The organism is uncultured Paracoccus sp., from assembly GCF_945915435.1.
In the GTDB taxonomy this organism is placed as follows: Bacteria; Pseudomonadota; Alphaproteobacteria; order Rhodobacterales; family Rhodobacteraceae; genus Paracoccus.
Genome location: NZ_CAMEFG010000015.1, coordinates 1 through 57,671, shown reverse-complemented (window position 1 = coordinate 57,671; position 57,671 = coordinate 1). Strand labels below are relative to the sequence as shown.

Below are 57,671 nucleotides of genomic sequence, written 5' to 3'. Positions count from 1 at the left end.
AAACCCAGATCCGCACCGGGCATCTGCTGGTCGCGCTGCTCAACGACGGCAATCTGCGGCGCGAACTGGTGGTCTATTGCCCTGTCTTTGGCGAGATCTCGGTCGATCAACTGGGGAAAGAGGCGCGCCAGCTTTGGTCCTCGTCCGAGGAAGAGGAAATGCGCCCGATGGACGGCTCGGGCCTGACCGCCGGGGGCGAGGGGCGGCAGGACGGCGCGACGACCGCGCTTGGCCGTTTCTCGGTCGATATGACGGCGGATGCGGCGGCGGGCAAGCTGGACCCGGTGCATGGCCGCGACGACGAAATCCGCCAGATCATCGACGTTCTGATGCGCCGCCGCCAGAACAACCCCATCCTGACCGGCGAGGCGGGCGTGGGCAAGACCGCCGTGGTCGAAGGCTTCGCGCAGCGGCTGGCCTCGGGCGAGGTGCCGCCCGCCCTGCAAGGGATGCGCCTGCATATGCTGGACATCGGCGCGATGCAGGCCGGCGCCAGCATGAAGGGCGAGTTCGAGCAGCGCCTGCGCTCTGTCATCGACGAGGTGCAGTCCTCGCCCGTCCCGATCATCCTTTTCATAGACGAGGCGCATACGCTGGTCGGCGCGGGTGGCGCGGCGGGCACGGGCGACGCCGCGAACCTGCTGAAACCGGCGCTGGCGCGCGGCACCCTGCGCACCATCGGTGCGACGACATGGGCCGAATACCGCAATTATTTCGAGAAAGACCCCGCCCTGACCCGCCGCTTCCAGCCGGTTCAGGTGGATGAACCGGGGATCGAGCAATGCTGCTACATGATCCGGGGCGTGCTTGGCCCGATGCAGGACCACCACAAGGTCCGCATTTCCGATGAGGCGGTGATCGCGGCAGTGAAGCTGTCGGCGCGCTATATCCCGGCGCGGCAACTGCCGGACAAGGCGGTGTCGCTTCTGGATACGGCCTGCGCGCGGGTGGCGGTCAGCCAAAGCGCGACGCCTGCGCGCATCGCCGATCTTCGCGATGCGATCAACGCGCTGGACACGGAAATCGCGGCGAAACTGGCCGCCGAGGATCTGGGCGAACGCGCCGACGACCGGCTGGCCGAGGCCCGCGCGGAACGCGAGGCGAAGGCAGCGGAACTGGTTGAAATGGAATCGAAATTCGAGGGTGAAAAGCAGGTCGTCGATCAGATCGTCGCTCTGCGCCAGCGCCTTGCCGAAGAAGCGGGCGAGGATTTCGACCCCGATGCGTTGCGCGCCGAGATGACGGCGAAAATGGGCGAACTGGCCGCCACCCATCCCGACGACCGCATGGTTTACGCGCATGTCGATGAGCAGGCCGTGGCATCCGTCATCAGCGACTGGACCGGGATTCCGGCGGGCCGCATGGTTGCCGATGAATTGCAGGCGATCCTTGGGCTGGCAGACCATTTGCGCGAGCGCGTGATCGGTCAGGATCATGGTTTGCAGATGATCGCGAAACGGGTGGAAACCAGCCGCGCGGGCCTGTCGAACCCGAACAAACCCATCGGCGTCTTCATGCTGGCCGGTCCCTCGGGCGTCGGCAAGACGGAAACCGCGCTGGCCCTTGCCGAACAGCTTTACGGCGGCGAGCAGAATGTGATCACAATCAACATGTCCGAGTTTCAGGAGGCCCATTCCGTCAGCCTGCTGAAAGGTGCGCCGCCGGGCTATGTCGGCTATGGCGAGGGCGGGCGGCTGACCGAGGCCGTGCGCCGCAAGCCTTATTCCGTCGTCCTTCTTGACGAGATCGAAAAGGCCCACCCGGACGTGCATGAGCTGTTCTTCCAGGTCTTTGACAAAGGCATGATGGAGGACGGCAACGGCCGCCCGATCAACTTCCGCAACACTTTGATCTTGCTGACATCCAATGTCGGAACCGATGTGATCATGGCGGCGGGCGACAACCCCGATCTTGCCGCGCTGGACCTGCGGCTCAAGCCTGAACTGCTGCGGGTCTTTCCACCCGCCCTGCTGGGCCGGATCGTGACCATCCCCTATTACCCGCTGAGCCGCGAGGTGCTGGAGGGCATCACCCGCCTGAAACTGGGCGCCATCGTCAGGCGGATGCAGGATGCGCATGGCGCAAGGCTGGGCTGGTCGGACGAGGTCATCGCCCATATCGTCGATCAATGCCGCGACCCGGACAGCGGCGGGCGGATGGTGGACAATATCATCACCAACTCGATCCTGCCCGATCTGTCGCGCGAGGTTCTGGCCCGCATGGTCGCGGGTGGCGCGATGGAGGATGTCACCATCGAGTTGAAGGACGGCAAGTTCGCCTATCGTTTCGGGACCGAAAAGCCCAAATCCAGATCGCGTAAGAAGGCAGTCGCCGAATAAATACAATAAAAATCCGGGCATTATCAGAATATTAACTTTTGACAGGCTAGGGTGCGATCACGTTGCGCACTCTACCTGCAAGAGGTTGATATGACATATTCCCGGCTGTTTCTGCTCTTACCCCTGGCATTCGTTGCGGCTTGCGGCGTTTCACCGCCGAAATCCCCGATGGAACAGCGCGCGCGGCTGGCCGCTGCCGCCGAACTGGCCGCGCAGCAATGCGCGGGCTATGCGGGCGGCTATTCCGGCGCGCAGCGGATGAAGCAGGATGCCAATGAAAACATCACCGCCGCCCGCGAACTGGGTGCGGATGACGCGGTGTTGGCGAAGGCAAGGTCAGACGTGAAATCGACCTTCGACACGGCCAGCGTCTTTTCCAGCAAGCAAGAGGCCTGCAACCAGCTTGTCAGCCAGGTGGCATGGCACAGCAACTGATCGCGGCCGCGGCATCGCCTGAATTCATCGGATTGCCGCAATGCCGCGGTCCTTCGGTCTTGCCCATTTCCCGGCGCAAGGCGGGCCGATGTCATTGCCGGAATGCCTTAGCGGACATAGACGCTGCCAAGGCCGATCAGCGCGCTGTCGTCCAGTTCGGCGATCAGGGCGGGAAAGAAGTCGCTGGCCAGGCGTCCGGCGTTGGCCGTCACGCTCTCGATCCGCCCAGGGGTGGCGATGGCGATCAGCAACTGGCTGGTGTCGCGGGTTGCGCCGACCCGCGCCATCGGAATGTCGAAGGCGACCTCGCCGCCCTGCACGATCAGGAATCGCCGCAGGTCCTGAACCACGCCGTTGTCGTCGACCAGCAGCAAGGTGTTGTAATGACCCGCGCCCTTGGCAATGCGCCCGACCAGGGATCCGCCGCTGTCGATCTCGTCCGCCTGCAATTGCACGCCAAGGCCGAAGATCGGGTAGTGCTGCGCCCGCCGGGCAAAGGTCAGTCCAGGGCATTGCCGCCGGTCCAGCAGGACGCGCTGTTCGGGTAGGGGGCTTTCCAGTGCGTGGGACAGTTCCTCGGCGAAGGTGGCGATGCGGCGGTCGTCATCGGCCAGCACGGTCAGTTGCAATTCGTTCTGACCGATCAACTGGGGCAGGGCAAGAAGGCAGGATTGATCCAGGCTCTGGCGGATATGGACGACAAGCTCGGCCAGTCGCGGGTCCAGCGGTGCGCCATCGGGGCCTGTCGCATCCGGGCCTTGATCGGGCAGGTCCGGTCTTTCGGGGTCGGGCAGGGCGACCGCCTGGGGGTTTGCGGGCAGGTTGGGCATGGGGCGGGTGACGACCGCCCATTCGCTGGTCCCGGTCACGATCCGGGTTTGCGGATGGGACGGAATCTCTGGTGCCGGCGGGTGTTGGGGCGGCTCCACCGCGGCGGTGGCGGGCGGGGTTTCGGCGGCCATGCCCTCGTCCGCGCTGTCTGTTTTCCCATCGGGCCCGCCCTCGGGGATCAGGGTCTCGACCGAGATCTGCGGGGGCTGGGTATTTCCCGGCGAAGGCAGGCGTTGAAGCGGATCGTAGACAAGTCCGGCGATGGCGGCCCCATGCAGCCCGATGGACAGGGCGGCGGCCTGTGCCCAATGCCGGCGTTGCAGGCGCGAGGACTGGCCGATCATGGGGCGCCCTCCTGGTGCAGGGTAACCAGCCGGATATCCAGCCCGTCCAGTTCGGGGCGGTTCAGCGTGGCGATCAACTGGCTGGCCGGTGCGGTGCGGTCGATCATCAGATACAGCCCGGCACCGTTTCCGGCCTGGGCCAGCGCGACGGGCAGCAACTCGGGGGTGATCGGCTGGCCGTCCAGATGCCATTCGCCCTGGCCGCCGACCACCAGGATGGGCGAGGGCAGCCGGTCCGGGGGCAGGCGCCGGGTCTCGGACAGGTCCAGCCCGCCTTCCGGGTTCATGTCCTGCCCGGAAAGGACGAAGAAGAAGATCAGCAGCAGCACGATATTCACGATCGCCATCGACGAATCGATGCTGTTCAGGCGGCGGCGGGGGGGAAGCAGCGACCTCATTGCATCGCCCCGTCGGCGACGCGGACCGCGTCGATGCCGTTTTCGGTCAGGATTTCCAGGATCGAGACCAGCATCTGCACGCTGGCCCCCCGTTGCGAGATCAGCAACACCTCGGCCGTTTCCTGGGTGCGCAGGGCGCGGGCCAGTTCGGGGATACGTTCCAGCCCGAAACGCTGGCCGTTGGCGACGATGCTGTCGGCGCCCACCGACCAGACCGCCGTCGCCATCGGGTCCGAGACGGGCGTATCGTCCGCACCCTCGGCCCCCCCCGTGCCCGGCGCGGCGAGCGCGCCGTTGCGGATCGACAGCAGCGAATAGGGCGTCAGATTGGCCGAGAGCATGAAGAAGATCAGCAACTGGAACATCGTGTCCGCGAAGGGCGTCAGCATGAAGCGATAGCGCCGCCGCGAACGGGGAAGCTCGAGCTTGCGGATCGACTGGCTCATGGCCGGGCCGTTCAGCGCGGGTTGCCGTTGGCGCCGACCCGGCCGTGGATCGCGCTGGAGATGGCCATTTCGATGGTCAGCCGCTCATCCTCGATCCGGCCCTCCAGCCAGTTGGCCAGGAAATAGGCAACCAGCGCGATGGCAAGGCCAAGCGCGGTCGTCGTCAGCGCGGTCCAGATGCCGCCCGCCAGCAGGCGCGGGTCGGCCATCTGCTGGCTGGCCGCAAGGTTGCCGAAGGCGTCGATCATGCCGATCACGGTTCCCAGCAGCCCCAGCATCGGCGCGCCCTGCACGACGGCCTCCAGGATGCGCATCCGCGCGCCCATCGCCGTCAGGTCGTAAAGCGCCGATTGCCGGCCCAGTTCCTCGCCATAGGCATGATCGCCGGGGCGGGCGCGCAGCCCGGCCATGACAGCCGACAGGGCGCGGGCCAGCACGGTGTTTTCCGCGCCCGCCTTGCGCACGGCTTCGTTGGGGCGGCCATTCAGCCAGTCGTCCAGGATTTCCTCGCCGATGCGGTGGCGGCCAACGCCAAGGCGGCGGAATTGCGCGATCTTGTAGGCACCGACGGTGACCGTCACCACCGACAGCAGCCCAAGCGCCACGAAAACCGTGATCGCGGTCGCGGGAAGGTCCTGGAGGGTAGAGGGAAGGAACATGATGATCGTCCTGGGAAATCAGAGACCGAAGGCGATATCGACCAGCGAGCGCGTGGAAAGCCCCGTCAGGCACAGATCCAGCCGGGATTCCCCGTCGATCAGGCATTCGGCGACGTCATTGACCACGATGCGCGAAACCTGCGTGCAGGACCGCCCCGGCATGCCGATGGTGACCAGCTTGGTCTTGCCTTCGGGCAGCGCGCCGAAGTCGATGACGGGCAGGGCGCGCACCCGTCCGTCGGCGTCGAAGATCGCGAATTGCCAGGCCGCGCGCTCCAGCGCCGTGCCGGTGGCGTTCTCGGTCAGGATGGTCAGTTCGCAGATGTCGCCCTCGATATCCTGGGCGTTGTTCAGCTCCAGCACCAGGGCGTGGTCCTGCGCCACGGCGGGCAGGGGCATGGCAAGCATCAGCACGCTTGCGGCGATCCGGGCAGATGTCGCGCGAAACATTGAAAGCGCTGCTCCTGTCTGTCAGGTCCTGCGGGCTTATGCACACGCGCACCGTCCTTTGGGGGCGACATAGCATGGCTGGCGTGCTAGCTCAATTCACAGGATGTCACAGGGGATGAAATGAAGCTTCCGGGTGCATTTGGCCTTGCGATGGGTGCCTTGGCCGCGTCGGGCGGCGCCGCCGATGCGTCCCTGCGGCTGTGCAATCAAAGCTTCGACGTGCTGAACATCGCCGTCGCCGAACCGGCGCGCGTCCCTGCGGGCGACGACGCCTTCGTCACGCGCGGCTGGTGGCGGGTCGCGCCGAACCAATGCGCCACGCTGATCCGCGAAAGCCTGCAATCGCGCTATTTTTACGTGTTTGCCGCCGATGTATTTGGCAAAGAGGCCCTGTCCGGTTCGATTCCGCTTTGCGTCTCGCCCCGCCGCTTCGTGATCGAGACGCAGGGCGATTGCCTGCTTCGCGGCTATCTTGATGCGCGCTTCATCGAGGTGGACACGCAAGAGCAAGACAACTGGACGGTATTCGTATCGCCCCGGCCGGGCTGAACATTTGGGATCTGGGTCATGAGGATGGGTTTCACGGGCAATGTCGCGGTCCTGGCCGTCGCCTTTCTGGCGATGGCGCAGGCCGGGGTTGCGCGTGAAAGCGTCGTCGCCTCGACGCGGGACAGGGTCGTCATTTCGACGCGCGAGATGCCGGGACCCGACCTGGCGCTGGTCGCCGAAGAATGGGGCGCGCAGCCGGTCGCGCCCGCATCGTTGCGCGGCGAGATCGCGGGCGATCTGCGCGTGACCTATCATTCCGGTCCCGTCGCGCGGCAGGACGGCGGCATCGCCTTGCCGGACCCCGATCTGCCGGACGGGCTGGTGCTGGCGGATTACCTGCAAGCCCATCCGGGCCGGGCGGTGGTGGCGCTGAACATCTGCGGCACGAACATGGCGGTATCGGGCCGTGATTTCGGCGGGCCGGGCGACTGGCTGGTGGTCTATCCCGCCGGGGGTCCGGGATGCGAGCCGCGGGACTTCGCGCGCCGGGTTCTGACGGCGACGGAAGGCCCCCCGCAGGGGTGGGAGGCCGCCTTCCGCCAGGCGGGGCTGGGTGTCGCCCGCAGCGCGCCAGCCACGCCCTCGGCCAGCGCGTTGCAGCCGGTGGCCAATGACGTCATCATCATCAGCACCGCCCAATCCATGCGCAACGCCCCCCGCATCACCGCGCAAGAGGTCGCGGCCCGTCCCGCCGACCTGCCTGCCCCGCAGACCGCCGCGCTGGTCGACGGGATGCAGGACCGCTCGGTCCAGCCTTTGCGTCCGGGGCTGCCCCAACCCTCGATCATCGTCGGCGAACAGGCCATCCCGCGCCCGCAAGTCCAGTCCGGTCCCCTTGGCGTCGATGCGGCAGAGCGTGCGGGCATCCGCCGGGACAACCCCGGCATCTATGCTCAGATGCTGGCCGAGGGCGCCTTCGATCCCGACCCCGAACAGGTCGCGGCTGCCATCCAGACCGAGCTTGCCCGGATGGAATGCTACGCCAGCGCCATCGACGGGGTATGGGGCAGGGGTTCGGTCGCGGCGGTCCAGCGCTACTTCGCCAAGGCGGGCGGGCAGGCCGCGACCACCAATGCCGAGCTTGCGCTTTACCGCCAGATCATCGGGCGGGACGATATCCGCTGCGATCCGGTGCCGGTGGCCGCGCCTGCCGCGACCCCTTCGGCCCCGCGCGGCGGCGGCGGTGGGCGGCCTTCCGGCGCGGCGGCGGCATCGCGTCCCGCGGCGACGCAGCCCGCCGGGGGTGGCGCCGGGGGGGGAAGCGGGCAGCCGGCGGCGGCCCCTGCTCCGCCCACGATCTCGCCCAGTTTCGGGGGGTCGGGACTGTTCCGATAGCGCCATGATCGAGATCGACCCGCAATTCCGACGCATGGGCAAGGGCGCGCGCCGCCGCCGCCAGCGCATGGGCGCGCTGCGGGGCGGCGCACTGATGCTTGCGCTGGCAGTCGCGGGCACCATCCTCTGGCACCGGGCCGGGCCGCAACTGATGGAACGGCTGGCGCGCAGCGACGACGACCTGAGCATCGTGCCGGTCGAGGGCGAGTTCGAACTGGCCCCCATCGTGCGTGCCGATACCTTCACCGATATCCCCGGCGATCCGATGATCATTCCGGGGGCCGAGGGCGCCGCGCGCACCGGCCACCGCCTGTCCGGTCCCGACGACCTGGCCGTGACCCGCGTCGGCAACCCCTCGCCCGAGCGGTTGACGGTGGTGCGCGAGGACCTGCATGTGCGCGAACGCCGCCTTGTCGCCGCCCTGCCCACCACGCGCGAGGAATTCGCGCTGTTTCAGGCCGAACGCTCGCGCGAGCGGCTGTTCGACGCCTCGGCCCCGCTGCCCGCGCCGGGCTTTGCCCCGCCCGCCGACCCGGATGCGCGCCAGTCTTCCAGCATCGCCTTTACCCGCGAGCCCGCCATCCGCCCCGCGCTGTGGCAGGAACTGATCCTGCAAGTGCGCCTGCCCACCGATATCGCCCGATTGCTGCGCAACAACGGCTTTGACGAAACCACCGCGGAAAGGGTGCGCGACCGCCTGGTCTCGGTCATGGAGGTGCAGCCCGAATTGCCCGGCAGTTCCCTGCTGGCGCTGCGCTACAGGGTGCAGGCCGATGATGCGCGGCAGGTGCTGCAATTGTCGCTGTATCGGGGCGGGGAATATGTCGGCTCGCTTGGCATGGGCGCCAGCGGGCAGCTTGTTCCCGCCGCCGATCCCTGGGCCGACCAGCCGCTGATGAGCGAATCGGCCAGCGAAAGCGTGCAGGGCGATACGCCGCAGTTCCGCCTGCTGGACGTGATCTATAGCGCGGCCATCCGCCAGGGCGTATCCAGCGAGCTGATCGGCGAGGCCATTGCGCTGATGTCGCGCGTCCACGACCTGGACGCCTTCGCCGCCGAGGGCGACCGGCTGCAACTGGTCTTTGCCAACCAGCCCGGTCCGGGGGCGCAAGGGGCGGGGCAGATCCTTTTCGTCGGCGTCACTGGCCCGTCCGGCGACAAGCCCTGTTATGTCGTGCCGCAGCGCGAGGGCGGCTATGACTGCCACGCCCCCGGCGCGCGCGTCGCGGGCGCGGCGGGGCGTCCGGCGATGAGCGTTCCGGTCTCGGGCGTTCTCAGCCGCCGATTCGCGCCGCCCTCGGCCCAGGGCGAGGGCGGGGGCGTCGTCTGGCAGGCCGCGCAGGGCAGCCCCGTCGCCGCCGTCGCCGCGGGCCGCATCGCCGATCTTCGGGAGGGGGGCGACGGGCTGGAGTTGCGCATCGACCATGCCGACGGTTTCGTCAGCCTCTATCGCGGGCTGGAAGACCCGCCGCCCGCGATCAGGCGGGGCGCAGAGGTCAAGCCCGGCACCGTCATCGGGCGCGTCGCGGCGCAGGACGACGTCACCGGGCTGTCCTTCCAGCTTCTGAAGGACGGCGCGGCCCTGGACCCGATCCCGCTGATGACCGGCGGCAGCGAGGTGCTGGCCTCGAACGCGGTCGAGGCGTTGATCGGCCGCATCATCCATGTCGAAAGCGCGGGCAATCCGACGGCGCGCAACCCGCTTTCGACCGCGACCGGGCTGGGGCAGTTCATCGAAAGCACATGGCTGCGGATGATGCGCACCTACCGCCCCGATCTGGTCGCGACGATGGATCGCCGCCAGTTGCTGGACCTGCGGCTGGACCCGGACCTGTCGCGCCAGATGGTGCGCAGCCTTGCCCAGGAAAACGAGGCGTTCCTGCGCGCGCGCGGCCATCCGACGACGCCGGGCAACCTCTACCTTGCCCATTTCCTCGGCCCGATGGGGGCCAGCCAGGCGCTGGCGGCGGATCCCTCGCGCCCGGTGGGCGAGGTGATGGGCGCGGCGGTCGTCTCGGCCAACCCGTTCCTGCGCAATTACACCATCGGCGACCTGCGCGCCTGGTCGGATCGCAAGATGAACGCGCAGGCGGTTTCGGCGGCCTCGGTGCCGGTCGCCGCGCCCGTGCGCGCCTCGCCCGAGGTCGAGCGTTTCGTGGCCCTGATGGACGGAATTCTGGCCGAAGGCGGCGGATAGGGACGCGCGGGACGGCGAAAGCGTGGCAAACCGGCATGCAATCGCGCATTTTCTTCAAGTTGACGATTCGTAACGTCTCGAATTGCAGACGAATTGATGTTAGGCAGCAGCCTGTTCCTTTCGTTTCCTGCAAGGCTGGCTTCATGTTCAACGCCCGTTTCGTTCCGCATCGGTCCCTGTCCGGCCATCGTGCCCGCTATATGATGAGCACCGCGCTGGTGTCGCTGGGGCTTGCGATCTTCGGCGCAACCGGCGCGGTGGCGCAGGAAACCCCGCTGGATCTTTACCTGAACAACGAACCCCCGCAGGATGAAAACGGCTATGGCCAGGGCAACGGTGTCTGGGACGATGACGCCAGGATCTGGAGCAGGCGCAACGATTTCGACCCCGACAACCGGCAGGCCGTGGGGGACGAAACGAATGTTCGCGTCATCCTGCCCGCCAACCCTTCGCAGCCCTCTGTCGAACTGACCATCGGAAGCGATCTGGCTCTGGCCGAGGTGCGCGCGGCCCATGACGGCTATCGCCTGACGGCCGCCGTCGATCCCGACAACCCGCAGGCGGCTCCGGTCATGCGTGGCTGGCGGGATGGCGAGACGCTGAGTTTCTCGATGGCTCCCGGCGTTACGCTGAACGTCGACGGCGTCCGGCTGGGCGGCGCGGTGGCCGTGACGGGCGGCGGCGTGTTGCATTATGACGGCAATTCCTCTGGCGTGATGGATTCGCTGCGTGTCGGTCGGGGGACGGCGCTGGTTTCGACCGGCACCACCGCCGGACAGATGACGAACCGGGGTCATGCGACCATCGCGACCCATAACGGCGATATCGTCACCGCCGGCACTGGCCAGCTTGTCCTGAACGCGGGCAGTCAGGTCAGCGGTGACGTGCGCAACGACGGGACGGACAGCCACGTCGAAGCGGCGGGCACCATCGGCGGCGCGCTGGTCAACCAGGGCACGACGGAGGTCGCGGACGACCTTTCCGCAGGCTCGGTCGCCAATCTCCAGGGCACGCTGACCGTTGGCGCTGGTGTCGCGCTGAACGTCACCGATGTGGGTGGCGAGGTTCTGAACGCGGCACGGATGAACCTTTCGGGCACCCTTGGCGGAAACCTGCGCAATACCGCCGGGGACGAGGGAGAGGGCCTTTATCTGGATGGCGGGCGGATTATCGGCCATCTGATGAACTCGACCGGCTATGCCCGGATCAATGGCGACAGCCGGGTGGACGGGAGGCTGCAATCGGGTGGCGCCGTCGATCTGCGTTGGGGCAGCAACCTGCGCGTGGGCGCGCTGGAAAACCTTGCCGGGCGCTTTCAGACCCGATCCGGCAGCCGGCTGACGGTTGACGGTGCCGCATCGAATGCCGGCTATATGGTGTTGCGCGGGCAGTTCGTCGCGGATGAACTGGTCAATGAAGCAGACGGCCACCTGATCACCGACGACTCCGCCCTGGTGGAAAGCGATCTGGTGAACGAAGCAGGCGGGCGGATCGAGTTGCAGGGCCAGGTCACCGGGCAACTGGACAATCGCAGCGACGACGACCGGAACTATCTGGCGGGTGCGGTCGCCAACGGCGGCCTTGAAAGCAGGACGCTGAATGTTGCCGGGGGGATCGTGAACAGCGGCGCGCTGAACGTGATCGGCAACCTGGAAACCTCGACTTTTGACAACAGCGGCGGGCTGACCGTCCGGGCGAATGGCGTCGTCACGACCGATGCGGACGAAGCCTTGCAGAATACCGGGCGGGTCACGGTTTCGGGGGGCCTTGTGAAGGCCGATATCGTCAACGACGGTTCGGGCCGCGTGTTCCTGCGCGATGGCCGGATCGTGGGCGACGTCTCGACAGGCCGGGATGCGCTTTTGCAGGGCAGCGGGCATGTGGAGGGAACGGTCGAGAACAGCGGCACCGTCGCCGCGCGCGCCGCACCGGCCCCCGGCGGCGGCAACCTGCTGGAAATCGACCGGCTTGAAAACTCGGATCAGGGCCGTATCGAAGTCGATGACGGGCGGCGCCTGCGCATCGGCAACCGGCTTTCCAACGACGGCCATATCTCGGTCGATGGCGAATTCGAGGCGGCGGGGCTGATCAACCTGGGAACCGTCGATCTGCGCGGCAGGATCGACGTGGACACGCTGCACAACGGCGATTCCCTTGCCGGCGAAACCGGCAGCATCGACATGCTGGGCGGCACGGTCGGGGGCCATCTGGTCAACCGCGGCGGATCCTCGGTGACCGGCGTGGGCCGGATCGAGCAGGACCTGCGCAACGAAGGGCTGGTCACGGTGACCTCGGGCCAGGGGCCGGGCAATACGCTGCGCACGGGCACGCTGGAAAACCGCACCTCGGGCCGGATCGTCGTGCGGGAAGGCTCCAACCTGACGACCGACACCGGCGGAATCAACAGCGGCCGGATCGACGTCGAGGGGACCCTGGAGACGGGCGGCGAACTGCGAAACACCGATATCCTGAACGTCGCGGACAGCGGCGAGGTGCGGGGCGACCTGCGCAACGAAGGCGGGGCGCTGGTCTCATCGGGCCGGATTCGCGGGCGGCTGGACAACCTGGGCGATACGTCGACGGCGGAACTGTCGGGCCGGGTCGATGGGCTGATCACGAATACCGGCACCATCGATCTGGCGGGCCAGTTGCAGGCGCAGGGCGGGCTGGACAACCGCGGCACGCTGAACGTGGATGAGCGGCTTGCCCTGGGTGGCGGCTCGGTGCTGCGCAATAGCGGCACGACGAACCTGACGGGCGAGATCGCCGGAAATGTGGTCAATGGCGATTCCGACGGTGCGGGCACCTTCAACCTGGACGAGGGGCGGATCGAGGGCGGGCTGGACAACGGTCACGCCGGGTCAATCGTCGCCGGAACCGGGCAGATCGACGGCACGTTGCGCAACATCGGCACGGTCGAGGTGCAGGGCAACGGCGATTCGCTGACCGTGGGGCGGCTGGAAAACGCCCATCGCGACGCGACCGTCAACATCCATCGCGACCATGACCTGAACCTGCAAGACGGCGGCAGCAACGCCGGCACCATCGCTGTCGACGGGCGGCTGGACGTGCAGGGCGGCGTGCTGGAAAACACCAACACCGGCCAGTTGCAGGTCGCGGCGGATGGCGAGGTTTCCGGCCGGGTGGCCAACTCGGGCAGCCTTACCGTCGATGGCGAGGTCACGGGCCGGATCGAGAACCGCTCGGGCGGGACGGCGAACCTGAACAACCGCGTCACCGGCTCGGTCGATAACGCGGGCGGCACGGTCAATGCCACCGGCACCATCACCGGAGAGGTGACCAACAGCGGCAGCTTCAACCTGGAAGGCGACCTGTCGGTCGGCAGCCTGGAAAATACCGGCGCCGGCATGGTGGCCATCGAGAGTGACGAAACCCTGACCGTCACGGACGGCAGCGTGGTCAACCGCGCGGGCACGTCCGAACAGGACAACCGCGGCCTGGACATCGCGGGCCGTCTGGACGGGTCGCTGGAAAACAGCGGGCGCACCTGGCTGGGCTATTCCGATCAGGACGCGGCTGCCGTCGTCACCGGCAACGTGTTGAACACCGGGACGGTTTCGCTGCGCGAATGGTCCACGGTCGAAGGCGATTTCACCAACCGGGGGCTGCTCCATTCCGATACGCCCGGCCTGTCCTCGCTGACCGTGGGCGGGGTGTTCGTCAACGCATCAGGCACGATCCGGGGCGGCGAGGATGAGGAGAACGCCATCGTCATTCGCGCCGACAACGTCGTCCAGCAGGGCCTTGTCTCCGGCATCGTCCACTTTCTGGGCCGGGTCGAGAATGGCGGCACCATCATTTACGACTTCGACCGGGTGCTGGACGATGCGCTGATCAATACCGAGTCGGGCACGATCCGCGTCGAGGCGGATGTGGATGCCGACGGTCATGAGATCACCAACCAGGGCGACTTTGCCGTTCGCGACGGCGGCAACCTTCATGGCGTGAGCGAATTCGCGAACTCGGGCAGGCTGTCGGTCGAACAGAACGGGCAGTTCCAAGCCGGGTTGTTGACGAACTCGGGCGAAAACGGCGAAATCCGCAACAGTGGCCTGATCACGGCGGATATCGACAATGGCGCGCTGCTGCACAGCACCGGCACCATCGACGGCAACCTGGCCAACAACGGGCAAGGCACGGCGGAACTGGCCGGGACCGTCACGGGCGATATCGTCAGCGGCGGCGAATTGCGGACGGTGGGCGATCTGACGGCCCGATCGCTGCTCAACGACACCACGGGCGAGGCGGTGATTTCCTCGGGCACCACGCTGCGCACGGATGAGACGGTTCGCAACCGCGGCCAGATGACCGTCGCGGGACGTGTCGAAAACGATCTGCATACCGAAGGCTCGGGGCGGACCGTCCTGGATGGCGGCACCATCGCCGGTAATGTGCATAACGGCGGCACGTTCGGCGGCGACGGCAGCGTCACCGGCGATCTCGCCAATACGGGCGCGGTTCAGGTCGCGCAGGGCGACCGGCTGGCCGTGGGTGGCAGGACGGTCAACAGCGGCATGGTTTCGGTGGACAACGGCGGCGTTTTGGCCAGCGATATCCGCAACGGCGGGGCGGGCAGCATCCAGCTTGCCGGCAGCGGCGCCATTCAGGGCGATGTCGAGAACCTCGGCGCGCTGACCGGCCAGGGCAGGATCGAAGGCGATGTGCAGAACCTGGGCGATGCGACCTTCCGGCTGGCCGGGACGGTGACGGGAACGCTGACCCACAGCGCGGACCGGGTGCTTTCGACCTATGCGGATTCGGTGCTGCAAGTCGGTGCGCTGGAAAACAACCGGCAGGTGACCGTCGCCGCAGGCTCGACCCTTGCCGCCGCGCAGGGCACCGACAACCGCGGCACGATGCGCCTCAACGGCGTGCTGGGGGGCGATCTGCGCACGACCGCGAATTCGCAGGTCTTCATGGGCGGCGGGCATCTGGAAGGGAATCTGGTCAACCGTGGCGTGGTCACGGGGCAGGGCACCGTCCGGGGCGAACTGCGCAATGCCGAGGGCGGCCAGTTGCGCCTGGACGGCGCCATCGACGGGCGGCTGGTGAACAACGGCACGGTGGGGGTGTTTCGCGATACCGTCCTGGCCTCGAACCACGAGGCGCGCAACAACGCCACCTTCAACGTCGCGGGCACCTATCAGGGCGATATCCGCAACACGGCCACCGGCACCACCAACGTGACGGCGCAGGGCACGGTGGACGGCTCGCTCATCAACAACGGCACGCTGTCCAGCCGTGGCACGATCACCGGCAACGTCGAGAACTCGGCCATCGGCAAGGCGGACCTGCGCGGGCGTATCGGCGGGCTGCTGACCAACCGGGGCGAGGCGGTGACGACCGGCGACCTGCGCGTCGGCGGACTGACGAACCGGGCCGACATGACGGTGGGCGCGGACAGCGTGCTTTATTCGGAAACGCTGATCGACAACACCGCGAGGCTGAACGTGCTGGGCGAGATCGTGCATCTGGCGCCCGGCACCATGCGCGCGACCGCGACCGCCGCCGCCGATCCCGCACCGTTGACCGTGCTGAACCGTGAAGAGGCCAGCCTGGACGTCAGCGGACGGCTGGGCACCAACCTGCGCAATCTGGGCCAGGCGGTGGTGCGGCAAACCGGCCGCATCGGCGGGCTGGTCTGGAACGAAGATGGCGGCCTCCTGCAATCGCTTGGCGTGATCGAGGGGGACCTGTTCAACCTTGCCGGGGGCGAGGCGCAGCTTGCCGGCGCGGTCGAGGGCGACCTGATCAACGAAGGGCGCGTCCTGACCACCGGCGAATTGGCGCTTGGCGGGCTGGTGACGAACGAAGGCGCGGTCACCAATGTGCAGGCGGGCAGCGATGTCACGCTGGCCGAAGGGGAAACCGCCCTGAACCTGGGCCATACGGTCGTGCAGGGCACGCTGACCGGCGATCTGGGCAATGCCGCATCCGGGGTTCTGCGCATGCAGGGCGGCATCCTGCGGGGCGATGTGGTCAACGACGGCGGGCGCGTCTGGGGTGCGGGCGTGATCGACGGCCAGGTTGCCAGCAACAGCACCGTCCAGGTGGTCGAGGGCGACAGGCTGGGCGTGACCGGGGGTGTATTCAACCAAGGCGGCGCGGTCAATGTCGCGGGCACGCTGGACGGCGATGTGACCAGCGTCGAACAGGGCCGCGCCGTGCTGAACGGCGGCACCGTGACGGGGTATTTCCACAACCTCGGCAGCACGTTGAACGCCAGCGGCGCGGTGATCGGCACCGATCTTCTGAACGATGCGGACGGGGTCGCCAACCTGCGCGGCGGCACCACTGTCGGGCGCAATGTCGTGAACAGCGGAGAGCTGAACGTCACCAACTCGACCATCGCGGGGGCGCTGCGCAACCGCGGCGGCACCGTGAACCTGCAAGGCGCGACTGTTTCGGGCAATCTTGGCAACACGGCGGGCGGCACCGTCACCGCGCAGGGTTCGCGCGTGCAGGGCGAACTGGCCAACAACGGCACCGTGACGCTTGCCAATGGCACGACCGGCGAGGTGTTCACCATCGGCGGGCTGTCGGGCGAGGGGGTGTTCCGGCTGGATCTGGACCTGATCGACATGACCAGCGACATGATCCGCGTCACCGGCGGCCCGGCCACGGGCCACCATCATTTCGCATTCGACCTGCGCACGCCCGAAATCATGCGTAACGTCGGGCAGGCGATCACGATCATGGAAGTGGATGGCAGATATGGCTCGGCCAACGACTTCACCTTTACCGCCGACGACCTGCCCGCGATCTCGGAACGGATCGTCTATTCGGTCGACCGCAACTTCAATTCGGGGAACCTGCAGGTCGTCAGCCAGATCAACCCGGCTATCGGCGCGATCCTGGGCAACGTGGCGCTGACCCATTCGCTGATCGGATCGGTCATCAACCGGCCCACCAGCCCCTATGTCGTGGGCCGCGCCTATGCATTGCCCGACGATCCTTGCGGCTATGGGTCCTGGGGCCGCGCCATCGGCGGTCAGGCCGAGGCGACCGGCGCCACCGACAACGGCGTCAGCCGTGTCGAAAGCACCGTCAACGCCACTTATTACGGTATGCAGGTCGGCACCGACCTTGCCTGTTTCGACGGGCATTTCAACGGCTGGGACATGGCCTTTGGCGGCGTGCTGGGCGTCAACCGCGGCGACACCCGCCAGCCGATCTACGGCATCGACCCGACCAACTCGGGCCATCTGTCGGACGCGCTGGCCAGCGTGACCAGCACCGACTTCGACCAGATCTATGGCGGGGTCTATGTGACCGGCTCGAAGGACCGCTGGACCTTCGACCTGCAATATCGCCACGAACGGACCGAGTTCGAGATCGAGAACCGCGCCGTCGTGGGCGACGGCCTGGGCCTTGCCGACAACCAGTTGAAAAGCGACGGCTTCACCGTCAGCGGTGCGCTGAGCTATTCCATCCCGGTGGGCGAATCGGGCTGGCAGGTTGTGCCGACGGCGGGCTTTGCCTGGTCCCGGCTGGACATCGGCGACCTGACCTTCGAGGACGGCTTCCGCCTGGAATTCGACAAGACCGAGCGCAAGGTCGGTTTCGTCGGCGGCACGCTGACGCGCACCTTCGTTCAGCCGCAGGACAACGCGGCGCTGAACATCTTCGCGACCGGCACCTATTACAAGGATTTCGCGTCGCGGACGGCCTCGACCTTCGGCAGCGACAACGAACCCGAGTTCGAGCCGCAGCGGCTCTTGTCCGACCACCTCGGCGCCTATTCCGAGCTGAGCCTGGGCGCCAATTACGTCAAGGTCCTGCAACGCCGCAATGGCCGTCCGATGCAGTTCAGCGCAGGTTCGCGCATCGACGCGCGCATCGGCGACAATATGGACAGTGTCGGCGTAACCGGGCAATTCCGGTTCCAGTTCTGATTGGCACGGCGTGCAACTGGACCTAGTATGACCAAGCCATGTCCGGCGCAGGGATCACCTGCGCCGGCATTCGTCAGACGGCCAATTTGAGTGAAAGCAGATATTCGCAATGTCCTGGTTCAGCAAAGTCGCCTGGAAGGAAGGTCTTTTTCTTCAGCCGCACCACCTTCAGCAGGCCGACCGCTATGTCGAGAATCTGATACAATCGCGGACCCGCGCCATCACCCCCTATCCCTGGGGCGTGGTCGAGATGGTGATGGACCGCGATCAGGCGCAGCAGGGGCGGATCGCGCTGCGCAGCGTCTCGGGGCTGATGCCGGACGGCACGCCGTTCGAGGCGCCGGGCACCGGGCCGCTGCCGGTCCCGGTCGATGTGCCCGACGATGCGGCGGGGATGTTCATCTGGCTGACGCTGCCCGACGTTTCGCCCAACAACCGCGACGCCGCGCCTTACGATGACGAAGGCTCGGCCACGCGCTGGGGGATCGTGGCGGAAACGGTCAGCGATTCCAGTTCCTCGATGCGCAGCGAACAGGTGCTAGAGCTGGCCGTTCCGCGGCTGGAACTGGCGGTGCGCAAGACCCCGCGTCCCGGTTACCAGAACCTGCGCCTTGCCCGCATCACCGAGGTGCGCGATGGCGTCGTGACCATCGACGAAACCGTGCCGCCGCCTGCGCTGGTCATCGGGGCGCATCCTCAGGTGCTGGGCTACCTGACCCGCGTGATCGGCTGGGTCGAGGCGCGGCTGGAATCGCTGGCGCGCTATGCGGCCGACCCGTCCTCGGGCGGGGGGTTGCAGGCCACCGATTACCTGATGCTGATGCTGCTCAACCGCGAGATCGGGGCGCTGCGCCACATGTCGCGCACCCATGCCATCCACCCCGAGCGCCTGTTCGAGCGCCTGGTGATGCTGGCTGGCGAACTGGCCAGCTTCGACAGCGGCAGCCGCCAGGCCCCCGATTACGAAGGATACGACCACGGCGATCTCAAGACCTGCTTTTCGCCCGTGGTCGCCGACATCCAGCGCCTGCTGTCGCGCGAAGTGGGCCGCGCCATCCGGCTGCTGTTGCGGCAGGTCCGCCAGAATTCCTACCTGGCCGAGGTCAAGGACCGCAACCTGTTCCGCGAGGCCAGCTTTATCGTCGAGGTCGAATCGGCCAAGCCGCTGACGCAGGTGCAGGCGCAGTTTCCTGAACTGTGCAAGGTCGGGCCGAACACCCGCATGTCGGAAATCGTCAACAACAACCTGCCCGGCATCGGCTTGCAGCACCTGCCCAACCCGCCGCGCCAGATCCGGGTGCTGTCCTCGAACGTCTATTTCCGGCTGGAAAAGAACTCGCCCCTGTGGCGCGAGTTTTCCACCGCGCCCGCCATCGGGATGCATTTCGCGGGGGACTGGCCCGAGTTGAAGCTTGAACTCTGGGCGATACCGGAGAAAGCCTGATGAGCGGCGGCGACGATCACGACAGGACGGTTTTCGGCGGCGCGCTGCCACCGAAGGGGCCGGGTTCCGACAGCCCCTTCGACCAGCGTCCCGGCCACGGCACGACCGGGATCGGCGGCCCTGTCCAGGGCGAGCGCACCGTGATCGGCGGGACCGCGCCCTGGCAGGGCGGCGGCATCGGCCAGCCGCCCGGAATTGCGCCGCAGCCCCGGCAGGACGACACATGGATCGGCGCGGGTGCGCCGCAGCCCTATCCGTCATCGCCGCAGCGTCCTGCCGGCGGCACGATCGGGCGGGCGACCGCTTCGGATCAGGGCTTTTTCCCCGAATTTCACCGCGACCAGCCCGCCGCGCCGCAGCGCAACATGCCGCGCATTCCCCTGCACGACGCCCTGCGCGTCAGCGAGATCGGCGGGGGGTCGTCCACCAACCCGCTTCTGGCCTCGGCGGCCAGCCTGCTGATCCTGCTGGGCCGCTTGCGCACGGGCATGGTCGATTTGCAGGTCGCGCCGCTGATGGAACATGTCACCATCGAGATCGACAGGTTCGAGCGTAACGCGCTGGCCGCCGGCGTCGATCCGCACGAGGCGCTGGTGGCGAAATACGCGCTTTCGGGCACGGCGGACGACATCGTGCAGAACCTGCCCGGCTCGGATCGCGGAAGCTGGCAGCAATATTCGATGGTCGCGCGTTTCTTTCACAAGCGCGATTCCGGCGTGGGTTTCTTTCAAGAGGCCGAAAAGGCCATGCAGGCCCCCGCGCAACGCTACAACCTGCTGGAGCTGATGCTGGTCTGCATGTCGCTGGGTTTCGAGGGGCAGTTCCGCACCGCCCCCAATGGCGCGGTCGAACTGGCCCGCATCCGCAAGGCGATCTACGAGACGTTGCGCCGCATCCACCCCCGCCCCGACGAGGACGTGTCGGTGATGTGGGAACCCGTGGTGCAGGACCGCGGCCGCCGCTTTTTCGCGATCCCGCTGCCGGTGGTCTTCGGCGGCGCGGCGATTGCGGTGGTGGCGCTGTTCGCGACGCTGACCACGCTGATCAACCGCGACGGGGCCGAGGCCGCCGAAACGCTGCGCACCCTGCATCAGGGCGCGCCGGTGATCTCGATCCAGCGGGTGCCCGGCGCGGCCTATGTCGCGCCCGTCCCGCAGCTTGACCGCATCCGCGCGGCGCTGGCGGCGGAAATCGAAAGCGGCTCGGTCGGGGTCGAGGCGCGGGGGGATTACATCGCGATCCGTGTGGGGAACCTGCAACTTTTCGACCTGGGCCAGACGGCGGTCAAGGACGGTTTCGCCCCTATGGCCGCGCGCATCACCGAGGTCCTGAACGCCGAGGGCGGGCCGGTGCTGGTGCAGGGCTTCACCGACAACCTGCCCCTGTCCGGGCGCGGGCAATACAAGGACAACTATCAGCTTTCCGAGGCGCGGGCCGAAGCCGTGCGCGACTTGCTGGCCGCCACCATCGACGACCCCGCCCGCATTCGCGTCGAGGGCCGGGGCGAGGAAAACCCCGTCGCCGACAACGACACCGAAGAGGGCCGTGCCCGGAACCGCCGCGTCGAGGTCATGCTGGCGCGCGAAGGCAGCTATGATGCCGCGCCCGCCACCGAAGAGGAGGCCGCCCCGTGAGGTTTCTCGGCTTGCCGCTTCCGCGCCTTCGCAATCGTCCCTGGCTGCGCTGGGTCCTGATCGTCCTGGGATTCGCGGGCTTTGTCGCCGCCGTCTGGTGGGGCGGTCCGATGACCGGCTGGGCGCCTTTGGCAACCGTCCTGTGGCGCGTCGTCATCATCGGTGTGGTGCTGGCGGTCTTTGCCACGATCGCGCTGATCCGCTGGCGCCGCCGCGTCCGCGCCGCCCGCCAGATCGAGGATGCGCTGATCCCCGCCGAGCCCGAGGGCGACGGCAAGGTCCTGGCCGAGAAGATGACCGGGGCGATGGCCGTCCTGAAGAAATCGGGTGGCGCGTCATATCTTTACGACCTGCCCTGGTATGTCATCATCGGCCCGCCCGGCGCGGGCAAGACCACCGCGCTGGCCAATTCCGGGATCGAGTTTCCCTTGTCGCAGGATCAGGCGATCTCGGGCTTTGGCGGCACGCGCTATGTCGATTTCTGGTTTGCCGAGGACGCGGTGCTGATCGACACGGCGGGCCGCTATACCACGCAGGACAGCGACGGGGTGGCCGACAAGGCAAGCTGGTCGTCCTTTCTGGAACTGCTGAAAAAGACCCGCCCGAACCGGCCCATCAACGGGGTGATCCTGTCCTTCTCGGTCGAGGACATGATGAAGGGCGACGACATCTCGCTGAAGCATCACGCCGAAACCGTGCGCGCCCGGCTGGCCGAGGTGCATGAGACGCTGAAGATCGACTTTCCGGTCTATGTCATGTTCACCAAGGCCGACCTGATCGCCGGTTTCCGCGAATATTTCGCCAGCTTCAGCCTCAACCGCCGCAAGCTGGTCTGGGGTGTCACCTTCCAGACCAAGGACCGCAAGGCCATCACCCATGAGGCCGTCCCGGCCGAGTTCGACCGGCTGGTCAGCCGCCTTTCGGACGAGATCATCGACCGCATGTCCGAGGAACCCGACGGCATTTCCCGCATCGCGATCTTTGGCCTGCCGGGGCAGATGGCGCTGATGCGGGCCAATGTCTCGACCTTCCTGCGCCGCGTGTTCGAACCCACGCGCTACAAGACCAATGCGATCCTGCGGGGGTTCTACTTCACCTCGGGCACGCAGGAAGGCACGCCCATCGACCAGGTCCTGGGCGCGATGAGCCGCGACGAAAGCGCCGCCTTCCAGCCCGCCTTCATGTCAGGGCGCGGAAAAAGCTATTTCATCCACGACCTGCTGAAGCGGGTGATCTTTCCCGAACAGGGCTGGGTCTCGCACGACCGCAAGGCGGTGCGGCGCGAGTTGATCCTGCGGGTTTCGGCGCTGGCGGCGATCCTGCTGATCTCGGTCGGCACGATGGCGGCGCTTGGCTACAGCTACTGGAAGAACCGTAACCTGGTGCAGACGGCGCAGGCCGAAACTGCCGCCTATGCCCGCGATGCCCATGACGAGCTTGTGCGCGAGGTCGTGGACGACCCCGACCTGCGCGCGGTCCTGCCCCATCTGAACGACCTTGAAACCATGCCCGCAGGCTATGGCGACAGCGAAGAGGCCGGGTTCTTCGAGGGCCTGGGCCTGGGCCAGCGCGACCGGCTGGGCCGCGCCACCGCCAGCGCCTATTCCGATGCGCTGGAGCGGATGCTGCGCCCCCGGCTGGTGCTGGATATCGAGCGCAAGATGGCCGACATCATCCAGAGCGGCGAGATGACCGACATCTACCGCGCGCTCAAGGTCTATCTGCTGCTGGGCGGGCAGGGCGAAAGCGCCGACGACGATGCGATCCGCAACTGGTTCGCGCAGGAATGGCGCGGCGAATACACGGATCGGGCGGGCGTCGATACCCGCGAACGCCTTGCGCGCCACCTTGACGCGATGCTGTCGCTGGACGGCGACCGGCAGTTGCTGGTGACGCTGAACCAATCCACGGTCGAGGCCGCGCGCGCCGCCATTGCCCAACTGCCGCTGGACGAACAGGCCTATGCGCTGATCCAGGACGGCGCGCTGGCGGCGGGCGTGCCCGACTGGCAGCTTGCCCAGGTGGTCCCCAACGCCTCGCAGGTGTTCCGCACGCGCGACGGCTCGGACCTGGGCACGCTGGTGGTCCCGGCGATCTATACCTACGAAGGCTTCTGGGGCTATTTCTATGATCAGCTTGCCGTGGTCGAGGATCAGTTGCGCCGCGACCAGTGGGTGCTTGGCGACCTGGCCAGCAGCACCGAGATCGAGGGCCGCCTGAGCCGGCTGGAACGCGACCTGATGGAGCGTTACCACCGCGAATTCATCGCCGCCTGGAACGGGGTTCTGGGCAACCTGGCGATGAATTCGATGGTCGCCGACCGGCCCCGCTACGCAGCGCTCGGCACGGTCGCCTCGGCCCAGAACTCGCCCCTGCTGGAACTGGTCAAGGCGGTCGATGACCAGACCTGGCTGATGCGAGAGCTTGAGGGGATCGACGAACTGACCCCCGAGGCGCTGGCGGGCGGCGGCAGTGGCGGCGCGGGGGGCGAGGTCACGGGCCAGCTTGGCCGCGCGATGTTCCAGCGTGTCCAGTCGCGGTCGGGCGGGGTTCAGCGGATGCTGCTGGATGCCGCCGACAGCCAGCGCGGCAAGGGCCAGGCGCGGCCTGCCTCGGCAGGTGGCGGGGGTGGCGACGGCGAAAGCTACAGCGTGATGCGCGTGATCGAGCAGATCTCGGGTGCGTTCGAACGCTGGCACGAACTGGCGCTTGGCGATCCCGGCCAGCGGCCCATCGACACGATCATCGGCAATTTCGTGGCCGTCTTCAACAATCTGCGTGAAGCGGAATATAATGCCGACCAGGCTGCCGCGGCGCTGCCGACGCTGCTGACCTCGCTCACGCAATACAACTCGCAACTGCCCGAGCCGTTGGCGCAGCTTGTCAACGACGCCGAGGGCGATTTCCGCAGCGGCGCCTCGGATGCCAGCGTCGAGACGATGAATCGCGCGCTGACGAACCAGATCACCTTCTTCTGCCGCGAGAATATCGCCTCGGCCTATCCCTTCGGCAGCACGGACCGCAGCCTGTCGGTCGAGAACTTCTCTCGCTTCTTCGGGCCGGGGGGTGAGATGGACCGTTATTTCACCGAATATCTCGAACCCTATGTCGAACGCAGCGAACAGGGGATGCGCTATCGCGAGGATCGCGAGGTCAGCCAGCGCCTCGACCCCAATACCCTGCGCCAGTTCGAGCGGGCCGAACGCATCCGCCGCGCCTTCTTCGCGGGCGGCGGGTCCGAGCCATCCGTCGAGATCACCATCGCGCAGGTCGATGCCCATCCGACCATCGAAAGCGCGCTGTTGACGATCAACGACGAGATGATCCCGACCGTCACCGGCTCGGCCCCGCGCACGGTCACCTGGCCCGGACGGGGGCGGTCCACGGTGCTTCAGATCAGCCCCGGCCTCGACCGGGTTTCGCGCGTGGCGTTCGAGGGCAGCTCGTGGACCTTCATGCAGTTCCTGGCCTCGGCCGCGTCGCGCGACCAGCGGGGCGATACGCTGCGCGCCGTCTTTAACGTGGGCGGGCGCAACATCGCCTATGATTTCACCATCAACGCCGTGACCAACCCCTTCACCATGCCCGAGATCAGGGATTTCGAATGCCCGCAGAGCATCGACTGACCGCGCCGGGGGCCGCCGCGCTGTTCGGCAAGCACCCCGGCCACGGCGATTTCATCGCCGCCGGATTGCCCGACGACACCGGGCGCATCCTGTCGGAATGGCTGGGCACCACCCTGGGCGAGGTGCGCGAACTGATGGGCGAGGGCTGGGCGGCGGTGCAGGACAGCCCGCTGGCCCTGCGCTTCTGGCTGGGCGGGGGCGTGGCGGGCGGCGGTCCCTGGCGCGGCGCGATGCGCATGTCCGCCGACAAGGTGGGGCGGCGCTATCCGCTGCTGGTCATGCAGCGGGCCGGGCCGGACAGCCTGCCGACGGTCCAGACCGCGCAGGCGTTTTACCAGGCGGCGGAATCCGCGCTGGCCGCCATGCTGGCCGAACCTGCGCTGGTGCCCCAGCAGGCCGCGCAGGGGCTGGCCGATCTTTTCGCGGGCCATGCGCCGGGGACCGAAGCGGCCTCGGACCCGATGTTCTGGGCGATCAAGCAGACGGGCGATGCCGCGCAGCTTTGCGCCGAGGTCGCACTGACCGATCTGGTTGCCGCCGCCAGCGGGCGCAGCTACTGGTGGTTTTCCAATGAATTCGCGGGGGTGTCGGGTATTCTGGGCTGCAACGGCCTGCCCGGTGCGCAGGCGCTGGCCTGGCTGCTGGGTGGCGGGGTCGCGCGACAGGACGGGCAAGGGGGGCAAGCATGACCGGGGACGAGACCGGCTTTCATTTCGTTTCGGGCGCCTGCTCGCACAAGGGAATGGTGCGCGCGCATAACGAGGACGCCCATGTCATGCTGCCCGGCACGGGCATCTGGGTCGTCGCCGACGGCATGGGCGGGCACGAGGCGGGCGATATCGCCAGCCGGCTGATCGTCGAGGAAATATCCTCGGTCGGGTTGCCGGTTTCGGCGCAGGACCAGCGCGCGCGGTTTTCGCAGCGGCTGATCCGCGCGAATGAACGCATCCTTGCCCATGCCCAGGCCCGCAACCTGTCCACGGTCGGCTCGACCGTGGCCGCGCTGATGATCCACGGTCACGAACTGGCCTGCACTTGGGCGGGCGACAGCCGCGTCTACCTGCTGCGCAAGGGCCTGCTGACCCGGCTGACGACCGACCACAGCGAAGTCGCGCGCCTGATCGCCGCCGGTGAGTTGACCGAGGAAGAGGCCCGCCGCTCGCCCTCGCGCAATGTCATCACGCGGGCCATCGGCATCCAGTTGCATCCGAACCCCGAAACCGTCACCGGCGTGGTCGAGCCGAACGACCTGTTCCTGCTGTGTTCGGACGGGCTGACCGAACATAACAGCGACGACGACCTGCGGCAGATGCTGCTGCAACCCGGATCGCCCGAGACCCTGGCCCGGCGGCTGATCGAGCAGACGCTGGCACGCGGGGCGCGCGACAATGTCACCGCCATCGTCATGTGCTGCCAGCCGGTCGAAGCCAGGGATGACGCCGGGGAATGAGCGATCCTGAAAAGGACAGGCCCGATACCAGCCCGCCGGGTGACGACCGGACCCGCATCGCGCCGTCCGATCCTGCGGCTGACGGCCCGGCGCAGGGTGACGCGACCCGCATCGCCGACACCGAATCGCCGCCGGACGCCCCCGCCGACATCGTTCAGCCGGGCGTCCTGATCAACGACAATTATCGCATTCTGGATACCGTCAGCGCGGGCGGCATGGGCGAGGTCTACCGCGCCGAGAACATCTTTACCGGCGATCCCGTCGCGGTGAAGATCATCCTGCCCAACCTTGCGCGCGACGAATCCATCATCGACCTGTTCCGGCGCGAGGCGCGCATCCTTGTCCAGATGCGCGACGATGCCATCGTGCGCTATCACAATTTCGTCCGCGACAAGGGTCTGGACCGTTACTGCCTGATCATGGAATTCGTGGACGGCCAGCACCTGTGGGACCGGGTGAAGCAGGCGGGCGCGCTGGACGCCGACCAGGCGCTGGTGCTGCTGCGGCGGCTGGCCAAGGGGCTGGCGCAGGCCCATGCGCGCGGCGTCACCCACCGCGACCTGTCCCCCGACAATGTCATCCTGCGCGACAACCGCATCGAGGAAGCCGTGCTGATCGACTTCGGCATCGCCCGCTCGACCGAGCTTGGGGATGGTCTGGCGGGGCGTTTCGCAGGCAAGTTCAAGTATATCGCGCCCGAGCAGATGGGGCATGGCCGGGGCGAGGTCGGCCCCGCCGCCGATGTCTACGGCCTTGCGCTGATGATCGCCGCCGCGGTGCGGGGCGAGCCGCTGGACATGGGCACGAACATCGTCGATGCCTCCGAGGCGCGTCGCTCGATCCCCGATCTGACGGGGATATCGCACCGGGTCTATCCGCTGCTTCAGCACATGCTGGAACCCGATCCCGAGATGCGTCCGCACGACATGGAGGCGCTGCTGAACATCCTCGACGATCCCTCGCACCTGCCTGCGCGTTACCGGATGCCGCTGTGGCATGCCCGCCCCGCGCCCGCATCCCCGACGACGCAGGCCGAGGACGACGTGACCGGCAGCCTGGGGCGGCTGTCCCGGACCAGCGCGCGGTCCGACCTGGATTCCTCCAGCCCCTTCGCCGGGCTGGAACCCCCGCCGCCGGTGGCGATGCCTGTGCAAAAGACCCGCAAGCTGCGCCCCTGGCTGCTGGCGGGTGCGGCGGCGGCGGTTCTGACTGCCGGGGCGGGGGCCTTCCTGCTGCGGGGTGATCCGCCCGCGCCCGAGACGCCCGCACAGATCGCCGAGGCCGAGCCGGACGACCTGCCCCCCTTGCCCGCCCGCGATATCCAGACCCGCGACGGTTTCCTGGCCGAGCAGGCGGTGGCGCCCTGCACCTTCGTTTCGCGCATCCCGACCGGCGCGGATGCGGGCAAGCTTGGCGCGCTGTCCGATCAGCCGCAATCCTTCGACGAATTGCTGCGCGCCTATTCCGGGCAATTCGGCACCAGCCCCGCCGTGGTCTTTGCCCGGACCACGCAGGCCCAATGCGCGGCGCTGGATTTCGCGCGTGCGCTGTCGGGACGGGTCGCGGCGCCGCCCGCGCTGTCGCTGGACATGGCTTCGACCATCAGCGGCGAAAGCGTGTCGGGCCGTATCCGCGAATTGCGGGGGCGCAGCCTGTGGCTGTTCGTGGTCTCGTCCAGGGGCGGGGTTTACGACCTGTCCTCGACCGCGGTGGCGCAGGCGGACGGGTCCTTTGCCTTCGATTTCGGCATCTCGCTTGCGGCGGATGAGGCCGGGCCGCAGCCGCAACTGGTCATGGCCCTTGCCAGCGACGCGCCGCTGGCCAGCGTTGCCGCCGCCCCCGCGGGCAGCAATGCCGGCACCCTGCTGCCGCTGGTGATGGATGAGATCCGCCGCAACGGCGGCAATGCCGCGCTGGATCTGGCCCTGCTGACCGTGCGCCCCGATCTGCCCCCCGAGGCGGAACCGGATGAGGCCGAGCCGGATGGGGACGCAGCACCCGGCAGTCCGTGAACTCAACCGCAAGCCGCTGCAAGCGAACCGGGCCCGGTTGAATATTACCCAAAACAAACAATCGGTTCCGCGACTTTCTGCCGATGGTCGGCGGATGGCCGCGAAGTCGATTGAACGGCCCCGCCCCTGCCTTCATTTCTGAACCGGCCCACCTTTGCGGGCAGCGAGTGCGCTCGTGCTTTTTCATGATTAAGGAGTTTCTGAGATGAGAACGATTACAGGCAGCATGATCGCCGATCTTATCGTCGGCACCCCCCTTGGCGATCTGATCAAGTCGTTTGCCGGGGACGATACCGTTCGCGGCGGCGGTGGCCACGACACCATCTTTGCGGGTCTTGGCGATGACGAGGTCTTCGGCGGGCCGGGCAACGACCTGCTGTATTCCGGCGATGGCAACGACACCGTCTGGGGCGGTCAGGGCCACGGCCGCATCTATGCCGGTGCGGGCGATGACGAAATCCACGGCGGCATGGGCAACGATCAGATCGTGGCCGGTCCGGGCAATGATACCGTCTGGGGTGGTCAGGGCCATGACGTGCTGAACGGCGGTTCGGGCGACGACCTGCTGTTCGGCGGCATGGGCAACGACATCCTGTTCGGCGGCGACGGCGACGACATGCTGCACGGCGACCGGGGCCATGACGCCCTGTATGGGGGTCAGGGCAACGATACGCTGAGCGGCGGGCAGGGCAACGACACTCTGACCGGCGGCGCGGGCGAGGATGTCTTCGTCTTTACCGCGGGCCGCGACCGGATCACCGATTTCCGCTCGGGCGAGGATACCATCGACCTTTCCCATTTCGCGCCCCGGATCGACAGCTTCGACGACATCCTGGCCGCCGCGAGCGATGGCAACGGCGGCGTCTCGATCCAGTTCGGCACGCATCGCCTGCTGGTGGAAAACACCCAACTGTCCAACCTGGATGCCGAGGATTTCATCTGGTAGGCGCCAACCGGGACAAGGCCCCCTTCGCTGACGGCGAGGGGGGCATTCAGCCCGCCTGGTGCGGGGCGGTGCAATCCGCCGGCGCGCTGACAAGCCCGTATCCGAAGATCTCGTCACGGCCCGCCGGGCCAAGGTCGCTGGCCTGCGACAGCAGGGCCTGGCGGACCTGATCCGGCGTCATTTGCGGGTCCCGTTGCAGCAGCAAGGCAGCGGCGGCGGTGACGAAGGGCGCGGCGAATGAGGTGCCCGTCCGCACCCGCGCGCCCCTGACCGAGGCCGCCGTCCACACATCCACGCCCGGCGCGGCAAGGTCGATATGCTCGCCCCGGATCGCGCGGCGATAGACCTCGCCCCGGCGATCGACGGCGGTGACCGCGATCACCTGGCCGTAGCCGGCGGGATAGGCCGGTTCGGCGCGCGGGCCGTCGTTTCCCGCGGCGGCGACCATGACCACGCCGCGGTCGTGCAACTGGACGATCTGCCGCTCCAGCGCCGCGTTAGGCGGCCCTGCAAGGCTGAGGTTCACCACCTTCGCGCCGCGCTGGGCAAGCAGGTCCATCGCCTCGATCAAGGCAAAGGCGTCCGCGCGCAGGTCGTTTCCCGCCTTGTGGAAGGCATCCACCGCCACCAGCCGCGCATGGGGCACAAGGCCGGGCGACCTGCTGTCGCGCTTGCCCACCAGCAGGGCCGCGACCGCCGTGCCATGCATCCGGTCGGGACCCTCCTGCCCGTCGATGCGATGAACCTCGATCATCGCACCGGCGAAAACCTCGTGGCTTTCGTTCAGGCCGGTATCGACCATGCCGATCAGGGGCGGCGTGCCCCCGCATTGCCAATAGCTGTCCTGCCAGCCGATCATGTCGCGGGCGGGGCAGTCGATGGTCTGGCAGGCGCCCTGTTCGGGACGGTAGAAGTGATTGAAATCCGCTGCCGGGGCCGAGCCGCTGTCGCGAACCGCCTCGCGCGCCTGATCCATGCTCAGATCGGCGGGTTTGCGCAGGCGCAGCATGGTGGTGCCGTCGGACAGGGTGGTGCGGCGAAGAACCTCGAAACCCCGATCCTGCAACAGGGCGACATCGCCGTCGCTTAGCCCGCGCGCAAGGATCTCGTCCGTCGCCTGCGCGGGCGGGGGCGCCACGGGCGCGGGCGCGCGTCGGGGCTGGACCCGCAGGCGCCGGGGGCCGTCGTCATCATCATCATCATCATCATCATCATCATCATCGTCATCGTCATCGTCATCGGCAAGGGCCGTGGCAAGCCATGATTGCCCCGGCTCCCGCGTTTCCATATCGGCGGTCAGCCCGATGCAGAGGGCAAGCAGGAACATGACGATTCTGGGCATCTACCCGCCTCCGATATGCTGGCTTTCTGGACAATTACGCTGCGGCGCAGATATTATTCCCGGCGCATTGGTTTTGCCTAGTCATTTGGGGATCGCGTCATGGACCCGGCTTTCGGCGACGAGCTTGTCCGACTCTTGCCGAATTTGAAACGGTTCGGCCTGTCCCTGTCGCGCCGCGCCGACGTGGCCGACGACCTGGTGCAGATCACGGTCGAGCGCGCCATCAAGGGCCATGACGGTTTCGACGGCGCCCTGCGGCTGGAGCCGTGGCTGTTTCGCATCATGCGCAACGCCTGGATCGACATGACCCGCCGCCAGCAGGTGCGGGGGGTCCAGGTCGATGTGTTCCAGATGCCCGAGGCCCTGCCCAACGACGATTCGGGCGCGATCGAGGCCCGGCTGATGCTGCGCTCGGTCGGGGCAGCGATGGCGGAACTGCCTGCCGATCAGCGCGAGATCCTGCACCTGGTCTGCATCGAGGACATGAGCTATGCCGAGGCCGCCGCCGTGCTGGAGATCCCGCCCGGCACGGTCATGAGCCGCCTGTCACGCGCACGGCTGGCGCTTTCCCGAAAGCTGGGAATAAAATGACCGGCGATGCGTTACCCCGATGCAGCGAAACCGGAACCGATGGATCAGCCATGCAGATCAGCGACGAAACCCTGATGGCCCTTGCCGACGGAGAACTTGCGCCCGAACTGGCGCGCGAGGTCTCGGCCGCGGTTGACCGCGATCCGGCGCTGGCGGCGCGGCTGGGGCAATTCACGCAGTCGCGGCAGGTCTTGCGGGATTGGGCGGCGCAGGTGGATCCGCCCTTGGTCGATCCGGCGGTCGAGGCGATGATCCGCGCGGCCTCGGCCACTCAGGCGAAATCCGCGCCCGCCAACCTCAACCGCCGCCCGCTGGCCGCCGTCGCGGCGGCGCTGGCGCTGGCCGTCGTCGGCCTGGGGCTTTACGCGGGTCTTGGCGATGGCGGGGCGGATGGGGGCAGGGATGCGCAGATGGCGGCGCTGGACCGGCTGCCCTCGGGCGAAAGCCAGGCGCTTGGCGACGGGTCGGAGCTTGTCGTGATCGCATCATACCGCAATGGCGCGGGCGAGCTCTGCCGCGAATACGAATTGCACGGCGGGCCGGATGGGCCGCGCTTGCATCTTGCCTGCCATCAGGACGGCACCGGCTGGGATGAGCGTTTCGGCATCGCGCTGAGCGGGCAGGACGGCGGTTTCGTCCCGGCCTCGGGCCAAGTCGAGGCGCTGGACGACTTTCTGCGCGAGACCGGCGCAGGCGCGCCGATGACCGATGCCGAAGAGCAGTCCGCGCTGGCGGGCCTGCGGTGAGGCGCGCGCCCCCGGCTGCGGCCGGACCGCCGCTTGGCCGGTCGTGCCGTTGGGTATTTTCATGAAGGAGAAGATGGGGCGCGGCGCTTTTTTCTGCCGCGTCGGGCGGGTTTCGGCCTGTCAGGGCGCGACGGAGGCCAGCGCGTCGCGCACCAGCAGAAGCTGGAAGCCAATGGCGCAGAGATCCACGACGATGAGCGCGGTCCAGGTGATGCGCCGGGACTTGGGGGTTTCCGGGTCCCAGTCGCGCCCGTTGCGCGCGTAATAGCCCATGAAGGCGATGACGGCGGGGGCGAGCAGGACGGCCCAGGTTCCGACCTCGAACGCGCGGGAGCGGCCCGTGCGGCTGAACGACTCGATCAGGATGCGGGTGTCCAGCGGCACGTTCACCAGGATATAGGCCGCGATGGCCAGGAGCAGCGCGGTGGCGGCGATCTGGAGGCGCAGCATGCGCAGGCGCGTGGGGTGGACGTGGGTCATGCCGGTTCCTTTTTGCTGGCCGCATTGCCGCAGCCTGTCGTTTGGCCATGCATATGTCGAAAATGACTGCTATCAAAGGGGGATAAGCGCCCGGTGCCGGGAACCTCGGCGATATGGGCGGCGTTATGCCGGGGGCGGTTGCCCCGGCGATTGCTGCCCCTGCCGTTCGGGCCGGGGCGGCCTTGGGCGCCCTGGCGGCGCTTGCCCGTTCCTTTCCCGTCAATCATGAGGTTTTGATGCTTTATCTCGATACCCCCTCCAGCAAGGACATCGCGCGCCTGAATGACACCCGTGCCGGGATCTGCGTCTCGGTCTATCTGCCGACGACGCCGCTGACGCAGGAGGTCCGGCAATCGCGGATCGGGCTGAAGAACCTGACGCGCGAGGCGATCGCGCAACTGGAAGGGGCGGGTCATGACAAGCGCGACGTGGCCATGATCGAGGAACATCTGAACGACCTGGCCGATGACGACGAGTTCTGGCGTTTCCAGGCCCACAGCCTTGCGATCTTCGTCACGCTGGATCAGGTGCGCACCTTCCGGCTGGCCAACAACCTGGGCGAACTGGTCGAGGTCTCGGACCGCTTTCACCTCAAGCCGCTGATCCGCGCCGTCACCTTTCCGCATTCGGCCTATGTGCTGGCGCTGTCGGAAAACGCCGCGCGGCTGGTGCGCATCCTGCCCGACCTTCCCGCGCAGGAGGTCGAGGTGGACGGCATGCCCGAAAGCATCGCCGAGGCCATCGGCATGCGCACGGGCGACGATTCGCCCGCGGGTCCGAACGTGCCGCGTTCGCGCATGGTGCAATATGTGCGCAAGATCGACGGGGCGCTGCGCCCGCTGCTGGCCTCGGGCCGCCTGCCGCTGGTGCTGGCCGCCGCGCAGCCGCTGGAGTCGGTGTTCCGTTCCGTCACCAGCCTTGCGCCGCTGGACGAGGGGATCGCGGGCAGCCACGACCACCTGGGCGCGGCTGAACTGGCCGAGGCCGCCCGCGCCGTCCTGGATGCGCATTATGCCCGCCAGATCGAGGACTTCCGCCAGCTTTACCAGCAGCGCAAGGACCAGCGCCGCGCGACCGGCGACCTGGCCGAGGCCGCCCGTGCCGCGACCTTCGGCAATGTGGATCGGCTGCTGGTCGATATCGGCGCGACGCTGAGCGGTTTCGTGGACGAGGAAAGCGGAGAGGTCACGCTGGACGATGCGGGCGACGCGCTGAACTATGGCGTCGTGGACGAGATCGCGGGCCGCGCGATGCGCACGGGCGCGACCGTGCTTGGCGTGCGTGCCGACGAGATCCCCGGCGGCCAGCCGCTGGCCGCGATCCTGCGCAGCCCGATCTGACCCAGCGGCTGGGCGCCGGTCACGCCTTGCGGCTGCGCGAGGCGATGACCAGTCCCGCGCCGATCAGCGCGGCGCCGGCGATGTGGAAACCCTCGATCCGTTCGCGCAGGAAGACCACGGCCAGGATGCTGCCGAAGACCGGCAACAGGTGGATGAACAGGCCCGCGCGACCCGCGCCGACCAGCTCGACCCCGCGATTGAAGAACAGATAGGACAGGATGCTGGGAAAGATCACCAGATAGGCCAGCGTGCCAAGCGTCGCGGCGTTCAGCGGCAGGACGTGGCCCGACATATGTTCGCGGATGTGGAAGGGCAGCAGAGCCAGCGCGCCGATGGCGAAGGTCGCCGCCAGAAAGACCAGCGGATGCAGCGGCGGACGTTTGCGCAGCAGCGCCGAATAGGCCGCATAGGCGACGACCGCCGCAAAGACCCACAGATCGCCCGCATTGACGGTGACCCTGGCAAGCTGGGCCAGGTGCCCCTGCGTCGCGATGAAGCCGACACCCGCCAGCGACAGCGCCACGCCGGCGATCTGGGGGGCGTTCGGGCGCTCGCCATAGAGCAGGAAGCAGGCCAGCAGGATCAGCAGCGGGATCATCGACTGAAGCAGCATCGCGTTGACCGAGCTTGTCTGTTGCAGCCCGAAATAGACGAAGGTGTTGAAGATGCTGATCCCAAGCACCGCCAGCAGCGCGACCAGCGGCAGGTTGGCGCGCAGCACCCGCCATTCGGCGGCGTAGTCGATATGGCGCCGTCCCAGCCACAGCACCGGGATCAGTGCCAGCGTCCAGCGCCAGAACGCCAGCGAAATGGGCGGTGCGCTGGTCAGGATGGCGCGGCCGACCACGAAGTTTCCCGCCCAGAACAGCGGGGCCAGCGTCAGCAGCAGATAGGGGCTTGACCACAGGCGGGCGATGATACCCTGGTTTTTCATGTTCTTCCTGCCTTGCTGCCGGTGTTCGCCCGCGTCCCTCTGCCCTGCCGGGACGGGGAAATGCAAGGGCTGTCGGGCGGGGCAGGATGGGCTATGAAGGGCGCGAGGACGATAGCCGAGGTGTTTTCCCGATGGTCGATGTGATGAACTGGAGCGATCTGCTTTGCGACAAGCGGCTGGGCGACGGCGGCGCGCAGGGGCAGGCGACGCGCTCGGTCTTTGTGCAGGACCATGACCGGATCGTCTTTTCGGCGCCTTTCCGGCGGCTGGCGAACAAGACGCAGGTGCAGCCGCTTTACGAAAACGACCATGTTCACCACCGGCTGATCCACTCGATCGAGGTCAGCAGCGTCGGGCGCTCGCTGGCGATGCGGGTCGGGCAGTGGCTGGCCGATACGGATCGGATAGACCGGGCGCAGGTCCATGACCTTGCCGATATCGTGCAGGCGGCCTGCGTCGCCCATGACATCGGCAACCCGCCCTTTGGCCATTCCGGCGAGGCGGCGATGGGCGCATGGTTCACGGCGGGCTTTGCGCAGGGGGGCGGCCTGCTGGCCGATCTGGAGGACGACCTGCGCCCGCAGTTCACCGGGTTCGAGGGCAACGCCCAGGGCTTCCGCATCCTGACCCGGCTTGAGATGTATCGCGGCGGCGGCGGGATGCGCCTGTCCAAGGCCACGCTTGGCGCCTTTACGAAATATCCGGTGACCGCCTCGGCCCGGTTGCGGGCGATGAAGGGCGGGGCCTCTTATATCGGGTTGAAGAAATTCGGGATATTCCAGTCCGAGCTTTCGCGCTTTGCCGAGGTCGCCGATGCGCTGAAGCTGCCCGACAAGGGCGGCTATCGCGCCCGTCACCCGCTGGTCTTTCTGGTCGAGGCCGCCGACGACATCACCTATAACATCGTCGATCTGGAAGACGCCTTCATCACGGGTGAGCTGTCCTTCGATCTTGTGCGCGAGGTCCTGCTGGAACTGACCGGCAAGCCCAACAGCGGCGCGGATGATGCCACGCCCGCCGAGACTATCGCCCATTTGCGCGCCCGCAGCATCGGCAGTGCGATCGAGGCCAGCGTCCAGGCATTCCAGGACAATTACGCCGCGATCATGGAGGGGCGCTTTTCCGGCGACCTGACCGGCGCCAGCAGCCTTGGCCCGGCATTCGCGCGGATCAGGAAGATGGCGGCGACCCGCATCTTTACCGCGCCGCGCAAGACGGAACTGGAAATCTCGGGCCGCCGGATCATCGCGAATGTCATGTCGGGCATCCTGCCGGTCTATGAGGAACTGGCCCTCAGGGGCTGGTCGCCCGACGGGCTGTCCGACCATGCCCGGCAACTGGTCCGCGCGCTGGCGCTGGACCTGCGCGAGGTGCGCGATACCGAAAGCGCCCTGCACGGGCTGGCGGATTTCACCTCGGGGACGACCGACCGCTATGCGCTGCGAATCTCGCGCATGCTGTCGGGGACGTGACGGGAAGGGGCGGGGGGTCCGTTTCCGGCACCCGGATCACCCTTCCAGGCGCGTCAGCGCGCTGTCGATTGCGTTGGTGATGGTGTCGATGTCGTCTGCCGTAGCGATCAGGCCGGGCGAGAGGCACAGCGTGTTGTTCAGCCCCGGCAGCGAGCGGTTGGTGGCCCCGATCAGCACGCCGTTGGCCGCGCAATCGGCAACGACCGCCTGCACGCGCTTTTCGTCCAGGTATTCCCTGCCGGCCGCGTCCCACAACCGCAGCCCCTTGCCTTCGACAAAAACGCGCGGGTCGGTGGTCTCATATTGCTTGTGCTGGCTGAGATGATGCCAGACATGCGCACGATCCGCGGAAACCACCGCGCCAAGATCGTTGCGAATGCGCTCAAGGGACATGGGGGAACCTCGCGGCTGACGGTTTGGCACAGCATGGAATGAATGGCGCGCAGCGTATAGTCCCAAAATCGCCATGCGTCCGGGTGCCGTCCGGCGGCTTGGCGCCGCAAACCGGATGAGGTGTGGATTTGACAATTCCGCGCGCTCACCATAGGCGGGCCTGTAGCAGCCGAAGAAAAGGGGCCGTCTGTGCCACGAAGCGACCTGACGTCCGAGTTGATGGACGGCCTGCCGGTCACGGCGGCCTCGCTGATCCTGTCCATCTATTGCGACATCGTCTTGCCGCGCGGCGGTGTTTTGTGGATGGGCAGCCTGATCGACATCTGCGACAGGCTGGGCATCCGCGAAAACCTCGTGCGCACGGCGGCCTCGCGGATGGTGTCGGCAGGGCGGTTGCAGGGTCAGAGGGTCGGGCGGCGCAGCTTCTACCAGCTTGCGCCCTCGCTTGAGGAGGAATTTTCCGAAACCGATCAGTTGCTTTACGCGCCCTATGCCGATCCCACCGCGTGGACGCTGACCTTCGCGCCCGACCTGACCGAACGCGAGGCGCGCCGCTATCGCATGGCCCGGATCGGCGGCGATGTCTGGCTGTGCCCCGAACGCCCGAACATGCACCAGATCGACGGCGTGATGTTCCGCGCCGAGGTCGTGACCTCTGGCGAAAGCCTGGCAAGGCTGGCGATGCTGTGGGACCTGGAGACGCTGGCGTCGCAATATGACGCGATGCTGGCCCGATTCGACGGGCTGGATGGCCGCATCCGCGACGGGTGCGATCTTGAACCCGAGGATGCGCTGATCGCCCGGCTTCTGCTTGCCCATGTCTACCGCGAACTGCTTGCCAGCGATCCGGGCCTGCCGGTCGCCGCCCTGCCCCCCGAATGGCGTGGCAGCCGGGCGCGCCGGTTTTTCCGCGCGCTTTACGCGGCGCTTTCGCCGGTCGCCGATGCGCATGTGGCTTGCATGCTGCAAGGCCGCGACGGCCCGCTGGCGGCGCAGACCGATCAGGTCAAGGCCCGTATGGTCGCGCTGCAATAGGCTTGCCGATTCGCGATATCTGAACATTACAGTTCACCTGATGGATTCGTCAACAGGCGTAATTCTTTTTTATGGCGCCGGAGCATCGTCCGCGCGGTGAGGGGGGGAAACCTGCGCTATCGTACAGGTTGCCCTGCCGCGCCCTGTTGCGTTACTGCCTGCGAAGGTTCGCGGTTTCGGGTATCGGCAGGGTCATGGCAGGCAAGGAAGATCTGGGCGGCAACGTTGCGGCATTGGGCGCGGTCGCGATCGGGCGCAATGAAGGTGACCGGCTGAAGGCCTGCCTGCGCTCGCTGGTCGTGCTTTGCCGGCGGGTCGTCTACGTCGACAGCGGCTCGAACGATGGCAGCGTGGAATTCGCCCGCCAGCTTGGCGTCGGCGTGGTCGAGCTGGACCGTTCGGTTCCCTTCACCGCCGCCCGCGCCCGCAATGCGGGTTTCGAGGCGCTGATGCAGGACGGTCCGCTGGATTTCGTCCAGTTCGTCGATGGCGATTGCACCGTGGCCGACGGCTGGCTGGGCGCCGCAATCGCCGCCTTGCAGGCCGATCCGGGGCTGGGCCTCGTGACCGGCTGGCGATCCGAGATCCACCCCGAGGCATCCGTCTACAACGCGCTGTGCGAAGTGGACTGGCACCGCCCCGCCGGTCCCATCGCGACCTGTGGCGGCGACATGATGGTGCGGGTTTCGGCTTTCCGGCAGGTCGGCGGCTTCAACCCCTCGGTCATCGCGGCCGAGGATGACGAATTCTGCCTGCGTCTTGCCAAGGCGGGATGGCGGCTTGAACGCCTGCCCCTGCCGATGACGCGCCACGATGCGAACATGCACAGCTTCTCTGCATGGTGGCGGCGCACCATCCGCGACGGCCACGGCTATGCGCAGGTGGGACGGATGCATCCGCCGCATTTCCGCCGCCACCGGATGCGGGTCTGGGCCTATGGGCTGGCCCTGCCGCTGTTGCTGCTGCTGGGGCTGGCCCTTTTCCCGCCGCTGGCGCTGCTGGTGGCCGCGCTTTATGTGCTGTCCTGGCTGCGCACGGCGCAGGGGCTGATGCGCGGTGGTCTTGCACGCGGGATGGCGCTGAAACAGGCGGCCCTGCTGACATTGTCCAAGATCCCCAACCTGATCGGCATGTCCATCTATCACCGCCGCCGCCGTGCAGGCGACGACATGCGCATCATCGAATACAAATGAGGTTTCCATGACGGCCACGCCGGAATATCGCGTCGGTATCGTCGGCGCAGGCTATATCGCCTCGTGGCATGCGGATGCGATCCGGGCCACGCCGGGGCTGCGCCTTGCCGCCGTCTGCGACCCTGCCGCCGAGGCGGCGGCGGGGCTTGCCGCCAGCTACGGCATCGCCGCCTTCGACGATTTGCAGGTGATGATCGACGCGGGCGTTTGCGATGCGGTCCATATCCTGACGCCGCCGCATCTGCATCGCGATCTTGCGCTGCAATGCCTGCGGGCGGGGTTGCATGTGCTGGTCGAAAAGCCCGCCGCTCTGTCCGTGGCCGAACTGCGCGAGATGGCCGAGGGCGCGGCGCAGGCGGGCAAGGTGCTGGGGGTTTGCCACAATTTCCTGGCCTTGCCGTCCTTCCGGCGCTTGCAGGCGCTGCGCGACGGCGGAGGGCTTGGGCTGGTGTCCGGCGTGCAAGTCAACTGGTCGCTGCCCCTGCCGCCGCTGCGCTCGGGTCCTTACGGCATCTGGCTGATGCGCGACACCCGCAACCTGCTGCTGGAACTGGGGCCGCATCCGTTTTCGCTGGCGACCGAACTGCTTGGCCCGATCGAGGTGGATCACGTCGCCCTTGGCCAGTGGATCGACATTCCGGGGGGCGGGCGTCGTCCGCAAAGCTGGCGCATCCTTGCGCGCGCGGGGGATGTGGACCTGACCATCGCCCTGTCGCTGGTCGAGACATTCGACGACCGTTCGGTCACGGTGCGGGGATCGTCGGGGATGGCGCGGCTGGATTACGCCGCCGATACGCTGGTGGTGTCGCGCGAAAATACGTCGGAACTGGTGCTGAACCCCTTGCGCAAGGAACTGGCGCAGGCGGGCCAGCATCTGCGCGAAGGCGTGGTCAACGCGCTGCGCCAGGCCGGATCGCTGAACCAGAAAAGCCCCTATGGGCTAAGCTTTCGCGGCACGGTCGCCGGGTTCTACGGCGGTATCCGCAAGAACAGCCCCGATCCGCGCTTCACCCCCGAAAAGGCCATGCTGGCCATGCAGGGGATCGAGCATGCGCTGGCCGCCCTGCCGCCCTTGCCGCCGGTTCCCGCCGTGCCTGCGGGCCAGCCCGCGCCGCGGGTCATGGTCATCGGCGGCACCGGCTTCATCGGGCGCAACCTGACCCGGCGGCTGGTCGAAAAGGGCCATGACGTGCGCGTGCTGTCGCGCGGGCGCAGCGGACCCTTCGCCGATATCGCCGACCGGGTGGAACTGGTCGGGGCATCCTTGCAGGACGAGGAAGGGCTGGCCCGCGCGATGCAGGGGATCGACTGCGTCTTCAACCTTGCGCGGTCGCACGACCATAGCTGGGAAAGCGCGCTGAAGAACGATGTCGGCACCGCGCTGCGCATCGCGCGGGCGGCGCAGGCGGCGGGTGTCGGGCGGCTGGTCTATACCGGGACCATCGCATCCTACGACATGTCCGACCCGGCGCAGGTGATTACCGAGGACACCCCCTTCGGCGATCTTGAGCGGCGCAATCTCTATGCCCGCTCCAAGGCGGAATGCGAACGCCAGTTGCTGGCCCATCGCGCGCAAGGCGGCGTGCCGCTGGTCATCGCGCGGCCCGGCATCGTGGTGGGCGACGGCGGGCCGCTTCAGCATTGGGGCATCGGGCGCTGGCATGGCGCGGGGGCGGTCAGGCTGTGGGGCAGCGGGCGCAACATCTTGCCTTTCGTCCTGGCCGACGACGCCTCGGACGGGCTGATCGCGATGATGGAGCGGCCCGAGGCCGTGGACCAGAGCTTCAACCTCACCGGCCAGCCCCTGCTGACGGGGCGCGATTATTTCGATGCGATCCACCGGCGGCTGGGTGCGAAGCTGCGGGTCACCTCGTCCAACCTGACGCTGCTATGGGCCGCCGATCAGGTCAAGCAGGGGCTGAAGCGTTATGCGCTGCGGCGCAAGGATGCGCATGGCCCGATCCTGGCCGACTGGAAATCGCGCGGCCACCTGTCGCGCTTCGACAACGCCAGGGCGCGCAACCTGCTGGGTTGGCAGCCCGAGGCCGACCGCGAGAACTTCTTGCGCCGCGCCATCGACGAGGCGCACCTGTTCATGTAGCCGCACGGCGGTCAATGTGCGGTGGACATGGAATAGCCCGGATGGAAGGCCAGCCGGACGAAGGTGATCGGGCCAAGGTCGTTCCATGTCAGCCGGTGGACGATCAGCAGCGCCTGGCCCTTGCGCGTATCCAGCAGGCGGGCATCGCGGTGGCTGGCGTTTTCTGCGGAAAACGTCAGTTCGGCGTGTGTATAGGGGGCGTTGCGGACCAGCCATTCGTTGGCGTTGGCCTTGCGGAAATCGACCTCGGCGATGCCGGGGACGGTTTCGGGGTTGATCCAGCGCTCTTCGGTCTGGAAGGGGCGGCCGTCGCCCAGATGGACGTTGCGCAGATGGATCAGCACCTGGCCCTGCGGCAGGTCCATGCGGGTCGCGATATCGGCGGGCAGGGGGGCCATGCGCTTTGCGACCAGCCGGTGGCCGTATTCCATGCCAAGCTGCTCGACCTGTTCGCGCACGATGGGGATCGAGAAGGTCGCCTTGCGGATCGGGTTCACCGTGACATGCGTGCCCGCGCGGCGGCGGCGGTCCAGCAGCCCTTCCTCGGCCACCAGTTGCAGGGCCTTGTTGACGGTGGCGCGGGCGACGCCGAACTCGACCGCCAGCTCGGCCTCGTCGGGGATGCGGTCGCCTTGCCGCCATTCGCGGTCCACGATGCGGCGGCGCACCTCTTGCGCGATGACCTGGGCTTTGGACAGCCCCCGGCTGGCGGCTTGCCCGGTCACATCCTGTCCTGAAGCCGCTTCACGCATTGAATGTAATCCCGGCTGATGCGGTCATGTTCGACATGCCGCCCATCCTGCACCACATGGCGGCCCGCCGACCAGAGGTCGCGGATCAGACCGTCATGGCCCGCAAAGATCAGGCTGTCGAGCATTTCGTCGCCCCTGCGCCCCGCCATCACCGTATTTTCCAGCGAAACGGCGGCAAGATCGGCCCAAAGCCCCGCGCGGATCGCGCCGGTGTCGCGCCCCGCTGCGGTCGCGCCGCCATCTGCTGCGGCGTCGTAAAGCATCCGCCCCGTGGATTTCTCGCGGCTGGCCAGCACGGCGCGGGCGGTGTCGCGCAGCCGCTGGCTGTATTCCAGCGTGCGCAGTTCCTCGGTCAGGGCGATGCGGATGTTGCTGTCGGACCCGATGCCAAGCCGCCCCCCGGCCTCGATCCACCGCTGGCCGTCAAAGATCCCGTCGCCAAGGCTGGATTCGGTGATCGGGCACAGCCCCGCAACCGCCCCGGTCGCTGCCAGCGCGCGGGTTTCGTCCGGGGTCATTTGGGTGGCGTGGATCAGCGTCCAGCGGCGGTCGGGGGCGGCGTTTTCCAGCAGCCATTCGACCGGGCGGCGTCCATAGGCGGCGGTGACTTCCTCGACCTCGGGGATCTGCTCGGCGATGTGCAGGTGCAGGGGCCGGCCGGGGCGAAGCGCGGCGCAAAGGGCCAGCGCCTCGGGCGAAACGGCGCGCAGCGAATGCGGGGCGACGCCGATGCCGGTGTCGGCGGGCAGGTGGCGCAGGCCGGCCTCGGCGGCATCCAGCAGCGCGGCGAATTCATCGGGCGTCGTGCCGAAACGCCGCTGGCCCGGCCCAAGCGGGCGGCGGTCGCAGCCGCCGAACTGGTAATGCACCGGCAGCAGGGTCAGGCCGATCCCCGTCCGCGCGGCGGCGGCACCGATGCGCGCCGACATTTCGGCGATGTCGTCGTAAGGACCACCATCGGGACGGTGGTGCAGATAGTGGAACTCGACATTGGTGGCATAACCTGCCTCGAGCATCTCCATCTGGACCAGCGCGGCGATGGTTTCCACGTCGTCGGGCGTCAGGTGGTCCAGAAAGCGATACATGATCTGCCGCCAGGTCCAGAAGCTGTCGCGGGGCTGGTCGCCACGCCCCTCGGACAGGCCCGCCATCGCCCGCTGAAAGGCATGCGAGTGCAGGTTGGCCAGCGCGGGCAGCAGCAGCCCGACCCGCTGGCCCTGCGGGGCCGAGCCGGCGGCGACCGAGGCGATGCGGCCATCCGCGCCGATCCGGACCAATACGTTTTCCGCCCAGCCTTCAGGCAGCAGCGCGCGTTCCGCCCACAGTTCCATCACCAGATTCTCCTTGCCATACCGGCGCAAATAAGTTTAGACATATCACCAAGCGCAGATCATTCCAAGGTGGGAAAGATGAACGTCCTGAACAATCTCTCGGTCGCGACAATGGATGGTGATTCAGGGGGTTACGGGATCATCGAGGATGCCGCCATCGTCCTTGCCGATGGGCGAATCACCTGGGTCGGCGCGGCGGATTCGCTGCCTGTGCAGTTTTCGGATGCCCCCCGCCGCGATCTTGGCGGGCGGCTGGTCACGCCCGGCCTGGTCGATTGCCACACCCATGTCGTTTTCGGCGGCGACCGCGCGCGGGAATTCGAGATGCGGCTGGAAGGCGCCAGTTACGAAGAGGTCGCGCGTGCGGGCGGGGGCATCCTGTCCAGCGTCCGCGCCACGCGGCAGGCCGACGAATCCGCGCTGCTGGAAACCGCGCTGCGCCGGGTCGATCACCTGATCGCCGAGGGCGTGACCACCATCGAGATCAAGTCCGGCTACGGCCTGGACGTCGAGACCGAGGCGAAGATGCTGCGCGTCGCCCGCAGGATCGGCGAAATCCGTCCGGTCCATGTCGTGACGACCTGGCTGGCCGCCCATGCGCTGCCGCCCGAATACAAGGACGACCGCGCGGGCTATATCCGCGACGTTGTCATGGCGGGTATGGAACGCGCCCATGCCGAAGGGCTGATCGACGCGGTGGATGGGTTCTGCGAAGGCATTGCCTTTACCCCGGACGAGATGGCGCAGGTCTTCGACCATGCCGCCAGCCTGGGGCTGCCCGTCAAGCTGCATGCCGAGCAGCTTTCCGACCTTGGCGGCGCGGCGATGGCGGCGCGGCGCGGGGCGATCTCGGCGGATCACCTGGAATATCTGGGCGCGGACGGGATCGCGGCGATGGCGGCGGCGGGCACGGTCGCGGTGCTGCTGCCCGGCGCCTTCTATACGCTGCGCGAAACGCAACTGCCCCCCGTGCAGGCGTTGCGCGATGCGGGCGTGGCGATCGCGCTGGCGACGGATGCCAATCCCGGCACCTCGCCGCTGACCTCGATCCTGCTGGTGATGAACATGGGCGCGACGCTGTTCCGGCTGACGCCCTCGGAATGCCTGACCGGCGTGACGCGCAACGCCGCGCGTGCGCTGGGGCTGGCCGACCGGGGCCGGATCGCGCCCGGCCAGCGCGCCGACCTTGCCATCTGGGACGTCGCCCACCCGGCGGAACTGACCTATCGCATCGGCTTCAACCCCCTTCATGCCCGCGTTTTCGGAGGCGAATTTGTCTGAACTGATCCTGATTCCGGGGGAAACCACCCTGGCCCAGCTGGAACGTGTCTGGCGCGAGGGGCTGGCCGTGCGGCTGGCCGACAGTGCCCGCGACGGCATTGCGCGCTCTGCCGCCGCCATCGAGGCCGCCGCCAATGGCGACCAGCCGGTCTATGGCGTGAACACGGGCTTCGGCAAGCTGGCCTCGATCAAGATCGAGGCGCGCGACACCGCCACGCTGCAACGCAACCTGATCCTGTCGCATTGCTGCGGCGTGGGCGAGCCGGTCGAGCCGGAAACCGTGCGGCTGATCATGGTGCTGAAGCTGCTGTCGCTGGGCCGCGGCGCATCGGGCGTGCGCCCGCAGGTGATCGCGCTGATCGAGGATATGCTGGCGCAGGGCGTCCTGCCCGTCATCCCCTCGCAAGGGTCGGTCGGGGCTTCGGGCGACCTGGCGCCGCTGGCGCATATGGCCGCCGCCATGCTGGGCGAGGGGCGCGCGACATGGCAGGGGCGCGAGATGGCGGCTGCCGACGCGCTGTCCGCCGCCGGGCTGGCCCCCGTGGTCCTGGCCGCCAAGGAGGGGCTGGCGCTGATCAATGGCACGCAGGCCTCGACCGCATTCGCGCTGGCGGGGCTGTGGGAGGCTTTCGGCGCGGCGCGGAACGCGCTGGTCGTATCCTCGCTTTCGACGGATGCGATCATGGGATCGACCGCGCCGTTCCTGGATGAAATCCACCAGTTGCGTGGCCATCCCGGCCAGATCGCCGCCGCCAGCGCCATCCGCGCGCTGATGGAAGGGTCCGAGATCCGCGAAAGCCACCGGGAAGGCGACACCCGCGTCCAGGATCCCTATTGCATCCGCTGCCAGCCGCAGGTCACGGGCGCCTGCATCGACCTGCTGACCCAGGCCGCCCGCACCTTGCAGATCGAGGCGAACGCCGCCACCGACAACCCGCTGGTGCTGGTCGGCGCGGACCGGATCGTCTCGGGCGGGAACTTCCACGCCGAGCCGGTGGCCTTCGCCGCCGACCAGATCGCGCTGGCCGTGGCCGAGATCGGCGCCATTTCCCAACGCCGCATCGCGCTGATGGTCGATCCGGCGCTGTCCCATGACCTGCCGCCCTTCCTGACCCCCGATCCGGGCCTGAACAGCGGGCTGATGATCGCCGAGGTGACCAGCGCCGCGCTGATGAGCGAGAACAAGCATCTTGCGAACCCGTGCAGCACCGATTCGACGCCCACCAGCGCCAATCAGGAAGATCACGTCAGCATGGCTGCCCACGGCGCGCGCCGCCTGCGCCGGATGAACGCCAACCTTGCGCAGATCATCGGGATCGAACTGCTTTGCGCCAGCGCGGGGGTCGAGTTCCGCGCGCCGCTGAAGACCTCGGACCCGCTTCAGGCGGTGCTGGGGAGGTTGCGGCGGTCGGTGCCCGCGCTGGCGCAGGACCGCTACATGGCGCCCGACCTGGCCCAGGCCGCGGCGCTGGTGCGCGATGGCGCGCTGCTTGACGCGCTGCCCGCCGATCTGCTGAACAAGGTGCAGCCATGAGCCAGACGACCGACCCGGTTCAGGTCCATGAGGGCGACGGCCCGGTGATCCTCGGCCTGCCCCATACCGGCACCTTCCTGCCCGACGACATCCGCGCGCGGCTGAACGACCGCGGCCGCGTGCTGGCCGATACCGACTGGCATATCCATCGCCTCTATGACGGGCTGCTGCCGGGTGCGACGACGGTGCGGGCCACGTTCCACCGCTATGTCATCGACGCCAATCGCGGGGCGGACGACGCCAGCCTCTATCCCGGCCAGAACACCACCGGGCTGGTGCCGCTGACCGATTTCGACGGCCAGCCGATCTGGGAAACCGAGCCGGACGCGGGGGATATCGCCGACCGCAAGGCGCGGTTCCACGCGCCCTATCACGCCGCGCTGGCCGCGCAGATCCAGCGGGTGAAGGCACGGCACGGGGTGGCGATCCTGTATGACTGCCACTCGATCCGTTCGCGCATCCCCTTCCTGTTCGAAGGCGTGCTGCCGGATTTCAACATCGGGACCAATGGCGGGGTCTCCTGCGCGCCGGCCATCGAGGCCGCCGCGCAGGAGGTCGCAGCCGCGACGGGCCGGCCCTGGGTGCTGAACGGGCGCTTCAAGGGCGGCTGGACGACGCGGCATTACGGTCAGCCTGCGCAAGGCGTCCACGCGATCCAGATGGAGCTGGCGCAATCGACGCATCTGGCGACCGAGGCCCCGCCCTTCGCTTATGACGAGGCCAAGGCCCACGCGCTGCGGGTGTCGCTGAAGGCGATCCTCGGGCGTATGGCCGCGCTGGCGCCGGGATTGCGGGCATGAAGCCGCTGCAAGGTATCCGCGTGCTGGACCTGTCACGCGTGCTGGCCGGTCCCTATGCGACGGCGCTGCTGGCCGATCTTGGCGCACAGGTGATCAAGGTCGAGCCGCCCTCGGGCGACGATTACCGCCATATCGGCCCGTTCAAGGACGGCGAAAGCGCGCTGTTCACGCTGAACAACCGGGGCAAGCAAAGCATCGTTCTGGACCTGAAGGATGCGGATGACCTGGCGCTGGCCCGCGACATCGCCGCCCGCGTGGATGTGGTGGTCGAGAACTTCCGCCCCGGCGTCGCCGCGCGGCTGGGTCTTGGCGCGGACGAATTGCGCGCGGCCAATCCGCGGCTGGTCTATTGCTCGATCTCGGGCTTTGGGCAGGAGGGGCCGTTTCGCGACCTGCCCGCCTATGATCTGGTGGTGCAGGCCATGTCGGGGCTGATGTCCGGGACCGGCGAGGAAGGCGGCCAGCCGCTGAAGACCGGCGAGGCGATCGCCGACCTGCTGGCGGGGCTTTTCGCGGCGTGGTCGATCATGGCCGCGCTGGTCGGGCGCGACCGGACCGGGCAGGGGGCCACGCTGGACGTGGCCATGTATGACGCGCTGTTTTCCATGCTGACGACCAGCCATGCGCTGCATCTTTTCGCGGGCCGGATGCCGCAGCGTGTCGGCAACCGGCATCCGCTGTCCACGCCCTTCGGCTGTTATGCGACCCGCGACGGGCAGGTGGTGATCGCGGTCCTGAACGCGCGGCAATTCGCGTCGCTGGCCCGGCTTGTCGGTGCGCCCGAGGCGGCGGACGACCCGCGCTTTGCCAGCGACGAAAGCCGCACCGAACACGAACCCGCCGTCAGGGCGATGATCGAGAACTGGTCGCAGGGCCTGACCACCGATCAGGCCGTCGCCGCCCTTTCCGCCGCTGGCCTGCCCGGCGCGCCGATCTGGGACATCGCTCAGGCGGCGTCGAACGAACATGCAGCCGCGCGCGGCCTTGTCAGCGAGTTGGCGCATCCGCGCCTTGGATCGGCGCCGGTGGTGGGCCAGCCGGTGCGTTTCGACGGCGAAAAGCCGGTGGCGCCGGTCTCGGCCCCCGCGCTTGGGGCCGACCGTGCGGCAATCCTGGCCGATCTGGAAATCGAGGGCGAATGATGGCGATGAACGACCCCTGGCACATGCTGCCGGAACCCGAGGCGATGTTTTGCGACGTGCTGGAACGGCTCTGCGCCGACAAGATCGCGCCGCGCGCCGCCGCGACGGACGAGACCGCCGCTTTCGTCCACGACCAGCTTGCCGCGCTGGGGCAGGCGGGCATGATGGGCGCGAACCTGCCCGAGGAATACGGCGGTTCGGACATTTCCGCGCCGGGCCTGCTGCGGGCGGTGTCCATCGTGGCGGGAGCCTGCGGGTCCACGGCTTCGGCGTTGACGGCGCATTACCTGGCGACGGATTCGATCCTGATCGGGGGCACGGATGCGCAGCGGGCTGAATGGCTGCTCCGCGCCGCGACCGGCGAGGCACTGGGCGCATTCGCCCTGACCGAACCGACCGCCGGTTCCGATCCCGCCGACATGAGGACCCGCGCCCGCCGCGTGGATGGCGGCTGGCACCTGAAGGGGACCAAGTGCTTCATCTCGAACGGGGGCGTGGCCGATTTCATCGTGGTCTATGCGGTGACCGACCCCGACAAGGGCCATCGCGGCATTTCCGCCTTCATCCTGCCCAAGGGCACGCCGGGGCTGGACGCCGGCCCGCCCGAGCGCACGATGGGCCTGAAGGGCGGGCATGTCTTTACCCTGAACCTTGACTGCCATCTGCCCGAGGGCGCGCTGCTGGGCGAGGAAGGCCGGGGCTTCCGCACCGCCATGCAGGTGCTGGACAATGGCCGGATCGAGGTCGCGGCGCAATGCCTGGGGCTGGCGCAGGCCGCGATGGAGGCCGCCATCGCCTATGCGAAGGACCGCGTGATCGGGGGACAGGCCCTGAGCGACCGGCAGGGCATCCGCTGGATGATCGCCGACATGGGCGTGGCTTACCGGCAGGCGCTGCTGCTGGCGCAGGATGCCGCGCGCCAGCGTCAGGCGGCGCATGACCACGGCACCCGCTTTTCGCTTGCCGCCAGCATGGCCAAGCTGGCCGCCAGCGAGGCGGCGGGCAAGATCGCCGATACCGCGCTGCAACTGCATGGCGGCTATGGCTACACCCGCGACTTTCCCATCGAACGGATCAACCGGGACCTGCGCATCATGCGCATTTACGAAGGTTCCAGCGAAATTCAGCGTATTATCATTTCCGGCCATCTGCTGGCCTGATCGGAGACGGACATGGACAATCCCCGCCACAACACCCGCGACATCTACCCCGCCACCGGCACCGGGATCAGTGCCAAAAGCTGGCTGACCGAGGCGCCCTTGCGGATGCTGATGAACAACCTGCACCCCGACGTGGCCGAGAACCCGCACGAACTGGTCGTCTATGGCGGCATCGGGCGGGCGGCGCGGACGTGGAAGGACTTCGACCTGATCGTCGATGCCCTGCAAAAGCTGGAAGGCGACCAGACCCTGCTGGTCCAGTCCGGCAAGCCGGTGGGCGTGTTCCAGACCCACAAGGATGCGCCGCGCGTGCTGATCGCGAACTCGAACCTTGTCCCGCATTGGGCGAATTGGGACCATTTCAACGAATTGGATAAAAAGGGCCTGGCGATGTATGGCCAGATGACCGCCGGGTCGTGGATATATATCGGATCGCAAGGCATCGTTCAGGGCACCTATGAAACCTTTGTCGAGGCGGGCCGCCAGCATTACGGCGGCGATCTGAAAGGCCGCTGGGTGCTGACCGCCGGGCTTGGGGGCATGGGCGGCGCGCAGCCCTTGGCCGCCGTGATGGCAGGTGCCTGCTGCCTGGCCGTCGAATGCGACGAAACCCGCGCCGATTTCCGCCTGCGCACCCGCTATGTCGATGAAAAGACGCATTCCCTGGATGAGGCGCTTGAGATGATCGACCGCTGGACCAAGGCGGGTGAGGCGAAATCCGTGGCCCTGATCGGCAATGCCGCCGAGGTCTATCCCGAACTGGTCAAACGCGGCGTCCGCCCCGATATCGTCACCGACCAGACCAGCGCCCACGACCCGGTGCATGGCTACCTGCCGATGGGCTGGACCGTCGCGGAATGGCGCGCGCGCCAGGAAACCGACCCGAAAGGCGTCGAGAAGGCCGCCCGCGCCAGCATGAAGGTGCAGGTCCAGGCGATGGTCGCCTTCCACGATCAGGGCATCCCGACCGTCGATTACGGCAACAACATCCGCCAGATGGCACTGGAGGAGGGGCTGGAGAACGCCTTCGCCTTCCCCGGCTTTGTCCCCGCCTATATCCGCCCGCTGTTCTGCCGCGGCATCGGCCCCTTCCGCTGGGCGGCGCTGTCGGGCGACCCCGAGGACATCCTCAAGACCGACGCCAAGGTCAAGGAACTGGTGGACGACCCGCATCTGCACAACTGGCTGGACATGGCGCGCGACCGGATCGCCTTCCAGGGGCTGCCCGCACGGATCTGCTGGGTGGGTCTGGGCATCCGCCACAAGCTGGGCCTTGCCTTCAACGAGATGGTGCGCAACGGTGAACTGAAGGCCCCCATCGTGATCGGCCGCGACCATCTGGACAGCGGCTCCGTCGCCAGCCCCAACCGCGAGACCGAGGCGATGCAGGACGGCTCTGACGCCGTGTCCGACTGGCCGCTGCTCAACGCGCTGCTCAATACGGCGTCAGGTGCCACCTGGGTCAGCCTGCATCACGGCGGCGGCGTGGGCATGGGCTTTTCGCAGCATTCGGGCATGGTCATCTGCTGCGACGGCAGCGAAGATGCCGACAGGCGCATCGCCCGCGTGCTGTGGAACGATCCGGCCACCGGCGTCATGCGTCACGCCGACGCGGGATATGAAATCGCACTGGACTGTGCGCGGGAACATGGCTTGAACTTGCCCGGTATCCTCTGAACATAAGGGCGCGCCGCAACGGGAAAATGGCGCGCCCGACCTGTCCTGCCAACAAGGAGAAACGAAGATGAACCTCAAGCTGAACATCAAGGCCGCGATGATGGGCCTTGCCGCCGTGGGGCTGGGCGCGACCGCCGCCGGGGCCGAGCAACTGGCCAAGATCAGGGAAGCGGGCCAGATCGTCACCGCGACGGACATGCATTATGCGCCCTTCGACATGTTGGTGCAGGGCGAATACCAGGGCATGACCAAGGATCTTTTCGACGAGGTCAGCAAGGAAATCGGGGTCGAGCCGGTCTATCAGGACATTCCCTGGCCCGCCGAACTGCCGGGGCTTGAGGTCGGGCGCTTCGATATCGTGATCGCCCCCGTCACCATCACCCCCGAGCGGCAGGAGCGTTACACCTTCACCCCGCCGATCGCCGACGCCACCGTTTCGCTGGTGGGCCGCGCCGACAATGACGATCTGCGCAAGCCCGAGGACATCGCCGGCAAGCGCGTCGGCGTCCAGCAGGGCACCGCGCAGTTCCGCCAGCTTCAGGCCTTCGGCGAAACCCTTGGCGGCGTGGACGTGCGCGAATACGGCACCACCGACGAAGCCTATGCCGACCTTGCCGCCGGTCGCCTCGACGCGGTTGCCGGGTCGCTGCCCAACCTGACCTATCTGGTCAAGAACCGCGGCGATACCTTTGCCCTGTTCGAGCCTGCCAGCTTTGGCGAGCCGACCTATTTCGCATGGGTGCTGCGCAAGGAAGAGGCCAGCGAATCCTTTGCCGCCGCCATCCACGACGCGATGGTGAAGATGACCGAGGACGGCCGCGTCCAGGCGATCCAGGAAAAATGGCTGGGCACCTATACCGAATTGCCGCTTGAAGTTCCGGCCGACTGACCGGAAACCGTGACCGAACGCGCGGGCGGTTCCATGCCGTCCGCGCCCGCAAAGATCGGAGCGCGCATGTTCTCGGTATCCGCCTTTCTTGAAAGCTTCGGGCCGCTTGTCTGGGCGGCGCGCTACACGGTGCTGGTGTCGGTGCTGGGCATCGGGCTGGGGCTGGTGATCGGGGCGCTGATCTGCGCCGCGCGCCTGTCCGGCATCGCCGCGTTTCGCTGGCTGGCCGCCGTCTGGGTCAGCTTCCTGCGCGGGGTGCCGCTGCTGGTGCAACTGCTGTTGCTGTATTTCCTGCTGCCCGTCATCGGCATCAACGTCCCCGCCATCGCCGCCGCCGTGATCGCCGTGGGCATCTGCGCCAGCGCCTATATCTCGGAGATCTGGCGCGGCGCGATCATGGCGCTGCCCAAGGGCCAGACCGAGGCCGCGACCGCCATCGGCATGGGCTATCGCGACGTCTGGATGCGCATCATCCTGCCGCAGGCCGTCACCATGTCGCTGCCCGCTCTGGTCAACGAACTGATCCTGCTGGTCAAGGCGTCCTCGCTGGTGTCGGTGGTGGGCATCATGGAGATCACCCGTGCCAGCCAGGCGCAGGCCGCCACCACCTTCCGCCCGATGGAGGTCTATCTGGCCGCCGCCGCGATCTACCTGGCGATCAACCTGTGCCTTGCGGCGGTGGGGCGTTACCTCGAACACAGGATGGCCGTCTGATGGAATGGCAGTTCATCATCGACAATTACGGGCCGATGCTCTTGCGCGGCTTTCGCCTGACGATCATCTGCTGGCTGCTGGGTTCGCTGTTTTCCATGATGCTGGGGCTGGCCATCGCGCTGGTGCAGCGTTACGCGCCCGCGCCGGTCCGCTGGCTGATCCAGGTCTATATCGAGATCATTCGCGGCACGCCCTTCCTGGTCCAGTTGTTCGTGCTGTATTACGGTGGCCCGCTGGTCGGGCTGCGGCTGGACGCGATCCCGGCGGGCCTTCTGGGCTTGACGATCTACGGCAGCCCCTATTTCGCGGAAATCTTCCGTTCGGGCTTTCGCGCCGTTCCCCTGGGCCAGATCGAGGCCGCCCGTGCCATCGGCATGGCCGAGCCGGTGATCATCCGCCGCATCCTGCTGCCCCTGGCGCTGGTGTCGTCGCTGCCCGCGCTGGTCAATTTCTCGATCATCCTGACCAAGGAAACGGTGATCCTGTCGATCATCACCGTCCCCGAACTGCGCTATCAGGTCGAACGCATGTCCACCGAGACGTTCCTTTACCTCGAGGCTTATTTCGTGCTGGCGCTGTTCTTCTGGCTGCTGGTCGAGACGATCTCGCGCCTTGGCCGCAGGCTTGAGGCACGCATCACCCATTACCTGACCGAAAGGCCGTAACATGGTCCAAGCCTCTTCCGTCGAAATCAGCCGGGTCGACAAGTTCTATGGTCCCTTCCAGGCGCTGAAGAATGTCAGCATGACGGTTCCGCCGGGCAAGGTCACCTGCCTGATCGGCCCTTCGGGGTCGGGAAAATCGACCCTGCTGCGCTGCATCAACTTCCTCGAGGAATACGATTCCGGCGAAATCCGCATCGACGGCCGGATGATCGGCTATGATGCGCCGGGCCGGAAGATGCCTTCGCGCAAGCTGCGCGAAATGCGGCGTTCCATCGGGATGGTGTTCCAGCAGTTCAACCTGTGGCCCCATATGACGGCGCTGCAAAACGTCGCCGAAGGGCTGATTCGCGTGCGCGGCCTGCGCCGCGCCGAGGCCGAGGAACGCGCCGCCTCCGCCCTGACCAAGGTGGGCCTGGCCGACAAGATGGCCAACCACCCCGCGCGGCTTTCGGGCGGCCAGCAGCAGCGCGTCGCCATCGCCCGCGCCATCGCGATGGAGCCGCGGCTGATGCTGTTCGATGAACCCACCAGCGCGCTGGACCCCGAACTGGTGGGCGAGGTGCTGAACGTGATGAAGACCTTGGCCTCGGAAGGCATGACGATGGTCGTCGTCACGCATGAGATGGGCTTTGCCGCCCATGTCGCCGACCAGGTGGCCTTCATGGAAAAGGGCGAACTGGTCGGCGTGGACAGCCCCGACCGCATCCTGCACCACCCCGAGGACGCCCGGATCCAGGGCTTTTTACGCACTTATCACGAGCGTAACAGCTTCTGACCCCCTGGGCCGTCTTGCCTTTTTTGTCCATTGGCTGAAAACATGGGCCGAAAGGGCGGGCGGATGACCGAAACGGGACTGGATGATCGAAACAGGCGGCGCGGCAATGCGCTGCGCCGGGGCGTGGCGGAACTGACCGGCGCCGGGATCAGGATATTCGCGCGGCTGATCACCGCCGTGCAGCCGGAGTGGCGCGGCGCAGCGCCCTTCGGCGGGCAGCGCATCTATTACGCCAACCATGCCAGCCACGGCGATTTCATCCTGATCTGGTCGGTCCTGCCCGCCCGGCACCGCCAGCGCACCCGCCCCGTGGCGGGGGCCGATTATTGGGGCGGCGGCGGGCTGCGGGGCTTTGTCGGCAGCGATGTCTTCAACGCCGTGCTGATCGACCGCACCCGCGCGACCCCCGGCAGCGACCCCATCGCCACGATGGCCGGGGCGCTGGACGGGGGCGATTCGCTGATCCTGTTCCCCGAGGGCACGCGCAACCTGACCGATGAGGCCCTGCTGCCCTTCAAGGCCGGGCTTTACCACCTGGCCCATGCCCGGCCCGATGTCGAACTGGTCCCCGTCTGGATCGAGAACCTCAACCGCGTCATGCCCAAGGGCGAATTCGTCCCCGTGCCGTTGATGTGCAAGACGATCTTCGGCACCCCCCTGCGCCTGCAACCGGATGAGGGCAAGGCCGAGTTCCTGACCCGCGCGCAAGCCGCCCTGCTGGCCCTGCGCCCCCAACAGACCGAGGCGGAATGATAGACACGACGAACGGCGATCTTCTGCGGATCATCCTTGGCGCGGGCGCGATTCTGGTGGTGGCGACGGCCATCGGCTCGACGCTGGCATGGCGCTATTCGCCCGACGGGCGAAACGCCACCATCGAGAACCTCAACGACCGCATCCGCTCGTGGTGGGCGATGGTGCTGTTTCTTTCGCTGGCGCTGCTTGGCGGCAAGGCGGGCGTCACGATCCTTTTCGCGATCTGTTCCTTTGCCGCCCTGCGCGAGTTCATGACCCTGACCAACGCGCGGCGCGCCGATCACTGGTCGATGGTGATCGCCTTCTTCGTCGTGCTGCCGGTGCAATATTACCTGATCTGGATCGGCTGGTATGGGCTGTTTTCCATCTTCATCCCGGTCTATGTCTTCTTGCTGCTGCCCATCGTCTCGGCCATGCGGGGCGAGACGCGCAACTACCTGATCCGGGTGGCGGAAATGCAATGGGCGCTGATGATCTGCGTCTTTTGCGCCTCGCACGTTCCGGCGCTGCTGACGCTGGATCTGCCGGGGTTCGAGGGGCGTAACGTCCTGCTGATCGCCTTCCTGGTGGTGGTCGTGCAACTGTCGGACGTGCTGCAATATGTCTGGGGCAAGCTGATCGGACGCCACCGAATCGCGCCCAGGCTGTCGCCCTCGAAAACCATCGAGGGGTTCGTCGGCGGCAGCCTTTCGGCCACGCTGATCGGGGCGCTGCTGTGGTGGATGACGCCGTTTTCCTTCTGGCAGGCGGGGCTGATGGCCTTCGTCGTCACGCTGATGGGCTTTTTCGGCGGGCTGGTGATGTCGGCGATCAAGCGCGACCGTGGCGTCAAGGACTGGGGCCATACCATCGCCGGACATGGCGGCTTCATCGACCGGCTGGATTCGGTGGTGTTCTCGGCCCCGATCTTCTTCCACCTGACGCGGTATTTCTGGTCATGAGCGGGTCCGGCAACCGTCGCCCACTGGCCAGCCGCCAGACCGGATGGGCCAATGCCACCGCCCGCCGCCTTGCCGCGACGCGGATCACGCCGAACCAGATCTCGGTCGCGGGGATGGGCTTTGCACTGGCGGCGGGCCTTGCCTTCTGGGCCGCCGGTGCGGTGGACGGGGGGTGGCGCGCGCTGTTGCTGGCGCTGGGTGCCGGTTGTGTGCAGGGGCGTCTGCTGTGCAACCTGTTCGACGGCATGGTCGCGATCGAGGCCGGGCGCAGCGCCCCCGACGGTCCCTTCTGGAACGAGTTTCCCGACCGCGTGTCGGATGCGCTGATCCTGATGGGGCTGGCCCTTGGCGCAGGTGTCCCGGTGCTTGGCTGGGCCGCTGTCGCGATGGCCTTCCTGACCGCCTATGTCCGAGAACTTGGCGTGAATTGCGGTGCGCCTGCCGATTTTTCCGGCCCGATGGCCAAGCAGCACCGCATGGCGCTGGTCACGGGCGCGGCGCTGGTCTCGATCCCCGCGCCGCTGTGGGATTGGCGCGACCAGTTCCTGACCGCCGCGCTATGGGCCGTCGCGCTGGGTGCGGGGCTGACCGCGCTGCGTCGCGCGGCCCGGCTGGTCGCCACCCTGCGGGCCGGGCGCTAAGCCAGCGCCGCGCTGCCCGCGCATTCGACGACGGCGCCCCCGCTGGTGATCTTCGATCCCAGATAGGCCACGGGCCGCCCGTCCAGCAGGGCGCCCGGCGTGCCCTCGACGATCAGGCAGCCGCAGGCGCAACGGTCGCCGACACGGGCGACGGGACGCCCGTCGATATTGCTGCCCGGCGATCCCTCGGCAATGACGTTCTGCCCGTGCCAGGGGCAGGCCACCTTGTCGCCCATCCGCGCGATCCGCTTGCCCGTCGAAGAAAACATGGCCCCAAAGCCCCCTGCTGACGCGATGGCACGAATATGCAGCCCACGGGCGGTTGCGGCAAGCCCGCAATCGCATCGGCGGCGTTTCCGTCCTGCCCGAAAACCGGGCATCGCGCCGCCTGGCTGCCTGCAAAACGCACCGCGCGACGCGGACCGCGCCCCAGGCGGCTGCCGATTCTTGCGGCAACCCGTCCAGCCGGTTTTCGGTGAGGGCACGAATGGCGGAAGCGAAGGAAACCGAAAATGAACCAAGCCTGGAAATATATCGTCATCGGCGGTGCGGCGGCCTGTATGGCCCTGCCGGCTATGGCGCAGGAGGTGGCGGAACTGCCCGCCGCGGTTGTGGACAAGGGCGATACCGCCTGGATGCTGACCGCCACCGTGCTGGTCATGGCCATGATCCTGCCGGGTGTCGCGTTGTTCTACGGCGGCCTTGTCAGGGCCAGGAACATGCTTTCGGTCCTGATGCAGACGACCGCCATCGCGGCCATGATCATGGTCCTGTGGCTGGTCCTGGGCTATTCGATGGCCTTCGGCGGGTCCGACAGCCTGTTCTGGGGCGGCTTCGCCAAGGCTTTCCTGTCGGGTGTCGGCGTGGACAGCATGTCGGGCACGATCCCGGAATATGTCTTCGTCTCGTTCCAGATGACCTTTGCGGCGATCACCGCCGTCCTGATCATCGGCGGCCTGGTCGAGCGGGTGAAGTTCGGCGCGATGCTTCTTTTCTGCCTGTTCTGGGCGCTGCTGTGCTATTTCCCCATCGCCCACATGGTCTGGGACGAGGCCGGGCTGATCGCCACCTGGGGCGCGCTGGATTTCGCGGGCGGCACGGTGGTCCATATCAACGCAGCCGTCGCGGCGCTGGTCGGTGCGCTGGTCCTTGGCCCGCGCACGGGCTACATGAAGGAAATGATGGCGCCCCATTCGCTGCCCCTGACGCTGCTGGGCGGTGCGCTGCTGTGGGTCGGCTGGTTCGGCTTCAACGCGGGCTCGGCGCTGGAGGCGGGGCCGGATGCGGCGCTGGCCATGATCAACACCTTCGCCGCCCCCGCCGCCGCGATCCTGACCTGGGCGGGGCTTGAGGCCGCTCTGCGCGGCAAGGCTTCGCTGCTGGGCGGCGTCTCGGGGATGATCGCGGGGCTGGTCGCCATCACGCCCGCGGCGGGCACGGTCGGCCCGATGGGCGCGTTGGTGCTGGGCGCGCTGGGTTCGGCGGGCGCCTATTACTTCGTTACCGTGGTCAAGATCCGCATGGGCTATGACGACAGCCTGGACGTCTTTGGCATCCACGGCGTGGCGGGCATCATCGGCGCGGTCGGGACGGGGATCTTCACCGCCTCATCGCTTGGCGGGGTCGGCGATGCGGATTATGCGATCTGGTCGCAGACCATGATCCAGATCATGGGCGTTGCCGTCACCATCGTCTGGGTGGCCGTGGTGTCCTGGATCATCTTCAAGGTCCTGGACGTGGCCATCGGGTTGCGCGTCAGCGCCGACGACGAGCGCCAGGGGCTGGACATCACCACCCACGGCGAGCGCGCCTATCATTCCTGATCCGAACGCCGGCCGCGAAGCATCGCGGCCGGCGGGGCGGTCAGATCGTCAGCCCCTCGGGTTCCGGCAGCCCATTCGCCCGGCAACAGGCGGTGACGGTATTGGCAAGCAGGCAGGCGATGGTCATCGGGCCGACGCCGCCCGGCACCGGG

General features: G+C 67.4%; 45 protein-coding genes and 2 pseudogenes (1 of these 47 running past the window's edge). 34 read left to right on the top strand and 13 right to left on the bottom strand.

All coding sequences use genetic code 11. From position 1 onward, the window contains the following. Together tssH and Q0O97_RS07090 are read left to right on the top strand one after the other, a co-directional pair. A protein-coding gene (gene tssH, locus Q0O97_RS07095) for a type VI secretion system ATPase TssH (protein WP_294926645.1) crosses the window boundary here: on the top strand, positions 1-2,339 show its 3' portion. The gene continues 325 nt to the left of window position 1, outside the view; only the last 2,339 of its 2,664 coding nucleotides appear in the window; its start codon lies off the left edge, out of view; the stop codon is at positions 2,337-2,339. A 90-nt stretch (positions 2,340-2,429) separates the two neighbouring features. After that, the gene (locus Q0O97_RS07090) at positions 2,430-2,774 is read left to right on the top strand and encodes a hypothetical protein (protein ID WP_294926643.1); all 345 of its coding nucleotides are present in this window, start codon (positions 2,430-2,432) and stop codon (positions 2,772-2,774) included. Positions 2,775-2,881: 107 nt separating this feature from the next. On the opposite strand, the gene Q0O97_RS07085 is transcribed toward Q0O97_RS07090, so the two are convergent. Genes Q0O97_RS07085 through Q0O97_RS07065 form a run of 5 tightly spaced genes read right to left on the bottom strand, consistent with a single transcriptional unit; the run spans position 2,882 to position 5,902 of the window. Then, positions 2,882-3,949: a hypothetical protein gene (locus Q0O97_RS07085; RefSeq protein ID WP_294926641.1), complete on the bottom strand. Its 1,068-nt coding sequence runs from the start codon at positions 3,947-3,949 to the stop codon at positions 2,882-2,884. Continuing rightward, positions 3,946-4,347: a biopolymer transporter ExbD gene (locus Q0O97_RS07080; RefSeq protein WP_294926639.1), complete on the bottom strand. Its 402-nt coding sequence runs from the start codon at positions 4,345-4,347 to the stop codon at positions 3,946-3,948. The genes Q0O97_RS07085 and Q0O97_RS07080 overlap by 4 nt, the downstream gene beginning before the upstream one ends. After that, positions 4,344-4,793, bottom strand: a complete 450-nt coding sequence (locus Q0O97_RS07075; protein WP_294926637.1) for a biopolymer transporter ExbD — start codon at positions 4,791-4,793, stop codon at positions 4,344-4,346. The genes Q0O97_RS07080 and Q0O97_RS07075 overlap by 4 nt, the downstream gene beginning before the upstream one ends. Positions 4,794-4,804: 11 nt before the next feature. Then, on the bottom strand, positions 4,805-5,452 hold the full coding sequence (locus Q0O97_RS07070; protein WP_294926635.1) for a MotA/TolQ/ExbB proton channel family protein: 648 nt from the start codon (positions 5,450-5,452) through the stop codon (positions 4,805-4,807). Between the two features lie 18 nt (positions 5,453-5,470). Then, positions 5,471-5,902: a hypothetical protein gene (locus Q0O97_RS07065; RefSeq protein WP_294926633.1), complete on the bottom strand. Its 432-nt coding sequence runs from the start codon at positions 5,900-5,902 to the stop codon at positions 5,471-5,473. A 120-nt stretch (positions 5,903-6,022) separates the two neighbouring features. On the opposite strand from Q0O97_RS07065, the gene Q0O97_RS07060 reads away from it, so the two are divergent. The 11 genes from Q0O97_RS07060 to Q0O97_RS07010 all read left to right on the top strand — a co-directional run bounded on the left by Q0O97_RS07060 (position 6,023) and on the right by Q0O97_RS07010 (position 29,011). After that, positions 6,023-6,451: a DUF1036 domain-containing protein gene (locus Q0O97_RS07060; RefSeq protein WP_294926631.1), complete on the top strand. Its 429-nt coding sequence runs from the start codon at positions 6,023-6,025 to the stop codon at positions 6,449-6,451. An 18-nt stretch (positions 6,452-6,469) separates the two neighbouring features. Continuing rightward, the gene (locus tag Q0O97_RS07055) at positions 6,470-7,786 is read left to right on the top strand and encodes a hypothetical protein (protein ID WP_294926629.1); all 1,317 of its coding nucleotides are present in this window, start codon (positions 6,470-6,472) and stop codon (positions 7,784-7,786) included. A gap of 4 nt (positions 7,787-7,790) precedes the next feature. After that, a complete protein-coding gene (locus Q0O97_RS07050; RefSeq protein ID WP_294926627.1) occupies positions 7,791-9,983 on the top strand; it encodes a M23 family metallopeptidase in 2,193 nt (730 codons plus the stop codon). Positions 9,984-10,126: 143 nt separating this feature from the next. Continuing rightward, positions 10,127-17,899, top strand: a complete 7,773-nt coding sequence (locus Q0O97_RS07045) for a hypothetical protein (protein ID WP_294926625.1) — start codon at positions 10,127-10,129, stop codon at positions 17,897-17,899. 109 nt (positions 17,900-18,008) lie between these two features. Then, positions 18,009-19,343, top strand: coding sequence for a type VI secretion system baseplate subunit TssK (tssK, locus tag Q0O97_RS07040; protein ID WP_294926623.1), 1,335 nt, complete (start codon positions 18,009-18,011; stop codon positions 19,341-19,343). Beyond that, on the top strand, positions 19,343-20,977 hold the full coding sequence (tssL, locus tag Q0O97_RS07035; protein ID WP_294926622.1) for a type VI secretion system protein TssL, long form: 1,635 nt from the start codon (positions 19,343-19,345) through the stop codon (positions 20,975-20,977). The genes tssK and tssL overlap by 1 nt, the downstream gene beginning before the upstream one ends. After that, positions 20,974-24,603, top strand: a complete 3,630-nt coding sequence (gene tssM, locus Q0O97_RS07030; RefSeq protein ID WP_294926620.1) for a type VI secretion system membrane subunit TssM — start codon at positions 20,974-20,976, stop codon at positions 24,601-24,603. Before tssL ends, tssM begins: the two co-directional genes overlap by 4 nt. After that, complete coding sequence (gene tagF / locus Q0O97_RS07025; protein WP_294926618.1) at positions 24,582-25,292, top strand: type VI secretion system-associated protein TagF; 711 nt, start codon at positions 24,582-24,584, stop codon at positions 25,290-25,292. The genes tssM and tagF overlap by 22 nt, the downstream gene beginning before the upstream one ends. After that, positions 25,289-26,053, top strand: a complete 765-nt coding sequence (locus tag Q0O97_RS07020) for a protein phosphatase 2C domain-containing protein (RefSeq protein ID WP_294926616.1) — start codon at positions 25,289-25,291, stop codon at positions 26,051-26,053. Before tagF ends, Q0O97_RS07020 begins: the two co-directional genes overlap by 4 nt. Beyond that, a complete protein-coding gene (locus Q0O97_RS07015) occupies positions 26,050-28,065 on the top strand; it encodes a serine/threonine-protein kinase (RefSeq protein WP_294926615.1) in 2,016 nt (671 codons plus the stop codon). Before Q0O97_RS07020 ends, Q0O97_RS07015 begins: the two co-directional genes overlap by 4 nt. 205 nt (positions 28,066-28,270) lie before the next feature. Next, positions 28,271-29,011: a calcium-binding protein gene (locus tag Q0O97_RS07010; protein WP_294926614.1), complete on the top strand. Its 741-nt coding sequence runs from the start codon at positions 28,271-28,273 to the stop codon at positions 29,009-29,011. Positions 29,012-29,057: 46 nt separating this feature from the next. On the opposite strand, the gene Q0O97_RS07005 is transcribed toward Q0O97_RS07010, so the two are convergent. Further along, positions 29,058-30,353, bottom strand: a complete 1,296-nt coding sequence (locus Q0O97_RS07005; RefSeq protein ID WP_294926612.1) for a S8 family serine peptidase — start codon at positions 30,351-30,353, stop codon at positions 29,058-29,060. Between the two features lie 99 nt (positions 30,354-30,452). Between Q0O97_RS07005 and Q0O97_RS07000 the strand changes: the two genes are divergently transcribed. After that, on the top strand, positions 30,453-30,944 hold the full coding sequence (locus Q0O97_RS07000) for an RNA polymerase sigma factor (RefSeq protein WP_294926610.1): 492 nt from the start codon (positions 30,453-30,455) through the stop codon (positions 30,942-30,944). 50 nt (positions 30,945-30,994) lie between these two features. Beyond that, a complete protein-coding gene (locus tag Q0O97_RS06995) occupies positions 30,995-31,690 on the top strand; it encodes a hypothetical protein (RefSeq protein ID WP_294926609.1) in 696 nt (231 codons plus the stop codon). Between the two features lie 120 nt (positions 31,691-31,810). Here Q0O97_RS06995 and Q0O97_RS06990 read toward each other — a convergent pair whose 3' ends face one another. Continuing rightward, positions 31,811-32,170, bottom strand: a complete 360-nt coding sequence (locus Q0O97_RS06990) for a hypothetical protein (RefSeq protein WP_294926607.1) — start codon at positions 32,168-32,170, stop codon at positions 31,811-31,813. A gap of 236 nt (positions 32,171-32,406) precedes the next feature. Between Q0O97_RS06990 and Q0O97_RS06985 the strand changes: the two genes are divergently transcribed. After that, complete coding sequence (locus Q0O97_RS06985; protein ID WP_294926605.1) at positions 32,407-33,510, top strand: hypothetical protein; 1,104 nt, start codon at positions 32,407-32,409, stop codon at positions 33,508-33,510. 19 nt (positions 33,511-33,529) lie between these two features. On the opposite strand, the gene Q0O97_RS06980 is transcribed toward Q0O97_RS06985, so the two are convergent. Next, a complete protein-coding gene (locus Q0O97_RS06980) occupies positions 33,530-34,444 on the bottom strand; it encodes an EamA family transporter (RefSeq protein WP_294926603.1) in 915 nt (304 codons plus the stop codon). Positions 34,445-34,530: 86 nt separating this feature from the next. Here Q0O97_RS06980 and dgt point away from each other — a divergent pair, with 86 nt between their 5' ends. After that, positions 34,531-35,916, top strand: coding sequence for a dGTP triphosphohydrolase (dgt, locus tag Q0O97_RS06975; protein WP_294926601.1), 1,386 nt, complete (start codon positions 34,531-34,533; stop codon positions 35,914-35,916). Positions 35,917-35,952: 36 nt separating this feature from the next. On the opposite strand, the pseudogene Q0O97_RS06970 reads toward dgt, so the two are convergent. Then, positions 35,953-36,165 (bottom strand): annotated as a pseudogene (locus tag Q0O97_RS06970) (aspartate aminotransferase family protein); the annotation flags it as partial. A 333-nt stretch (positions 36,166-36,498) separates the two neighbouring features. Between Q0O97_RS06970 and Q0O97_RS06965 the strand changes: the two are divergent. The 3 genes from Q0O97_RS06965 to Q0O97_RS06955 all read left to right on the top strand — a co-directional run bounded on the left by Q0O97_RS06965 (position 36,499) and on the right by Q0O97_RS06955 (position 40,638). Continuing rightward, positions 36,499-37,344 (top strand): PaaX family transcriptional regulator C-terminal domain-containing protein, encoded by an 846-nt coding sequence (locus Q0O97_RS06965; protein ID WP_294926598.1) that lies wholly within the window; start codon positions 36,499-36,501, stop codon positions 37,342-37,344. Between the two features lie 194 nt (positions 37,345-37,538). Further along, on the top strand, positions 37,539-38,537 hold the full coding sequence (locus Q0O97_RS06960; RefSeq protein WP_294926596.1) for a glycosyltransferase family 2 protein: 999 nt from the start codon (positions 37,539-37,541) through the stop codon (positions 38,535-38,537). 7 nt (positions 38,538-38,544) lie between these two features. Then, positions 38,545-40,638, top strand: a complete 2,094-nt coding sequence (locus tag Q0O97_RS06955; protein WP_294926594.1) for an NAD-dependent epimerase/dehydratase family protein — start codon at positions 38,545-38,547, stop codon at positions 40,636-40,638. 11 nt (positions 40,639-40,649) lie between these two features. Here Q0O97_RS06955 and Q0O97_RS06950 read toward each other — a convergent pair whose 3' ends face one another. Both Q0O97_RS06950 and Q0O97_RS06945 read right to left on the bottom strand, forming a co-directional pair. Next, positions 40,650-41,363 (bottom strand): GntR family transcriptional regulator, encoded by a 714-nt coding sequence (locus Q0O97_RS06950; protein ID WP_294926592.1) that lies wholly within the window; start codon positions 41,361-41,363, stop codon positions 40,650-40,652. Further along, on the bottom strand, positions 41,360-42,724 hold the full coding sequence (locus Q0O97_RS06945; protein ID WP_294926590.1) for a formimidoylglutamate deiminase: 1,365 nt from the start codon (positions 42,722-42,724) through the stop codon (positions 41,360-41,362). The genes Q0O97_RS06950 and Q0O97_RS06945 overlap by 4 nt, the downstream gene beginning before the upstream one ends. Before the next feature lie 75 nt (positions 42,725-42,799). On the opposite strand from Q0O97_RS06945, the gene hutI reads away from it, so the two are divergent. From hutI to Q0O97_RS06880, 13 genes are all read left to right on the top strand, one after another. Beyond that, entirely contained in the window at positions 42,800-44,002 is a 1,203-nt protein-coding gene (gene hutI / locus Q0O97_RS06940; RefSeq protein ID WP_294926588.1) for an imidazolonepropionase, read from the top strand. After that, positions 43,995-45,536 (top strand): histidine ammonia-lyase, encoded by a 1,542-nt coding sequence (gene hutH / locus Q0O97_RS06935; protein WP_294926586.1) that lies wholly within the window; start codon positions 43,995-43,997, stop codon positions 45,534-45,536. Before hutI ends, hutH begins: the two co-directional genes overlap by 8 nt. Beyond that, on the top strand, positions 45,533-46,336 hold the full coding sequence (gene hutG / locus Q0O97_RS06930) for an N-formylglutamate deformylase (protein ID WP_294926584.1): 804 nt from the start codon (positions 45,533-45,535) through the stop codon (positions 46,334-46,336). Before hutH ends, hutG begins: the two co-directional genes overlap by 4 nt. Next, positions 46,333-47,478 (top strand): CoA transferase, encoded by a 1,146-nt coding sequence (locus Q0O97_RS06925; protein WP_294926582.1) that lies wholly within the window; start codon positions 46,333-46,335, stop codon positions 47,476-47,478. Before hutG ends, Q0O97_RS06925 begins: the two co-directional genes overlap by 4 nt. A 5-nt stretch (positions 47,479-47,483) precedes the next feature. Beyond that, positions 47,484-48,638, top strand: a complete 1,155-nt coding sequence (locus Q0O97_RS06920; protein ID WP_294926580.1) for an acyl-CoA dehydrogenase family protein — start codon at positions 47,484-47,486, stop codon at positions 48,636-48,638. A gap of 12 nt (positions 48,639-48,650) precedes the next feature. Beyond that, on the top strand, positions 48,651-50,315 hold the full coding sequence (hutU, locus tag Q0O97_RS06915) for a urocanate hydratase (protein ID WP_294926578.1): 1,665 nt from the start codon (positions 48,651-48,653) through the stop codon (positions 50,313-50,315). 67 nt (positions 50,316-50,382) lie between these two features. After that, a complete protein-coding gene (locus tag Q0O97_RS06910; protein ID WP_294926576.1) occupies positions 50,383-51,204 on the top strand; it encodes a transporter substrate-binding domain-containing protein in 822 nt (273 codons plus the stop codon). A gap of 66 nt (positions 51,205-51,270) precedes the next feature. Beyond that, entirely contained in the window at positions 51,271-51,918 is a 648-nt protein-coding gene (locus Q0O97_RS06905) for an amino acid ABC transporter permease (RefSeq protein WP_294926574.1), read from the top strand. Then, positions 51,918-52,583: an amino acid ABC transporter permease gene (locus tag Q0O97_RS06900; RefSeq protein WP_294926572.1), complete on the top strand. Its 666-nt coding sequence runs from the start codon at positions 51,918-51,920 to the stop codon at positions 52,581-52,583. The genes Q0O97_RS06905 and Q0O97_RS06900 overlap by 1 nt, the downstream gene beginning before the upstream one ends. A 1-nt stretch (position 52,584) precedes the next feature. Then, a complete protein-coding gene (locus tag Q0O97_RS06895) occupies positions 52,585-53,358 on the top strand; it encodes an amino acid ABC transporter ATP-binding protein (RefSeq protein WP_294926570.1) in 774 nt (257 codons plus the stop codon). A 63-nt stretch (positions 53,359-53,421) separates the two neighbouring features. After that, on the top strand, positions 53,422-54,111 hold the full coding sequence (locus Q0O97_RS06890; protein WP_294926568.1) for a lysophospholipid acyltransferase family protein: 690 nt from the start codon (positions 53,422-53,424) through the stop codon (positions 54,109-54,111). After that, on the top strand, positions 54,108-55,055 hold the full coding sequence (locus tag Q0O97_RS06885) for a phosphatidate cytidylyltransferase (protein WP_294926567.1): 948 nt from the start codon (positions 54,108-54,110) through the stop codon (positions 55,053-55,055). Before Q0O97_RS06890 ends, Q0O97_RS06885 begins: the two co-directional genes overlap by 4 nt. Continuing rightward, entirely contained in the window at positions 55,052-55,696 is a 645-nt protein-coding gene (locus Q0O97_RS06880; protein ID WP_294926565.1) for a CDP-alcohol phosphatidyltransferase family protein, read from the top strand. Before Q0O97_RS06885 ends, Q0O97_RS06880 begins: the two co-directional genes overlap by 4 nt. On the opposite strand, the gene Q0O97_RS06875 is transcribed toward Q0O97_RS06880, so the two are convergent. After that, positions 55,693-55,965 carry a PAAR domain-containing protein gene (locus Q0O97_RS06875; protein ID WP_294926563.1) on the bottom strand — a complete coding sequence of 91 codons (273 nt, stop codon included), beginning with the start codon at positions 55,963-55,965 and terminating at the stop codon, positions 55,693-55,695. The genes Q0O97_RS06880 and Q0O97_RS06875 overlap by 4 nt on opposite strands. Before the next feature lie 243 nt (positions 55,966-56,208). On the opposite strand from Q0O97_RS06875, the gene Q0O97_RS06870 reads away from it, so the two are divergent. After that, on the top strand, positions 56,209-57,519 hold the full coding sequence (locus tag Q0O97_RS06870; protein ID WP_294926561.1) for an ammonium transporter: 1,311 nt from the start codon (positions 56,209-56,211) through the stop codon (positions 57,517-57,519). A 40-nt stretch (positions 57,520-57,559) separates the two neighbouring features. Here Q0O97_RS06870 and Q0O97_RS06865 read toward each other — a convergent pair. Continuing rightward, positions 57,560-57,671: pseudogene (locus Q0O97_RS06865) on the bottom strand (bifunctional methylenetetrahydrofolate dehydrogenase/methenyltetrahydrofolate cyclohydrolase); the annotation flags it as partial.

Coding starts and splice junctions, on each gene's coding strand:
- Q0O97_RS07075 (WP_294926637.1), bottom strand. CDS start 4,793: ATGAGCCAGTCGATCCGCAAGCTCGAGCTTCCCCGTTCGCGGCGGCGC.
- tssK (WP_294926623.1), top strand. CDS start 18,009: ATGTCCTGGTTCAGCAAAGTCGCCTGGAAGGAAGGTCTTTTTCTTCAG.
- Q0O97_RS06885 (WP_294926567.1), top strand. CDS start 54,108: ATGATAGACACGACGAACGGCGATCTTCTGCGGATCATCCTTGGCGCG.
- Q0O97_RS07090 (WP_294926643.1), top strand. CDS start 2,430: ATGACATATTCCCGGCTGTTTCTGCTCTTACCCCTGGCATTCGTTGCG.
- Q0O97_RS06995 (WP_294926609.1), top strand. CDS start 30,995: ATGCAGATCAGCGACGAAACCCTGATGGCCCTTGCCGACGGAGAACTT.
- Q0O97_RS07080 (WP_294926639.1), bottom strand. CDS start 4,347: ATGAGGTCGCTGCTTCCCCCCCGCCGCCGCCTGAACAGCATCGATTCG.
- Q0O97_RS06980 (WP_294926603.1), bottom strand. CDS start 34,444: ATGAAAAACCAGGGTATCATCGCCCGCCTGTGGTCAAGCCCCTATCTG.
- Q0O97_RS06985 (WP_294926605.1), top strand. CDS start 32,407: ATGCTTTATCTCGATACCCCCTCCAGCAAGGACATCGCGCGCCTGAAT.
- dgt (WP_294926601.1), top strand. CDS start 34,531: ATGGGCTATGAAGGGCGCGAGGACGATAGCCGAGGTGTTTTCCCGATG.
- Q0O97_RS06870 (WP_294926561.1), top strand. CDS start 56,209: ATGAACCAAGCCTGGAAATATATCGTCATCGGCGGTGCGGCGGCCTGT.
- Q0O97_RS06960 (WP_294926596.1), top strand. CDS start 37,539: ATGGCAGGCAAGGAAGATCTGGGCGGCAACGTTGCGGCATTGGGCGCG.
- Q0O97_RS07020 (WP_294926616.1), top strand. CDS start 25,289: ATGACCGGGGACGAGACCGGCTTTCATTTCGTTTCGGGCGCCTGCTCG.
- tagF (WP_294926618.1), top strand. CDS start 24,582: ATGCCCGCAGAGCATCGACTGACCGCGCCGGGGGCCGCCGCGCTGTTC.
- Q0O97_RS06910 (WP_294926576.1), top strand. CDS start 50,383: ATGAACCTCAAGCTGAACATCAAGGCCGCGATGATGGGCCTTGCCGCC.
- hutG (WP_294926584.1), top strand. CDS start 45,533: ATGAGCCAGACGACCGACCCGGTTCAGGTCCATGAGGGCGACGGCCCG.
- Q0O97_RS07060 (WP_294926631.1), top strand. CDS start 6,023: ATGAAGCTTCCGGGTGCATTTGGCCTTGCGATGGGTGCCTTGGCCGCG.
- Q0O97_RS07055 (WP_294926629.1), top strand. CDS start 6,470: ATGAGGATGGGTTTCACGGGCAATGTCGCGGTCCTGGCCGTCGCCTTT.
- Q0O97_RS06880 (WP_294926565.1), top strand. CDS start 55,052: ATGAGCGGGTCCGGCAACCGTCGCCCACTGGCCAGCCGCCAGACCGGA.
- Q0O97_RS06875 (WP_294926563.1), bottom strand. CDS start 55,965: ATGTTTTCTTCGACGGGCAAGCGGATCGCGCGGATGGGCGACAAGGTG.
- hutU (WP_294926578.1), top strand. CDS start 48,651: ATGGACAATCCCCGCCACAACACCCGCGACATCTACCCCGCCACCGGC.
- hutI (WP_294926588.1), top strand. CDS start 42,800: ATGAACGTCCTGAACAATCTCTCGGTCGCGACAATGGATGGTGATTCA.
- Q0O97_RS06925 (WP_294926582.1), top strand. CDS start 46,333: ATGAAGCCGCTGCAAGGTATCCGCGTGCTGGACCTGTCACGCGTGCTG.
- Q0O97_RS07065 (WP_294926633.1), bottom strand. CDS start 5,902: ATGTTTCGCGCGACATCTGCCCGGATCGCCGCAAGCGTGCTGATGCTT.
- Q0O97_RS06905 (WP_294926574.1), top strand. CDS start 51,271: ATGTTCTCGGTATCCGCCTTTCTTGAAAGCTTCGGGCCGCTTGTCTGG.
- Q0O97_RS07015 (WP_294926615.1), top strand. CDS start 26,050: ATGAGCGATCCTGAAAAGGACAGGCCCGATACCAGCCCGCCGGGTGAC.
- Q0O97_RS06920 (WP_294926580.1), top strand. CDS start 47,484: ATGAACGACCCCTGGCACATGCTGCCGGAACCCGAGGCGATGTTTTGC.
- Q0O97_RS07045 (WP_294926625.1), top strand. CDS start 10,127: ATGTTCAACGCCCGTTTCGTTCCGCATCGGTCCCTGTCCGGCCATCGT.
- Q0O97_RS06955 (WP_294926594.1), top strand. CDS start 38,545: ATGACGGCCACGCCGGAATATCGCGTCGGTATCGTCGGCGCAGGCTAT.
- Q0O97_RS06900 (WP_294926572.1), top strand. CDS start 51,918: ATGGAATGGCAGTTCATCATCGACAATTACGGGCCGATGCTCTTGCGC.
- Q0O97_RS07000 (WP_294926610.1), top strand. CDS start 30,453: ATGGACCCGGCTTTCGGCGACGAGCTTGTCCGACTCTTGCCGAATTTG.
- Q0O97_RS07085 (WP_294926641.1), bottom strand. CDS start 3,949: ATGATCGGCCAGTCCTCGCGCCTGCAACGCCGGCATTGGGCACAGGCC.
- Q0O97_RS06990 (WP_294926607.1), bottom strand. CDS start 32,170: ATGACCCACGTCCACCCCACGCGCCTGCGCATGCTGCGCCTCCAGATC.
- Q0O97_RS07050 (WP_294926627.1), top strand. CDS start 7,791: ATGATCGAGATCGACCCGCAATTCCGACGCATGGGCAAGGGCGCGCGC.
- Q0O97_RS07010 (WP_294926614.1), top strand. CDS start 28,271: ATGAGAACGATTACAGGCAGCATGATCGCCGATCTTATCGTCGGCACC.
- Q0O97_RS06895 (WP_294926570.1), top strand. CDS start 52,585: ATGGTCCAAGCCTCTTCCGTCGAAATCAGCCGGGTCGACAAGTTCTAT.
- tssL (WP_294926622.1), top strand. CDS start 19,343: ATGAGCGGCGGCGACGATCACGACAGGACGGTTTTCGGCGGCGCGCTG.
- Q0O97_RS07005 (WP_294926612.1), bottom strand. CDS start 30,353: ATGCCCAGAATCGTCATGTTCCTGCTTGCCCTCTGCATCGGGCTGACC.
- Q0O97_RS07070 (WP_294926635.1), bottom strand. CDS start 5,452: ATGTTCCTTCCCTCTACCCTCCAGGACCTTCCCGCGACCGCGATCACG.
- Q0O97_RS06890 (WP_294926568.1), top strand. CDS start 53,422: ATGACCGAAACGGGACTGGATGATCGAAACAGGCGGCGCGGCAATGCG.